Source organism: Bacillus sp. AFS088145, assembly GCF_002564465.1.
Lineage (GTDB): Bacteria > Bacillota > Bacilli > Bacillales > Bacillaceae_G > Gottfriedia.
Genome location: NZ_NUUX01000034.1, coordinates 55,723 through 97,205, shown reverse-complemented (window position 1 = coordinate 97,205; position 41,483 = coordinate 55,723). Strand labels below are relative to the sequence as shown.

General features: G+C 32.4%; 47 protein-coding genes and 1 pseudogene (1 of these 48 running past the window's edge). 35 read left to right on the top strand and 13 right to left on the bottom strand.

The window, feature by feature from the left end:
* Window positions 1-40: 40 nt before the first annotated feature.
* The 3 genes from COI44_RS19275 (at window position 41) to COI44_RS19265 (ending at window position 2,452) form a co-directional block, all read left to right on the top strand.
* A complete protein-coding gene (locus COI44_RS19275) occupies window positions 41-739 on the top strand; it encodes an alpha/beta hydrolase family protein (RefSeq protein ID WP_098429378.1) in 699 nt (232 codons plus the stop codon).
* Window position 740: 1 nt separating this feature from the next.
* A complete protein-coding gene (locus COI44_RS19270) occupies window positions 741-935 on the top strand; it encodes a helix-hairpin-helix domain-containing protein (protein WP_098429377.1) in 195 nt (64 codons plus the stop codon).
* Window positions 936-1,096: 161 nt separating this feature from the next.
* Complete coding sequence (locus COI44_RS19265) at window positions 1,097-2,452, top strand: glycosyltransferase family 2 protein (protein WP_483295495.1); 1,356 nt, start codon at window positions 1,097-1,099, stop codon at window positions 2,450-2,452.
* Window positions 2,453-2,516: 64 nt separating this feature from the next.
* On the opposite strand, the gene COI44_RS19260 is transcribed toward COI44_RS19265, so the two are convergent.
* Window positions 2,517-2,801, bottom strand: a complete 285-nt coding sequence (locus COI44_RS19260; RefSeq protein ID WP_098429375.1) for a YiaA/YiaB family inner membrane protein — start codon at window positions 2,799-2,801, stop codon at window positions 2,517-2,519.
* Window positions 2,802-3,072: 271 nt separating this feature from the next.
* On the opposite strand from COI44_RS19260, the gene COI44_RS24290 reads away from it, so the two are divergent.
* Window positions 3,073-3,237, top strand: a complete 165-nt coding sequence (locus COI44_RS24290) for a hypothetical protein (RefSeq protein WP_179887182.1) — start codon at window positions 3,073-3,075, stop codon at window positions 3,235-3,237.
* A 68-nt stretch (window positions 3,238-3,305) separates the two neighbouring features.
* On the opposite strand, the gene COI44_RS19255 is transcribed toward COI44_RS24290, so the two are convergent.
* From COI44_RS19255 to COI44_RS24965, 3 genes are all read right to left on the bottom strand, one after another.
* Window positions 3,306-3,704 carry a thiol-disulfide oxidoreductase DCC family protein gene (locus tag COI44_RS19255; RefSeq protein WP_098429374.1) on the bottom strand — a complete coding sequence of 133 codons (399 nt, stop codon included), beginning with the start codon at window positions 3,702-3,704 and terminating at the stop codon, window positions 3,306-3,308.
* Window positions 3,705-3,721: 17 nt separating this feature from the next.
* Window positions 3,722-4,099 (bottom strand): globin domain-containing protein, encoded by a 378-nt coding sequence (locus COI44_RS19250; protein ID WP_025672250.1) that lies wholly within the window; start codon window positions 4,097-4,099, stop codon window positions 3,722-3,724.
* 89 nt (window positions 4,100-4,188) lie between these two features.
* Window positions 4,189-4,440, bottom strand: coding sequence for a VOC family protein (locus COI44_RS24965; RefSeq protein ID WP_098429381.1), 252 nt, complete (start codon window positions 4,438-4,440; stop codon window positions 4,189-4,191).
* Between the two features lie 176 nt (window positions 4,441-4,616).
* Here COI44_RS24965 and COI44_RS19240 point away from each other — a divergent pair, with 176 nt between their 5' ends.
* Window positions 4,617-5,855, top strand: a complete 1,239-nt coding sequence (locus tag COI44_RS19240) for a DNA polymerase IV (protein ID WP_098429373.1) — start codon at window positions 4,617-4,619, stop codon at window positions 5,853-5,855.
* Window positions 5,856-5,963: 108 nt separating this feature from the next.
* Here COI44_RS19240 and COI44_RS19235 read toward each other — a convergent pair whose 3' ends face one another.
* Window positions 5,964-6,644 carry an N-acetylmuramoyl-L-alanine amidase family protein gene (locus COI44_RS19235; RefSeq protein ID WP_176525980.1) on the bottom strand — a complete coding sequence of 227 codons (681 nt, stop codon included), beginning with the start codon at window positions 6,642-6,644 and terminating at the stop codon, window positions 5,964-5,966.
* Window positions 6,645-6,880: 236 nt separating this feature from the next.
* On the opposite strand from COI44_RS19235, the gene COI44_RS19230 reads away from it, so the two are divergent.
* Genes COI44_RS19230 through COI44_RS19220 form a run of 3 tightly spaced genes read left to right on the top strand, consistent with a single transcriptional unit; the run spans window position 6,881 to window position 9,624 of the window.
* Window positions 6,881-8,497, top strand: a complete 1,617-nt coding sequence (locus COI44_RS19230; protein WP_286163995.1) for a gamma-glutamyltransferase family protein — start codon at window positions 6,881-6,883, stop codon at window positions 8,495-8,497.
* A gap of 21 nt (window positions 8,498-8,518) precedes the next feature.
* Window positions 8,519-9,100 carry a chromate transporter gene (locus tag COI44_RS19225; protein WP_098429372.1) on the top strand — a complete coding sequence of 194 codons (582 nt, stop codon included), beginning with the start codon at window positions 8,519-8,521 and terminating at the stop codon, window positions 9,098-9,100.
* The gene (locus COI44_RS19220; protein ID WP_098429371.1) at window positions 9,097-9,624 is read left to right on the top strand and encodes a chromate transporter; all 528 of its coding nucleotides are present in this window, start codon (window positions 9,097-9,099) and stop codon (window positions 9,622-9,624) included. The genes COI44_RS19225 and COI44_RS19220 overlap by 4 nt, the downstream gene beginning before the upstream one ends.
* A gap of 36 nt (window positions 9,625-9,660) precedes the next feature.
* Here COI44_RS19220 and COI44_RS19215 read toward each other — a convergent pair whose 3' ends face one another.
* Window positions 9,661-10,089, bottom strand: a complete 429-nt coding sequence (locus COI44_RS19215) for an SET domain-containing protein (protein ID WP_098429370.1) — start codon at window positions 10,087-10,089, stop codon at window positions 9,661-9,663.
* 249 nt (window positions 10,090-10,338) lie between these two features.
* Between COI44_RS19215 and COI44_RS19210 the strand changes: the two genes are divergently transcribed.
* The 3 genes from COI44_RS19210 to COI44_RS19200 all read left to right on the top strand — a co-directional run bounded on the left by COI44_RS19210 (window position 10,339) and on the right by COI44_RS19200 (window position 13,246).
* Window positions 10,339-10,839 (top strand): hypothetical protein, encoded by a 501-nt coding sequence (locus COI44_RS19210; RefSeq protein ID WP_098429369.1) that lies wholly within the window; start codon window positions 10,339-10,341, stop codon window positions 10,837-10,839.
* 242 nt (window positions 10,840-11,081) lie between these two features.
* Entirely contained in the window at window positions 11,082-11,846 is a 765-nt protein-coding gene (locus tag COI44_RS19205) for a MerR family transcriptional regulator (RefSeq protein WP_098429368.1), read from the top strand.
* A gap of 1,022 nt (window positions 11,847-12,868) precedes the next feature.
* Entirely contained in the window at window positions 12,869-13,246 is a 378-nt protein-coding gene (locus COI44_RS19200) for a hypothetical protein (RefSeq protein ID WP_098429367.1), read from the top strand.
* A 135-nt stretch (window positions 13,247-13,381) separates the two neighbouring features.
* On the opposite strand, the gene COI44_RS19195 is transcribed toward COI44_RS19200, so the two are convergent.
* Window positions 13,382-14,302 (bottom strand): NAD(P)/FAD-dependent oxidoreductase, encoded by a 921-nt coding sequence (locus tag COI44_RS19195; RefSeq protein WP_098429366.1) that lies wholly within the window; start codon window positions 14,300-14,302, stop codon window positions 13,382-13,384.
* Between the two features lie 194 nt (window positions 14,303-14,496).
* Here COI44_RS19195 and COI44_RS19190 point away from each other — a divergent pair, with 194 nt between their 5' ends.
* Window positions 14,497-15,420, top strand: coding sequence for a DMT family transporter (locus COI44_RS19190; protein ID WP_098429365.1), 924 nt, complete (start codon window positions 14,497-14,499; stop codon window positions 15,418-15,420).
* An 81-nt stretch (window positions 15,421-15,501) separates the two neighbouring features.
* Window positions 15,502-16,365, top strand: coding sequence for an AraC family transcriptional regulator (locus COI44_RS19185; RefSeq protein WP_098429364.1), 864 nt, complete (start codon window positions 15,502-15,504; stop codon window positions 16,363-16,365).
* A 59-nt stretch (window positions 16,366-16,424) separates the two neighbouring features.
* On the opposite strand, the gene COI44_RS19180 is transcribed toward COI44_RS19185, so the two are convergent.
* On the bottom strand, window positions 16,425-17,366 hold the full coding sequence (locus COI44_RS19180; RefSeq protein ID WP_098429363.1) for a Gfo/Idh/MocA family protein: 942 nt from the start codon (window positions 17,364-17,366) through the stop codon (window positions 16,425-16,427).
* A 225-nt stretch (window positions 17,367-17,591) separates the two neighbouring features.
* Here COI44_RS19180 and COI44_RS23940 point away from each other — a divergent pair, with 225 nt between their 5' ends.
* Window positions 17,592-17,756 carry a hypothetical protein gene (locus COI44_RS23940; RefSeq protein WP_176547193.1) on the top strand — a complete coding sequence of 55 codons (165 nt, stop codon included), beginning with the start codon at window positions 17,592-17,594 and terminating at the stop codon, window positions 17,754-17,756.
* A gap of 159 nt (window positions 17,757-17,915) precedes the next feature.
* On the opposite strand, the gene COI44_RS19175 is transcribed toward COI44_RS23940, so the two are convergent.
* The 3 genes from COI44_RS19175 to COI44_RS19165 form a co-directional block, all read right to left on the bottom strand.
* Entirely contained in the window at window positions 17,916-18,527 is a 612-nt protein-coding gene (locus tag COI44_RS19175) for a DsbA family oxidoreductase (RefSeq protein WP_098429362.1), read from the bottom strand.
* A gap of 136 nt (window positions 18,528-18,663) precedes the next feature.
* Window positions 18,664-19,047, bottom strand: a complete 384-nt coding sequence (locus COI44_RS19170) for a hypothetical protein (RefSeq protein WP_098429361.1) — start codon at window positions 19,045-19,047, stop codon at window positions 18,664-18,666.
* Between the two features lie 72 nt (window positions 19,048-19,119).
* The gene (locus COI44_RS19165) at window positions 19,120-20,235 is read right to left on the bottom strand and encodes a BMP family lipoprotein (protein WP_098429360.1); all 1,116 of its coding nucleotides are present in this window, start codon (window positions 20,233-20,235) and stop codon (window positions 19,120-19,122) included.
* Between the two features lie 147 nt (window positions 20,236-20,382).
* Between COI44_RS19165 and rnz the strand changes: the two genes are divergently transcribed.
* The 5 genes from rnz (at window position 20,383) to cbpA (ending at window position 24,682) form a co-directional block, all read left to right on the top strand.
* Window positions 20,383-21,309: a ribonuclease Z gene (rnz, locus tag COI44_RS19160; protein WP_098429359.1), complete on the top strand. Its 927-nt coding sequence runs from the start codon at window positions 20,383-20,385 to the stop codon at window positions 21,307-21,309.
* A gap of 118 nt (window positions 21,310-21,427) precedes the next feature.
* Complete coding sequence (locus COI44_RS19155; RefSeq protein ID WP_286133806.1) at window positions 21,428-22,174, top strand: polysaccharide deacetylase family protein; 747 nt, start codon at window positions 21,428-21,430, stop codon at window positions 22,172-22,174.
* A 159-nt stretch (window positions 22,175-22,333) separates the two neighbouring features.
* A complete protein-coding gene (locus COI44_RS19150; protein WP_097974594.1) occupies window positions 22,334-22,663 on the top strand; it encodes a lmo0954 family membrane protein in 330 nt (109 codons plus the stop codon).
* Between the two features lie 15 nt (window positions 22,664-22,678).
* Window positions 22,679-23,320: a PspA/IM30 family protein gene (locus COI44_RS19145; protein WP_069033441.1), complete on the top strand. Its 642-nt coding sequence runs from the start codon at window positions 22,679-22,681 to the stop codon at window positions 23,318-23,320.
* Window positions 23,321-24,034: 714 nt separating this feature from the next.
* On the top strand, window positions 24,035-24,682 hold the full coding sequence (gene cbpA, locus COI44_RS19140; protein ID WP_098429356.1) for a cyclic di-AMP binding protein CbpA: 648 nt from the start codon (window positions 24,035-24,037) through the stop codon (window positions 24,680-24,682).
* A 120-nt stretch (window positions 24,683-24,802) separates the two neighbouring features.
* Here cbpA and COI44_RS19135 read toward each other — a convergent pair whose 3' ends face one another.
* On the bottom strand, window positions 24,803-25,054 hold the full coding sequence (locus COI44_RS19135; protein ID WP_098429355.1) for a hypothetical protein: 252 nt from the start codon (window positions 25,052-25,054) through the stop codon (window positions 24,803-24,805).
* 79 nt (window positions 25,055-25,133) lie between these two features.
* Window positions 25,134-25,973 (bottom strand): pyrroline-5-carboxylate reductase, encoded by an 840-nt coding sequence (gene proC, locus COI44_RS19130; RefSeq protein ID WP_098429354.1) that lies wholly within the window; start codon window positions 25,971-25,973, stop codon window positions 25,134-25,136.
* 324 nt (window positions 25,974-26,297) lie between these two features.
* Between proC and COI44_RS19125 the strand changes: the two genes are divergently transcribed.
* The 16 genes and pseudogenes from COI44_RS19125 to COI44_RS19050 all read left to right on the top strand — a co-directional run.
* The gene (locus COI44_RS19125) at window positions 26,298-27,278 is read left to right on the top strand and encodes an MBL fold metallo-hydrolase (RefSeq protein ID WP_098429353.1); all 981 of its coding nucleotides are present in this window, start codon (window positions 26,298-26,300) and stop codon (window positions 27,276-27,278) included.
* Between the two features lie 15 nt (window positions 27,279-27,293).
* Window positions 27,294-28,082, top strand: a complete 789-nt coding sequence (locus COI44_RS19120; protein ID WP_098429352.1) for an SDR family NAD(P)-dependent oxidoreductase — start codon at window positions 27,294-27,296, stop codon at window positions 28,080-28,082.
* 234 nt (window positions 28,083-28,316) lie between these two features.
* Window positions 28,317-28,625, top strand: a complete 309-nt coding sequence (locus COI44_RS19115; RefSeq protein ID WP_098429351.1) for a hypothetical protein — start codon at window positions 28,317-28,319, stop codon at window positions 28,623-28,625.
* A gap of 674 nt (window positions 28,626-29,299) precedes the next feature.
* On the top strand, window positions 29,300-30,628 hold the full coding sequence (locus COI44_RS19110) for an aspartate aminotransferase family protein (protein WP_098429350.1): 1,329 nt from the start codon (window positions 29,300-29,302) through the stop codon (window positions 30,626-30,628).
* 65 nt (window positions 30,629-30,693) lie between these two features.
* A complete protein-coding gene (locus COI44_RS19105) occupies window positions 30,694-31,323 on the top strand; it encodes a CoA transferase subunit A (protein ID WP_286163996.1) in 630 nt (209 codons plus the stop codon).
* Between the two features lie 11 nt (window positions 31,324-31,334).
* Window positions 31,335-31,982 (top strand): 3-oxoacid CoA-transferase subunit B, encoded by a 648-nt coding sequence (locus COI44_RS19100; protein WP_420488194.1) that lies wholly within the window; start codon window positions 31,335-31,337, stop codon window positions 31,980-31,982.
* 6 nt (window positions 31,983-31,988) lie between these two features.
* Window positions 31,989-33,257, top strand: coding sequence for a peptidase (locus COI44_RS19095; RefSeq protein WP_098429347.1), 1,269 nt, complete (start codon window positions 31,989-31,991; stop codon window positions 33,255-33,257).
* Between the two features lie 348 nt (window positions 33,258-33,605).
* Window positions 33,606-34,343 (top strand): polysaccharide deacetylase family protein, encoded by a 738-nt coding sequence (locus COI44_RS19090; protein WP_353616023.1) that lies wholly within the window; start codon window positions 33,606-33,608, stop codon window positions 34,341-34,343.
* 223 nt (window positions 34,344-34,566) lie between these two features.
* Window positions 34,567-35,046: a PH domain-containing protein gene (locus tag COI44_RS19085; protein ID WP_098429345.1), complete on the top strand. Its 480-nt coding sequence runs from the start codon at window positions 34,567-34,569 to the stop codon at window positions 35,044-35,046.
* Window positions 35,039-36,454 carry a PH domain-containing protein gene (locus COI44_RS19080; protein ID WP_179887191.1) on the top strand — a complete coding sequence of 472 codons (1,416 nt, stop codon included), beginning with the start codon at window positions 35,039-35,041 and terminating at the stop codon, window positions 36,452-36,454. Before COI44_RS19085 ends, COI44_RS19080 begins: the two co-directional genes overlap by 8 nt.
* A 108-nt stretch (window positions 36,455-36,562) precedes the next feature.
* A complete protein-coding gene (locus COI44_RS19075; protein WP_098429343.1) occupies window positions 36,563-37,999 on the top strand; it encodes an FAD-binding oxidoreductase in 1,437 nt (478 codons plus the stop codon).
* Between the two features lie 4 nt (window positions 38,000-38,003).
* Window positions 38,004-38,546 (top strand): MFS transporter, encoded by a 543-nt coding sequence (locus COI44_RS19070; RefSeq protein WP_098429342.1) that lies wholly within the window; start codon window positions 38,004-38,006, stop codon window positions 38,544-38,546.
* 290 nt (window positions 38,547-38,836) lie between these two features.
* On the top strand, window positions 38,837-39,016 hold the full coding sequence (locus COI44_RS19065; RefSeq protein ID WP_098429341.1) for a hypothetical protein: 180 nt from the start codon (window positions 38,837-38,839) through the stop codon (window positions 39,014-39,016).
* A gap of 159 nt (window positions 39,017-39,175) precedes the next feature.
* Entirely contained in the window at window positions 39,176-40,687 is a 1,512-nt protein-coding gene (locus COI44_RS19060) for an MDR family MFS transporter (RefSeq protein ID WP_098429340.1), read from the top strand.
* 81 nt (window positions 40,688-40,768) lie between these two features.
* Window positions 40,769-40,972 (top strand): annotated as a pseudogene (locus tag COI44_RS19055) (SAM-dependent methyltransferase); the annotation flags it as partial.
* A gap of 170 nt (window positions 40,973-41,142) precedes the next feature.
* On the top strand, window positions 41,143-41,483 hold the 5' portion of the coding sequence (locus tag COI44_RS19050) for an RrF2 family transcriptional regulator (RefSeq protein WP_084006839.1). The gene runs 82 nt beyond the window's last position; 341 of the gene's 423 nt are visible here — the first part of the coding sequence; its start codon is at window positions 41,143-41,145; its stop codon lies beyond the right edge, outside the window.

Below are 41,483 nucleotides of genomic sequence, written 5' to 3'. Positions count from 1 at the left end.
TAATATTACTATAGAAAATAAAGAAATTTAGGTAGGAAAAATGATTAATTATTATGAAATAACCCCAAATATATTTAGTAGGAAAGAAACAATCATCATGTTTCATGGTTGGGGTTCAATTATTGAATCACAAATACAATTTGGTAAAGAGCTATCTGAATTAGGATTTAAAGTTGTTATTCCCGAAATGATATACCATGATTCGAGACAAGCTCTAAATAACCATTTCGATCAAGAGATTTTACAAACATATTTTTGGAAAACGATATTTGAAACAATTGATGAAGAAGATAAAATGATAGATCAGCTTTGTTTACAAAAAGAAAATACAATTCTGTTAGGTAGTTCAATGGGTGGTTTTATTGCAAGTGGAATGTTTTTTTCAAATAATAGTTATGCCGGATTAATTAATATTAATGGATCAAGTTCTTATATTTATTCTGAGAAGGATTTTCGTAAAAAAGATAGAAGAGAACCATTAAATGAAAGTGAATTGGAAACGTTTGTAAAATATGATCCAAAATTTAAAGATTGTACAATAAGAAAGCCTGTTTTATTCTTACACGGCGAACAGGATTTAGTTATTCCAATTGAAGGGCAACTCGATTTCTTAACAACAAAACATCATTCTTATATAGATTTTATTAAATATAAAAATGTAAATCATACAATCACAAGTAGTATGAAATTCGACATAATCAATTGGCTTGATAAAAATTTTAAAAAGGAAGGGATTTAAAATGAGTGAAAATTCACTACCAAATGGATTAGCTAAACCAGCTATTAGAGCATTAACTGCAGCAGGCTATTTACATTTGGAGCAATTCACACAATTAAGTGAAGCAGAAGTATTAAAATTACATGGGATGGGACCTAAGGCAATTACGACAATTAAAAATGCATTGGAAGTGAAAGGGTTATCATTTAAAAATTAATACTTATGTGAAAAGAACTGATCTAATTTCAGTTCTTTTTTATTTGGGTATTTTTATGTATTTAAAGTTCGTTCATTTTTACCAAAAGTTGCTAGGATATCAATTTATATTATAGTGATATAATGATTCTTATCGAATTTCATAAAAAAGGGGGGAGACTATTGAAACCAAACTTGTCTCCTATACAAAAAAAAGGAACCCGATATTATTTTACTGTAAATAGGAAATTTTGGTTTAGCCATTTTATTTCATTTTCTTGGTTACTTTTTTCAATTTATTTATCAATTCCTTGGGTAAAGGACTTATCTGACGTTGTTACTACGCCAGTAGCAATCATCATAATAGGTGGTATTGCCTATATACCGGGCTATATGAGCACTTTTTTAGTCATAAGTTTACTACTTGATAAACAACCGAATTTTAAAAATGAATTTCCAAATGATTCGGTAACTGTATTAGTAGCTGCTTATAATGAAGAAGGCGCTATTTTTAATACGTTAAAATATATTACAGATCAAGACTATACTGGTGAAATAAACGTTATCGTTATTAATAATAACTCAACTGATGGTACAGATCGTGAAGTAATGAGGGCGAAAAAAGAGTTAAGTTCAAATATTACTTTATCAAATATTACTTTATTACATCAATCAAAACCAGGTAAGTTTCATGCACTTAATTTAGGCTTGGAGTTTGTAAAAACACCATATGTCATTACATTAGATGCAGATACATTAATTCATCCTTCTGCAGTAAGATACTTAGTTTCAAGAATAAAAAGTAGCCCTACAGATGTTTGTGCTGTTGCTGGCTCAATGTTAGTTCGTAATAGTCGTGAAACATTTTGGACTAAGATTCAAGAATGGGACTACTTTTTAGGAATTGCTTCCATAAAAAGACTTCAGGGTTTATATCAAGGAACACTTGTTGCACAAGGGGCATTTAGTTTATATAAAACTGAATGTGTAAAGGAAGTTAACGGTTGGCCTGATGCAATTGGAGAAGATATCGTTTTAACATGGAGACTGTTACAAAAGCAATGGAAGGTTTACTTCGAACCATTAGCAGTAGCATTTACTGATGCACCTACAACCTTTAGTCATTTTGCTAAACAAAGATCAAGATGGGCAAGAGGTATGGTTGAAGGACTGATTGAAATTAAACCGTGGCAACAACCACAAGTTTATACAAAGTATTTAACCGGTATTAATCTTATGATGGTTTACTTAGATCTTATATACACTTTATGTTGGATTCCTGGATTGATTTTAGCGTTTTTTGGAATCAACACGATTGTTGGTCCAATGACTTTATTAGTTCTCCCATTAACATTTATTAGCTATTCAATCCTTTATTTTTACCAGAAAAACTATGTTTTCCGTAATTTAAATTTAAGAATAAGAAATAATCGTATAGGATTTTTATTCTTCCTATTATGCTATCAAATGATTATGTCGCCAGTTTCACTTTATGGCTATATTCAAGAATTCTTTAAATTAAAACGAGTTTGGGAATAAAAACTTTATTTTCATAAAAAGGGATCACAAAAGTCAAAGTACTTTTTGTGATCCCTTTTTGTTTCTATAAAGTATTTGTTTCTTTCTTTGTTGAGCTATCTAACTTCATCTTTAATTGAACTTCTTGATCCGCGATAATATCATCATCTTCGGCATTATCACGAACAACCTTTTGGGTTAAAATTGAGCCTACTGCTACTAATAGCATAACTGCAATATAATAACCTTTTTCGTTTAATTCCATATCTGCATTGTAAAGTCCGATACAAAACAAAAATACTCCTGCTACTAAAGTAAAGTAAGCTAAAACAGTAAATGCTGGTGTGTTTCTACGTCTGTGCTTCTGCAAATTTAATCACGCTCCGGATAAGATTTAACATAATTGTTTGACGTTAAAAAATGCAATTAAGAAGGTATATATGATTTCAAAAAAATTCTTAACGTCTATTATTATTATATAAAATTTGTTGTTAAATAGTAATAAAATTCTAATAAATTAGTAAATTGGAAAATATTACTGGAATTTTTTGGGGAAATTTCAAATAAAAAATAGAGAAATACAAAAAGATATCTAATCACAAATAGATAGGAAATATATATTTGGAGAGGATGGTCAGATTTTGAATAATAGAGGTGCTGGTATTGGAGGAATCGTTTTTGTAGGCTGTATGTTTTTAGGCGGAGGAATTGGAAGTTTATTACATGAACCACATTCAGGTTGGCTAATTGGAATGGGTGTTGGTTTTTTAGGGCTCGCTTTAACAAGATTTCTAATAAAAAGTTAATTCGAGAACTAAAAAAGAACCACAAGGGGAAATGATAACCTTGTGGTTCTTTCAACTGAAGAGGACTTTTATAAATAAAATCGATCTCTAATTTCTTTTGATGGGATCATACACGTTTCGTTTTTTCCAAAGATTTTAAAACGATTTCTTGAGATCAGTCTATACAAATAGTCACGTATTGTTGTTGGGATAATTATAAAGGCATAGAAAAATTTTGGCCAACCTTCTAAATTTTTAGCAATAGAAAGTGCAGCTGAAGATTCAATTTTTATTTTTCCATTTTGTACAAGAATAATTGAATCAATTGAACTAAGTTCGGGGTGATCCTTCTTAAGCTTCTGGCCAAATGTGGATTGTAGTGCGGCAAAATGAAAATAACCTTTTTGGTCATGTTTAATAATAAATTGAACAGCTCCATTGCATAAAATACATTCACCATCAAATAAAATAATTGGCCTCTCACTCATAATATATCCCCTAAAGATTATTCTTGGTTCACCATATGGTAAGCAACATTTCTTAAATGTTGTAATAATGGCTCTTTAATTTCTTCATCTAAATCGACATCATCCATAGCTTTTCCCATGCAATCCAACCAATCATGAGCTAATTCAATTGTAATTGGAAAAGGCAAATGACGCGCGCGCATTCTTGGATGACCACGTTCCATACTATAATATTGTGGTCCACCTAAAAACTGTGTTAAAAATAGTTTTTGTTTACGTGCTGTTTCCTCCCAGTCACCTGGAAATATTGGTGAAAGTCTCTCATGCTTTGAAACATAAGAATAAAAAGTATCCACTAGCTCTTCTAATTTTTCTTTCCCTATATAATCATACATTGATTGATTTTCGTTACTCAAAAGATAATACCTCCATTAATTTCAAAAAATACAAATTAGATAGGTTTATTTTATCTCTTTTTGGACTTTATGAGAAGTAAATAGGAACTTTAGGTTCGTTCAGATATTTTTAGATTGGAGTCATTTAATAGTTCAGGTAAAATGGTCGGAACTATTTTCCATGATATGCCAAATTGATCTTTTAACCAACCACATGCTTGTGCATTTTTATCTCCATCCTTTGATAACTTTTCCCAATAATAATTTATTTCTTCTTGGGAGTCACAATGAACGATGAATGAAATTGCTTCTGTAAATTTAAAGGCTTCTTCGGCTTGTGTATCAAACCATAAATTCGTGATATTTTTTGAATTTTACTTTGCATAGCTTTTCTCCTTTAATCCAAAAACGTTTATAATAATTAGATATTGGTTTTAGATTTGATTCAAACTTTATAAGTTTTAACTATATTCAACATTAATACACGTTAATAGGAAATTTTAAAAAATGATATTATACTAGCATAGGAGGTGTAGCAATGAATCAATGGGCACCAAAGAGCGGAAGAGTCATTTTACATGTTGATATGAATTCATTTTTTGCTTCGGTTGAAATAGCGAATGATCCATCATTAAAAGGTAAACCAGTAGTTGTGGCCGGCAATGAAAAAGAGCGCAGGGGAATTATTGTAACTGCAAGTTATGAAGCTCGAGCTTATGGAATTCGGGCAACAATGCCATTATGGGAAGCGCGAAAAAAATGTCCTGAGATGATTGTGAAAACTCCAAATTTTGAAGCTTACCGAAAAGTCTCAAGACAAATATTTGAAAAATTAGGTGCAATAAGTCCTAAAATTGAAGTGGCATCAATTGATGAAGGATATATTGATATAACTGATTGTGATGAAAAACTAGGTCATCCAATTAAAATAGCTGAATTGATCCAGTCAATATTGTTAGAAGATCTTGCTATGCCATGCAGTATCGGTATTGGTCCAAATAAATTTCTTGCAAAAACAGCTTCAGATATGAAGAAACCACTTGGAATTACTGTTCTTCGTAAGAGGGATGTTCCTATTATTTTATGGCCTAGAAAAGTAGGAGAGATGCATGGTGTTGGTATGAAAACTGAAGAAAAATTAAATGAAATTGGCATTATTACAATAGAAGATTTGGCAAAAAGTAATGAAAAACAAGTACAAGAATTATTAGGTGTAAACGGTAAATCTTTAAGAAATAAGGCCAATGGAATAGATGAAAGAGAAGTCGATCCTAGTCGTATGCTTTCACATAAGACAATTGGCCAATCAACGACATTTTCATTTGATGTTTTTGAGGAACCAATGATTGCAGAAAAATTTGAAGCTCTATCAAAACGGGTAGCTGAACGATTAATTAAGAAGGGTTTAGTTGCTGATACTGTGACAATTACACTTCGATTTAGTGACCGAAAAACAATTAATCGAAGTAAAAAACTTTCTACACCTGTACAACAAGCTAATGAAATCTTTAAAGAGGCATTTGATCTATGGAAAAGAAATTGGAACGGAGAACCATTACGTTTAATCGGAGTAACTGCATCACAATTAAATCCAAAAGATGAAATATCAAAGCAATTGGACCTATTTTCTTTTGAAAAGGATGCCAAACAAGAACCATTGTTTGAAACACTACATAAATTGCAAAATAAATATGGAGAACAAGTTATTAGTTTAGGAAGACAAAAAAAGAAAATTGACTCAAACAATATATTAGATATATTGAAATCTACAGAGTAAACAGGTGCTGTGATTTCAATCGAAGGTCCTTTTTAAGTTGCCTTCGTTTTTTTACGAAAAAAAGACGGTCTATTCATTAGACAGTCTTCAAATAGTTAATATAATCGTTTAAACTTTCTCAATAATAATTTTAGTTGCTGTTGGAAGATATTGTTCCACTGCATTCAGTACATTTTGATCATCTTGATATGCACCGACTTGTACTCCGTCTACGATTACTCTATGCATTTCAGACTTAGTCTTAGCTGTTAAGTTAAATGCTTTTACTAATCCATTTACATGGCCTTGAGCTACTTTTTGACGCCAATTTGGATCTTTTAGTTTTGCAGCATCACTTGCATTATCAATGAATCCATTTTCAGTCAGGATTGCTGGCATATTTGATTCTCGTAATACATGAAAATTAGCTTTCTTTTTACCACGATCAGTTAGACCATTAAGCTTTACGATTTCTGGATGTAAATCGTTTCGATATTGTGCTGAAGTAGATGTATCTGACAAACTATCATGTATATAATCCTCGTAACCAGACGCTGATGTATTAAATGAATTGATATGAACAGATAAAAAGTAGCTAGCACCCCATGAGTTTGCATCGTTAGTACGTTCAGATAAAGAACGATCAGTGTCGGTAGATCTGCTCATTCTAACCTCAACGTCATTATAGTTATTTAATAAATCTCTTATTCTTAAAGCGATATCCAAAGTAAGGTCTTTTTCCTTTAATCCATTTCCTACTGCACCTGAATCAGAGCCACCATGCCCTGGATCTAAATATAGTTTCAACATTAAACTAATCCCTCCTAATGATAAAGTATTCAAAGTAGCCTTTAGTTGAAATGGACAAGCATCTAATGTATATAACCAAATTTAAGACATTTAGTTGAATTAGACATTCATTCTAATAGATTCTTTTATTTAGATTGATAGTCAAGTAGGGGAATACTAAAATATTGTCGAATTTAAAGATTAAGTGATTTTGTTATCCAATGTAACTATTGCAAAAAAGCCAAGGAGGAAAGTGTATGTATACAAAAATGAAAGCGAATGAACATGTTTATTCATCACATCGTAATGTGGTGTATGCTAGAAATGGAATGGTCGCTACTTCCCAACCATTGGCTGCACAAGCGGGCCTAGATATTTTAAAAAAGGGTGGTAATGCAGTAGATGCTGCGATCGCTACAGCTGCTTGCCTTACAGTAGTAGAGCCTACTTCAAACGGTATAGGTGGAGATGCTTTTGCATTAGTTTGGATGAACGAAAAGTTATACGGTTTAGATTCGAGTGGACCTGCACCTAAAAATATATCGATTGAAAAATTAAAAAATTTAGGGTATGAAAAAATGCCTAAATATGGTTGGATTCCAATAACTGTCCCTGGTGCTCCGGCTGCTTGGGTAGAATTATCGAATCGGTTTGGGAGACTTTCGCTAAAGGAAGTGCTACAACCGGCAATTGAATATGCTCGTGAAGGTTTTCCGATTTCACCAACATTAGGTAAGTTTTGGAAGAAGGCTTATGAAATATACAAAAAGGAGTTAAACTCTGAGGAGTTTGTTGCTTGGTTTGATACATTTGCTCCAAATGGAAGAGCTCCTGAAGTAGGAGAAATTTGGTCTTCACTAGATCATGCAATAACTTTAGAAAAAATAGCCGAAACAAATGGAAAAGATTTTTATAAAGGTGAAATTGCAGATAAAATTATTGATTCTTCAAATCAATATGGTGGTTTTTTAACAAAAGAAGATTTAGAGACTTTTAAACCGGAATGGGTAAATCCAATTAGTATAAATTACAGAGGCTTTGATGTGTGGGAAATTCCACCTAATGGTCAAGGAATTGTCGCACTGATGGCTTTAAATATAGTAAAAAATGATCAGTTTGATGACAAAGAGAACGTAACCACATATCATAAACAATTTGAAGCAATGAAGTTAGCGTTTGCTTGCGGAAAGGAATATGTAACAGATCGAAAGTTTATGAAGACTTCGGTTGAAAGTCTATTAAGTGATCAATATGGAAAAGAACGCTTTTCAGGGATCACGGAAACTGCTCATACACCATTACCAGGAAGACCGGCTAGTGGAGGCACTGTTTATTTAGCGACAGCTGATGGAGATGGAAACATGGTCTCCTTTATTCAAAGTAATTATATGGGTTTTGGGTCAGGTATAGTGATTCCTGGAACTGGAATTGGATTGCAAAATAGGGGTTGTGATTTTAGCTTAAATGAAAAACATGCCAACGCTTTAATTGGTGGAAAAAAATCATATCATACGATTATTCCGGCATTTTTAACAAAAAATAATAAAGCAATTGGACCATTCGGTGTAATGGGTGGTTATATGCAGCCTCAAGGACATGTTCAAGTTATCATGAATAGCATCGATTTTCATTTAAATCCACAAGAAGCCTTAGATGCTCCTAGATGGCAATGGATTGAAGGGAAAATAGTTGAAGTCGAACCTAGTTTTCCTCAAGAGATTATAAAAGAGTTGCAGGCTAAAGGTCATGTAATTAAGGTTGCAAAGGATACTGGAAGTTTCGGGCGTGGCCAAATTATTTGGAGAAATGAAGATTCTGGCGTTTTAATGGGTGGTACAGAATCAAGAACGGACGGTTGTATTGCAAGTTGGTAATTATGAAAAGGAATTGATTTAATGAAACAATTAGAAATATTCATCGCTTTTTTTCGAAGTAGTATTTTAGGATATGGAGGAGGACCATCTACGATTCCTCTAGTTTATAAAGAAGTCGTCGATACGTATAAATGGATGAAAGACGAAGAGTTTTCTGAAATTTTAGCAATAGGAAATATGCTCCCAGGTCCAATCAATACAAAATTAGCAGGTTATATCGGTTATCGTATTGGTGGCATTATCGGAATGCTTAATGCGATCATTGCATCGATCTTACCGACAATCCTTTTAATGATTATACTTTTAACTTCATTATCTTCTTTTAAAGATATTAAATGGGTTAATGGGATGAAGGAATCAATTGTGCCTGTTGTAGGGGTAATGTTAGGTGTATTAACATGGCAATTTTATCAAAGTTCAAAAAAAGGATTGAAAACACCAACAATATTAATTCATTTAGTTGTCGGTTTGCTTCTAATTCAATTTTTACACATATACCCAGCGATTATAATTGGTGGTTTACTAATATTTGCAATCTTCCAACCAGTAAAAGCAACTTCCTCAAATGATCATCAGACGAGGAAGGGGAGTACAAACGAATGATTTATTGGAAATTATTTCTTTCATTTCTAATAACGAATCTTTTAGGATATGGTGGGGGACCTGCTACGATCCCATTAATTCAAAATGATGTTGTTACACAAAATCATTGGTTAACTCAACAAGAATTTCATGAAGCGTTTGCAATGGGGAATGCCTTACCAGGTCCTATCGCAACTAAAATGGCTGGTTATATAGGATACAAAATCGGAGGAATCTTTGGTTCCTTTATAGCAGTATTTGCAACTGTATTTCCTTCATTATTGTTAATGATTCTATTAATTGGGTTACTTTATAAAAATCGTGACTCAATTCGAGTGAAGAGAATGACAGCATATGTAAAACCGACAATTGTTGTCCTTTTAGGCCAACTTACATATCAATCTTTTTCTGATTCGTTTCATGATATTGGAGCATTCCAAGTTATTTTTATTGCAGGATGTACATTTTTCTTTATGGAAAAACTTAAAATTCATCCGGCTTTTGTAGTTCTTGGTACATTAATTTATGGGGCCATTAATCTTTAATATAAAAAAGAAAAGAAACCAACTAATTCAATTGAATTAATTGGTTTCTTTTTCTTCTTCTTCTTTTTGTTTGCTCATAACTTCTTCATAATCTTTATTAAACCAAAGTGGATCCATATTATCTACTTCACCATTATAATTAATCAAAATTTCTTCGCCAGCTTTAATGTCTTTGTAAGCGAAAAAATCAAATGTGTGATTATCAAAGTTAATATCGTAAGTTGCATTTGCATCATAAGAATGGTTAAATAGCATTCCGTATCCTAGAAGAATAGCTGAATGATTAATACCATATTCAAATGTATAATCTGCTAATAAAGTTTTCTCGATATGCTCATGTTCCTCGTTCGGGTAAGAAATAACTGGCGCCTCATGTATTAGCTCACCTTTTGCAATATCACGTGTTGCAAAGACACCACGATTAAATTCACCGTCACTTAACGTAGAAGTTTTAATTTCAATCATAATTACACCTATAATTCTCTCTTAAGTCTTATAGATAGTTTGCCACTATTTTAGATATAAATCAATTTTTTTATCTATTTAGCGTTATTCAAATAAAAGTACGTCTCTTTTTCGATCGAAGGAAGTAGTATAACTAGGACAAGTCTACTATTAGATTAAAAACTGATAAAATTAAAAAAATCTAAGTATATATTTTGCCAAAACATCAAATTATAAAATTGTTATATATATATAGGGAGGCAGATTATAATGAAATTTTTTTATAAGATTATGATTTTATTGATTGTAATGTCTTCTATTCTTCCAGGAAATAAGCAGGTAAATGCAACTAGCAAAAAGGAATTACTGCGAATTGAAGGATATAAGCCAAATCAAACTGTAAACAAAATTCCTAATCTAGCTGATGTTTTCCAGGTTTCGACAAATCAGATCCTAGTAACTTTTGATTCACAAGTTGATATTTATTTAGGAACAAAAGCTTCATTTTATTGGATTCAAAGTTTATCTGATAAAATCCCTACCGGAATTGCATCACTAGGAAGCAAAAGCCAATTTAATGCAAGGAATGCTTTATCGAATAATCAAGTTACAATTACAAAGGTACAAGGAGATAACAATTCATTCTTGCTAACCTTTAAACAAGAAATACCTTCAAATAAGCGATTTAAACTAGCAGTTCGTCATTTGCACGCTCCTGGTGGTAAACCATTTGATGGTATAAATGGTATGAAAGTATTTACAGGTAAATAATTATTTTGTAGTTTGCCTACACGATGTAATCCCCTATAGCAGAGGGGATTTTTTTATGTCTTGTAATGAATGTTGCAAAACGATAGGTAGGAATTAAATGTAAAGTATGTTGTATCAAGTAATATTTTTTGAACAGGATGGCATGTAGCTTACTCCGAAAAAAATCTTAAAAGATTAAAATTATAGAATTGACTTTAACGTTGCGTAAAGGTGTATTGTAAAGATGTCAGGAGGTAGTCGCAATGGAATATACAGTACAAAAGCTTGGACTTCTAGCAGGAATCAGCACTAGGACTTTAAGATATTATGATGAGATTGGGATTCTTAAGCCGGCAAGAATTAACTCATCAGGATATCGGATTTATGGTCAAGCGGAAGTAAATCGCTTACAACAAATCTTATTTTATAGAGAACTAGGTATGAATTTAGAAAACATTAAAGAAATTATCACATCACCTGATTTTAATAGTGCCAAGGCGTTAACCGAGCATCGTGAGCAGCTTCTTGATAAAAGAAAGCAATTGGATTTATTAATTTCAAACGTTGAAAAGTCAATTGCTCTAACAGAGGGGAGAATTACAATGTCAAATAAAGAAAAATTTGAAGGCTTTAAGAAAGATATGATCGAAGAAAATGAAAAGAAATATGGAAAAGAAGCACGTGAAAAATATGGAGATGAAGCTGTTAATAAAGCAAATCAAAAAGTAATGAATATGACAGAAGAAGATCATAAAGAAGTAACGCGCCTTGCTGAAGAATTAGCAAAAACATTAGCTGAAGCATTTAAAACGGGTGATCCATCAAGTGAAATTGCCCAAAAAGCAGCTGATTTGCATAAACAATGGTTAACATTTTATTGGAGCAAATATAGCAAGGAAGCGCACGCAGGCTTAGCACAAATGTATGTAGACGATGAGCGCTTTAGAGCACATTACGATAAAGAACAACCTGGAACTGCTGAATTTTTAAGAGATGCAATTCATATTTACACGCAACATAAAAAATAAGTCGGGGATGGTGTGTGTACTTTGACTAGTTCTTAGTACACGCTCATAACTTATGAATGGATCATGAGTAAGTAAAACAGGAAAAATAAGCAAATACCATACTCATAAAAGATTTATGAGCATATAACACAAGCAAAATGCAGATGTTGTCATACTCCTATAAGATATGCAGGAAGGCTAAGAACCTATGTACTTGTCAAAACAACGAGATGGCTCAACTCCCATGTCCCATGGAAAACAACATTCAATATGTAAAATAGGCTCAACCAAAAAGTGTACTTAGATTCATTCTAAGTACACTTTTTCAAATGTTGAAATTGAAAACGGACATTAAATGAACATTTATTAATGGTTATATTATCATTTTTTGAATGATCTATTAATGCAATTTTATGATTCCAATAACACTAGTAATATTTTTTTTCAGAAGTTAAAAATATTATGAGCTAATTTTTAGATAAATAAATTCAATTGATTAGTTTTTTAATTAATGTTCGATCTTAATTGACCTACAAACTGATTAATAACCAACTGTTAGTTTACTCTAAGTAAAGGCTATTTGATTAGGATTTATTGTAGACTTTTTTTGATGAATAAGTTGATTGGAACGAAAGGGGTGCTTGACTCCTATGGGATAAGCGGGAAGGCTAAAGACCCCGCAGGCTTGCCGATGAGGCAAAAGAATCTCTCCCCATGGAAAGCGAGCATCCTGTAGTGGAANNAAATCAACATCACTCTACTCCTTTTACGAAAATTTGGTAATTTAATTGATAAGGTTGTTTTTCAAAAGCATGAAAAATTGTACTCTGATTTAATCTAAGTACACTTTTTTTATATTTTTTTTGGAAAAAAATAGTAAATGTATTCAATGGAATTTGGTATAATTATTTTTATGATTAAATAGTTTAATGTAAATTTTGTAGAGTAGTATTATAAATTTTTAAATAATGGAATGTTTATGTACAATTAAGGTAAGAATTTGATTTAAATAATTCAATTTTTAAACTAAGGATGTACTAAAAATGGACGAACAATTTATACCGAGGAAAGAGCGACATAAGAAGCGTTTTATTAGAAAGCGTCAAAATATAGAGCATGAAAAAATAAAATTTAGTACTTACATATTAAGTATATTTTATTATTTCTTATTATTTTTAATTTTTAATCTTGTACAATTTTATATATTTCAGCATGTTAATCACACCATTAAATCACTTGGGAATTTTGATTTAGCTAGAGCTATCATATCAGGATTAATCTATTTACTATGTATTATTTGTATTGAGGATACTTATAGAAGATATCGAATGCCTTCAACTTTCATCCGAATATTAATACCAATTTTAGTGTTTATTCTAGCAATCGTCACCATGTATACTTTATTAAAAGTATTTTTCTAAAACGATTTGATAAGATGAAAACAGTAAAAAAGTATTACTTCATTAAATGATGTAATACTTTTTTGTTGAGCTTAAATAGTAACTTAGTTAGAGAATGGATAGGGTGGGGGCAAATCGCTTATCTTTGTAAGTTGTTTATGAATCTTTTACACTCATTTCTAATAATCTTTTTTGAATCCAAACAGCGGCTTGGGTACCATCGCCCATTGCTATTGTGACTTGTTGAGAATGGGCTACTAGATCGCCGGCTGCCCATACATTTGGAACATTCGTCTCCTTTGTCCGTGGGTCTACAATAACATGCTTATCATTAAAAAGATTTACTCCTAGTTGGATAGCAAGATTGTTTTGTACTTCATTTCCACCAAAACCAATAAAAGCTCGATCCGCATAAATTATTTCACCACTTTGTAAACAAATTCCTTTAAAAGTGGAATCGTCTTCTTTTAGTACTTCCTTAATTTTTTCTTTTCGATAGTGAATTCCAATTTTATGTAGTTGGTCATTTAATTTGGAATCAAGGTCATGTCCTTCGTGATTAATATAGGTAATTTGTTTTGACCAATAAGCTAATGTGATGGCAAGATTTGCACCAGTGTTACCAGATCCAAGTATTAAAACACTTTTATTTAAAATTTCATATCCATCACAGTCTGGACAAACAAAAATTGTCGATCCAAGACACTCGACTAGATTTTTGATTTGAGGAATTCGATCAATTAGTCCAGTTGCTAGTAAGACTGTTTTAGCAGAATAAGATTTTCCTACTTTCGTCTCTATTAGGAATTGATTGTTTACGTTTTGTATACTTATTACTTTATCTTGGGTGAATGATACACCATAAACTTCAGCATGCTTTCTTCCTAGCTGTCTTAGCTCTTGTCCACTTATACTATTCGGCCAACCTAAAATATTACGATATGTTTTACATAATGTTGAGCGCCCATAATTTGAGTCAATTACGAGTACATTTCTTTGGTATCGACCAAGCTGAATTGATGCCTGTAAACCTGCGAAACCTCCCCCTACTATGATACATTCATATAACTCATCCATAGACTTGTCTCCTAAATCATTTAATACAAAATCGTATATGTTCAATTTTTCCAATTAAGCGATTTTTAATCACAATATCTCAATTAATCTAATTGTTGAAAATTTAGAGATTTTTGATTGATATATTCTGAATATTTAGGTACGATTTTTCTATTAGCTTATTTTAATTTGTTGTTTTTTGTGGAGGAGTAAGAATGAGTGCAGATAAGATTGCCTTAACAAATTCTAGAATGAAGGGAATTATTCTCGTATTAACTGCGGCAATATTATGGGGCATATCTGGAACTGTTGCACAATTTGTATTTCAAAGAAATCATTTTAGTCCAGAATGGTTAGTCGTTATTCGATTATTGTTTTCTGGAGTCATCCTATTAATTTTTGCTAGTCTGAAAGAAAAAAGAAATCTATCAGAAATTTGGAAGGATAAGAAGGATGTTTTAAGTTTATTGTTATTTAGTATTCTTGGGATGTTAGCAGTTCAATATACATACTTCGCCGCAATAAAAGCTTCAAATGCTGCTACAGCGACAATTTTACAATATTTGGCACCCGTCATTATTACATGCTATTTAGCAATGAGTTACAAAAAAGTACCAAATAGAAAAGAAGTACTGGCTGTCATTTTAGCGCTTGCAGGGACATTTTTATTGGTAACCCATGGAACGATTAAAGGATTGTCTATTACTGGATGGGCATTATTTTGGGGGCTAGCGTCAGCTTTTGCTTTAGCATTTTATTCAATACAGCCTCAAAATCTTTTAAAAAAATTTGGGTCGACAATCGTAGTAGGTTGGGGAATGTTAATCGGTGGAATTTGTTTTAGCTTCATACATTCACCTTTTAATTTCCAAGGTCATTGGTCGATGAGTGCTTATTTCGCAGTAATTTTTATTGTTATTTTTGGAACGTTAATTGCCTTTTATTGCTATTTAGAGAGTTTAAAGTATATTAATGCTTCCGAATCTAGCTTACTTGCATGTGTGGAACCATTATCAGCAGCGGTACTATCAGTAATTTGGCTAAGAGTAAATGTTGAAATATTAGACTGGATAGGTAGCCTATGTATTATAAGTACGATTGTCATTTTATCAATGGCTGATCGAAAAGAGGCTAATTGACTATTATCTGTCACAAAAGAGCATAAAAAGACAGGACGCAATAATTTTAACTTGTTAGGATGTAAATAAGGGAGGAGTCATATGGCTTGGGTTGAATCTTTACAAAAGGCAATTGATTATATTGAAGACAATTTATTAAACGAGTTAATGATTGAAGAAATTTCTAAACAAGCTAATTCATCTGTTTTTCATTTTCAGCGAACATTTTCAATTTTAACTGATATTAATATAGCTGAATATATAAGACGAAGAAGATTGACGCTAGCGGCCAATGAATTAACAACTACTGATCATAAAATAATTGACATTGCCTTGAAATATAGGTATGACTCTCCTGAGGCTTTTGCAAAAGCGTTTAGAAGACAGCATGGTGTAACCCCAAGTGAAGCAAGAAAGTTTATTGGAAATCTAAAATCATATAACCGCCTCGTTATTCAGGTGAGTTTGAAGGGAGCAGAACCAATGCAATTTAATATTGTTGAAAAAAGTGCTTTTCAAGTAGTTGGAGTTAAAAAAGAGTTTTCTTATTTGAATGATCAACAACAACAACTGATTCCTAAAATGTGGGATGAGGTTAATGAAAATGGTACGAGTGATCGTTTGTACGAAATTAACAATGGCGACATTAAAGGTGTTCTAGGTGTGTGTATGATGAGCGAGGAGCAAAAATCAAAAAATCTACTAGAATATTGGGTTGCAACCGAATACGAAGGAGATGTACAAGAAGGTTTTTTTCATCATGAAATTCCTGCATCAAAATGGGCTGTATTTGGTGTTCACGGAGCAATGCCGCACGCAATGCAATCGGCATGGAAGAAGATTTTTTCGGAATGGTTTCCTTCAAGCGGCTATTCACATGCAGGAATCCCAGAATTTGAACTTTATCCAGAAGGAAATCCATTTAGTGAAGATTATTATACTGAAATTTGGATTCCGGTAAAATAAAATCAATTTTTAAAGGTGCTTCTCAATTATGAGAGCACCTTTTATCTTTATGTATAAATTTATCCTCTTAATGCTTCTAAAACTACTTGTGCTTTGTAGCCTTCAGAGAAATCTATGACTGTAGCTTCTTCACCTTTTAGAGCCTTTACTAAATGATTAATTAATGAATCAGCTAAATTTTGCTCGGCTTCAATTTGTTGAATTGGCTCGCCGATTTTTCCTCCTTCTAAATTAGCCCAATTTACTAAAGAAAGAGTTCCTTTCGAGCCGTATGCTGTAAATTTAATTTCTTCTTCACCTGCAATTTGGCTTAAGCCATCTATTAACACAGGAGTGCCATCTTCTAATTCTAAAAAGGCGATAATTCCATTTTCGGAAGCAAGAGGGTCAGCGGGATATTGCATATGTTTCGTATTGACTTTCATATTACCAAAAATCTTTTGAATTTGTTGAATATAATGTACACCAACCTCTAATACATAACCTCCTTGTTCTTTTGTAGCAACCCATTCATTTTGTTGCCATAGTCTCGGCCAATTTGGAAAACGCATCTTTAATTCGATTCTTCTTAAATCGCCAACATATCCGGATTTAATAAGGCTTGCAAAAGACTTACTACCAACATTGTAGTTTAATGGAAAGTTCATAGCATGAAAAATACCTTTTTCTTTTGCTTGAGTATAAAGTCCTAGAGCTTCCTCTGTTGAATTTGCCAATGGCTTTTCACAAAGTACATTAATTCCTTTTGCGATTACATCAGATACTACCGAATAGTGATATTTTGGAGGTACAGTAACATAAACGAGATCAAGTTCAGCATTTTCAAGCATCTCAAGATGATTAGTAAAAGTTAAAACTGATATTAATTGGCTACTTGTTTCTTGAACTCTTTCTTCTAATGTGTCACATATTGCTACTATTTTTATTTCTTGGTGGTTTGAAAATAAAGGAATTAATCTTTGGCCAATTGCGCCAAGTCCAATAATACCAACTTTTATCATGAGAAAAACACCTTTCGAAATAGATTTATATTGTAATTATAGTAAGAAAAATTAAAAAATTAAAGAAATAGGTATCATGTTCTTAACATAAGTTATTTGAGGTGCTACAAATTGCTCACAGGAAAAATTTTTTGAGTAAAAAGTTTTGTGAATTACCAAATTCAAAAAGGGGTTTTAGACACAGAAAGAGAAAATAATTCATTGATAAGTAATGGAGGTGATATCATGGAGAAGAAGCCTTTGTATTATGATGGTAGTGGGGACGGAGAAAAATTAATTAAATCAGAAGTTGTAAAAAAGCAAATGAGTATTGTTACTGAAGTAAGAAAAAATTTAACTGGTAATCCGTATGTAATCGATTGGAGTCAAGTTAATGTAGTTGGGAAATGATTTGTTATTTGTTATTTGTTCTTAATTAAGAATGAACTAAAGAACGATCAACAAAATTATGAAAATATTTATCCCAGTTGATTTATAAAAATTAAAAAAGATGTCCCATAAGTTATTAATTAAATAAACTTAATGGACATCCTTTTTGATTAAAGATTATTAACAGTTTCCATCAATATCGCAGCTTAATGAAGACTGCTCAACAAGTTTTTGGTTGTTTAGAGATTGAATAAATGCTTCTTTACTTTGAACACCTTGTAAAACTTGATCACCAATTATAAATGTTGGTACTGCATTAATAAAATTAGGGTTTTGGATCGATGAGTCATACTTTGTATTTGAAACAGCTTCTATGAATTGAGAACGGTCTAAACCAAGTTTTTCAGCGATATCTGCCAGTACGTTTACATCACCAATTTCTTTGCCTTCTGTCCAAAAATCTGCTAAAACTGCTTGAGCATATTCAGCACCTTTTCCATTTTCTTCTGCGAATAAAAAGCCTCTGTGAGCTTTTTTAGTTGAAGGATGGGGATCCATAGTTGGTAAAATCATCTCTACACCAAGTTTTTGTGCAAGTGGTTGAACTCCGAATTTCCATCCTTGTTGAATATAAGAACTATTTGGACTTAAAGGTTCAGCTCCCTCAGGTCTTAATTGGAATGGTTTCCATTCAAGCTCTACATCGCTAACTTCTTTCATAGCGTCCTCAAGTGGTTTTTTTCCTAAATAGCAAAACGGACATACATAGTCCGAATAAATTGTAACTTTCATTATAAAACCTCCTAAATCAATTAAAGAAAGTATAAACAAAATTAGAGCTAAATCTCAATTTATTAGCTTCGAAATACGAAACTTTTTTATGGAAATAACTGTTCTACAAGTAAAAAAGAAATAGAGCATGAGAGCTCTATTTCTTTAAATCATTGGTTGATTGATCATTCGGTGGTGGATTCGTTCCGGTTCTAGCAGTGTTTAGATCAACAAATGCGTTTAAAAAATATTTTCTTCTTAAAAGTAAAACGGATAGTAGTAATAGACCACAGATTGATGTGAAAATCATTCCAGTAAGTAATCCACCTATATACATGAATGTATCCATTTGTGATGTAAATAGTGACCAAACTAAAATAGAAAGGATTCCGTCTGCTAAAACAATGGCAAGCGATACTACTAAATACGGTAAAAATTGTCCAGTTTCTTTTGTTTTCTTTGAAGCATACCTATACCCAATTGGTACAGATAAAAAGATAATAAAACAATAGAATAGTAATATGAAATCTCGAATTGACATAGTATCACACCTAACTTTTTTTGTTGGTATTACACTATATGCAGAATATTCATATAATTGGACAAGATTTTTTTATTTACCAATTTTTACTTTTTTCTTTTTAATTTCTGCTTTTTCAGGCTTTGTAGGAGAGAAGTTATCAAAATCCTTTTTTGTTTCTGGTACTTCGATATGTCCTGTTCTTATATTTGCTTTATATAAATCAACTTGTTCTTTAGTGTCTTTATTTAAATTCTTATCTGTTTTTGCAAGATCAACGCCATTTTCTTTTATGCCCCATCTCAAAATGCGTCCACCTTGAAAGTTCCCTTTTAATTTCTTTGTGATTACTTCATCTACGCCTTTATCAATTCGTTTGATTGCTGATGTTAGGGTGACATTTTCCGGTAATCCTTGTTTATATTGATCCCGGTCAACACCAATTACCCAAACCTTTTTACCATTTTTCTTTAATTTTTTAGCTTCAGTAAATACACCTAATCCTGTTTTTCCTGCTACTTGGAAAATTATATCTACACCTTTATCATTATATAAGGTTTTTGCTAATTTACTTCCTTCTGCAGGTTTATCATATGAATTTGCAAATTCGGTCAATACTTTTATTTTTGGATCGACGGACATAACACCTGCTTTAAATCCGTATTCAAACCTTTTTATAAATGGATCTTTTGTACCACCGATAAATCCAATCTTATGCGTTTTAGTGTTCATCGCTGCTGCAATACCAGCGAGGAATGCTGATTGCTCTTCGCGATAGGTAACACTTACTACATTTGGTTTTTCAACAATCCCATCAATTATGACAAAGTCAGATTTTTTTTCTTTACTCGCAACTTCAGAGATGGCTTTTTGAAATGAATAGCCTATTCCAAAAGTTAAATCATATTTTTTCTTTGCATACTTCATTAATTCCTTTTTTGCTGCTTTGTCATTTGGGGCATCAGTTTTTACATAATTTTTATTTTCCTTCCAACCATGTTTCTTTCCAGTTTCTATAATTCCATCCCAAACTGCTTGGTTAAATCCTTTATCGTGAATTTCAGTTTTACCCATAACAATTCCGATCTTAAAATCATTTTCTTTTTCTTTCTCCGATGCACTTATATTATTATTTCGATTAGCACAGCTGGTTAAAGTAAGGCTAGCAATTAGTGAGACAGTGGCGATTTGGAAAAAACGTCTTCGCATTGTTTTCCTCCATATATTATATTTAAAAAACTAAGCTCTATTGTGTAAATTTCCCAATCAATTCATAAATCATTCTTTAAAGTGTTGGCAATTTAATATACTAGTGGTACTGTAACAATTAGAAATGATTAAGATGGAGGCATTAACGTGAAGCTTGTATTTTTAGGAACGGGAGCAGGAATGCCATCAAAAGGTAGGAATGTAACAAGTATTGCATTACAGCTTTTAGAGGAAAGAGGAGCGACTTGGCTTTTCGATTGTGGTGAAGCAACACAGCACCAAATATTACATACGTCAATTCGACCACGACGAATCGAGAAAATTTTTATTACTCATTGCCATGGTGATCATATCTTTGGATTGCCTGGATTATTAAGTAGTAGAACATTTTTAGGTGGAGAAGATTTATTAACAATTTATGGACCTAAAGGGTTAAAGGATTATGTAGAGACTAGCTTTAAAATTAGTGGTACTTATTTGAAATATCCGATTCATTATGTTGAAACTTCTGAAGGTATCGTTTTTGAAGATGACCAATTTATTGTTCAAGCAGTAGAACTTGAACATGGAATTCAATCATTTGGTTATCAAATTATTGAAAAGGATTTACCTGGAGAATTGAACGTAGAGGAATTAAAGAAAATTGGTGTAAAACCAGGGCCAGTATATAAATTCCTAAAAGAAGGGAAAACAGTAACTTTAGAGGATGGAAGAATTTTAAATGGTAAGGATTTTATTGGCCCTTCAAAAAAAGGTCGACGCATTGCAATAGCAGGGGATACTCGTTTAACTGATAAAAGTAATTTGCTTGCAAGAGGTATGGATGTATTAGTTCATGAATCAACCTTTGCAGACGATGAAACAGCTCATGCATATGATTATTTCCATACTACAAGTACTCAAATTGCAACTGTTGCTAAATGTGAGGGAATTAAAACTCTCTATTTAACGCATATAAGTGCAAGATATCAAGGAGAAGCTTCAAAAAAATTATTAGATGAAGCACGTGAAATCTTTGATCAAACATATATAGCGAATGATTTCGATGAATATGAAATCACAAGAAACGATTGATTTTCACGAATGAAATTTTCAGTTAAGATGCAGTGCTTTTAAAAAGTTGAGAAGTGTACATAAAAGAATAGTTTAGAGACATGATATAAGTATTCTGTGTAAAAGGAAGGTCATGGCTTTGAAACAGTTAAAAGTTATCCTTTTATTTATTTTTAGTTTCCAATTTATTTTTTACAGTTCTATTAATGCATCAGCTGAAAGTAAAAATCGATATTACTACGAAAAGCAAGGTACTGCTATTTGGGAGGTACCCGTAAAAGAGAAAGTAATAGCCATTACATTTGATGATGGGCCGAATGATGAATATACCCCAGAAGTTTTAGATTTGTTAAAGAAGTATAATGCTAAAGCAACATTTTTTTTAGTCGGTGAGAGAGTTGCGAAATTTCCTGAAGTTGTAATGAGAGAAATAGAAGAGGGTCATGAAGTTGCAAATCATACATATACGCATGCTAGACTTCAGTATTTAACTGATGAGCAAATAAGAGATCAATTACATAAAACTCATGATGCAATTATAGCTGCAACTCATGTCGAACCAGTATTATTTAGACCACCATTTGGTTACTATAGTGAGCGTTCGATCAATACCGTGCATGATCTTGGCTATTTAACTGTTATGTGGTCTTGGCATCAGGATACATTTGATTGGCAAAATCCTGGAGTATATAAAATCGTATCAAATGTATTAAAAGATACTAGAAAAGGAGATATTGTTCTTTTTCATGATCACGGAGGGGACCGTAGTCAAACGATCGAAGCACTGAAACAAATCTTACCGGCTCTTCAAAAGCAAGGCTATCAGTTTGTAACGGTATCACAATTATTACAATTGAAAGCAGGAGTTAAACTTCCTAATTTTTAGTCAAAACCAGATCAATGGATTATCCAAATTGATCTGGTTTTTTGTTTTGTCTTGCTCTTCTACTTCTTAAGTCTGATATAAAACCATTCCTCAGGCCATTATTCCGAAATAAAAACTTGTATAAGATAAGAGTATAAGTTGAAAGGAGGCGACGAGGTCATGAAGAAGTTCTTAACTTTTATCCTCGTACTAATATTAATTGGAGTTGCTTTAGCGAATTTAGGTGGCTTGATTACTTTAGCACTTGGGTTGGTAATCACATATTTCAGTTTTAAAAAGTTTATGAAAACAGATTCGATTTTAATGAAAATCATCTGGACAATTATTGGATTAATCGGTTTATCGATTGCAATAAGTGGTCTTCCTTCTTTAATAGGTGCAGCAGCAGCAATTTTGCTTTATTACCTATATAAAGATTATAAAAATCAAAAAAAACTTAAAGATGATGAATTTAATATTTATGATGAAAATTTCAACCCTATAAAATAAGAGGAGTGTATGACTATGAAAAACTTATTTACTCGTATTAAAAATCAAATCTCAGCGGATTTACATGGCTTATTAGATGAGAAAGAACAACAAAATCCTATCTCACAATTAAACTACTTCATTAAACAATCTGAAAGTGAATTAGGAAAAGTAAGGGGATTACTTGAAAGACATTATTCATTACGTACGAAATTCCAGGTCGAACGTGAGGGAGCACTTCAAATGGTGCAAAAACGTGAAGAACAATTAAAGGTTGCAAATGAAGCTGGTGCCGAAGAGCTAATCAAACGTGCAACTGAAGATCTAGCTTTTTATAAAGAACAAGCTGAAAAGTTTGTTACCTTAATCGCTAAAACAGAAGAAGAAATTAGCTTTATGCATGAGCAAGTTAATCAAATTGAAAAAAAGTTAAAAGAGCTTCATACGAAAAAATATGACTTAATGTCTCGTCAAAACATGGCTCACGCTACAAAAAAAATAAATGAAACTCACCATTTACTTAATAGTAAAATGCCATCAATTGACTTCAACTACTTTGAAAAACAAATTCGTGATTTAGAGCTAAGAGTTCGTTCAGAATTTGATCTTCAATCATTTGATTACAAAATTGACTTATTAAAAAAAGAACTGACAAATAAAGTAAAGCAAGAAGCATAATCGTTTTCATGAAGAAGAGATCACTAATCTCTTCTTTTTTTTGTGGATTTAAAGGAAAAATTCAACTAATTTTAATTTTTTCACTGGAGAAGAAGATGAGGGAGGTGGATTTCCACTACAGGAGGTTATGAGTAAGTAATTCTCAAGAAAAAGCAATTAAAGTACCTCATGAACCTGTTATGAGGAAGTAAATTACAAGAAAAAGCAATATAAGTACCTTATGAACCTGTTAAAAATGACAAGAAAAAGCATTTTAAGTTCCTCATGAAGCCAATTTTTTGTCTTTTTTTTTTGATTATCTTGGAATAAATTTCTTTTTTAAAAATATAGATATGATGTTGACTTTAAATAGTATTGTAAAATAATTTGAAAATTTTGAATTAGTTTATGAAACAAAAAAGGTACATTTTGAGAAAGGGCGAATTAATTATGAAAGGCTTCGAGTTCGTTTTAAAAGATATTGTTATTTATTAACGTAAGATCCGTAAGATTCCCACATAATGAAACATCAAAAGATCCTATATTGAGGAGCGTATAAGGAGGTTTTTAGAGTTACAATCTTTGGGAAGAGGGACTTGAATCGAATCTATTTTTGTTAACAGTGCTTTTAATCAAATCATGCGACTTGATGGAGTTTTTATTTTTGTATATGTGTTTTTAAAAGAGAAAAATTAAGAATGATTAGTAAAATAAATTTTGAAAGTAGGGTTATTATTGAGAATTAAAGGTAATATCGTAAAAAAACATGATGTAGTTCATTGTATGGTTTCAACTGAGGCACAGTTTGCATGGGATCTTTTAAAGAAAACAAAATATCGATGTATTCCAGTTTTAAGTGAAAATGATAGAGAGTATGTTGGAAATCTTTATCGTGTTGATTTAGCTGAGTATTTAGTAGATAACGATTCTTTGCAAGGTAAGACAGTAAATGATTTTGTGCGCAAAGAATGTCCACCAATTCAGGAGGATTCACCATTTTTCAAAGTATTCTTTACGATTAAACGTTTTCCATATTTAGCAGTAGTAAATGATTTAAATGAATTTGTAGGAATTTTAACGCATAAAACAGTTTTTGAATTATTAGAAGAAGCATGGGGACTGAAGGACGGCGGTTATTCATTAACTGTTAGTACGATGGAACATGAAGGTGCATTAGCAAGATTAGCTAAGCTTGTAAATAAATATTCAAATTTGAAGAGCTGTATTACTCTAGATAGCGATTCGGTTTATCGAAGAATTTTAATTACGCTACCGCCAACTATTAGTGAAGACGATTATATTAAGTTGAAAAAAGATATTATTAAAAAAGAGTTTCATATTATGCATGAAGAAGTTGCAACAGGCCATGCTGCTCAAAAATAATTAAAAAGAAGAGCAAGGGGGGCATTATACAGTCCCTTGCTCTTTTATTTAGTAAGCTTATTTTAAATTTAATTTTTAAATTTTGATGCCAGTTTGATCGGCTTGAACTTAGTTAAACCCTTAATTTAGCTTATTATGTACTTCATGATTTGATTCTTTATTTTTCTTTAATGAATCGAATTTTAATAGTAGGAGAGTTGATACTTTTTGAGGGTAGCTAAGTGGTTTTCCCTTTGCTTCTACCATTGAATTGCCAACAACATAACTGATTGTTAGAAAGCCAACAATTAAAACTAGTGTAACGATTAAAGCAATTGTAATGAGAATACGCTTAATACTTGCTCGTAATACTCTACTGTTTGTTATTTTCATCAGAAAACTCTCCCCCCTTAGGACAACACAGTTACCTGTATCATTTTATTAACTAAAGAAGAGAGTCATGACAAGCTGATTAAATTTTATTAATTTTTTCATATTCCTCTTGGATCTCACGTGAACGAACAGTTGCTTCAATAAAGCAATTTAAAAATGAATTAGCAACTTCACGGTCTTCAAGAACAGTTATCCCAGCTTGAGTAGTGCCATTTGGGCTTGTAACTTTCTTCCTCAAAGTCAATGGAGATTTATTCGTTTCTTGAAGCATTGAAATTGAACCCATTAAAGTTTGCTGAATAAAAGGCTTGGCAATATCACGATGGATCCCTAATGCCATTGCAGCTCGTTCAAATTGTTCGATAACATAATATATATAGGCTGGACCACTACCAAATAATCCAGTCATTGCATGTAATTCGTCTTCTTCAACTTTAGCGACAATTCCGACACGCTCAAATAACCTTTTTGCTGTTTGCACTTTTTCAAAAGGAACTTCATCTGAATATGAAAGTGCTGTAGCAGATTTTCTAACGAGTGAAGAAGTGGTTGGCATTGCACGAACAATATTTAGATTTTCATTTCCTAGTAACTGTTTAATTGTACTGATTGTAACACCTGCTACTAAGGAAATAATTAATTGTTTTTCATTGAAAAAACTTTTAATTTGATCAAGAGCGATTGTAACATCTTTAGGTTTCATCGCTAAAAAAACTACACTTGAACCAGAGATTGCTAGCTGACGGTTAGTAGTAGCTAATACACCATATTTTGTATGTAAACTATCTAAACGCTCTAAATCCCCCCTATTTGTGATTGCAATTTGATCACTCTCAATATACCCACTATCAATTAATCCTGCAATTAATGCTTCTGCGATACTACCTGCACCAATAAACGTAACTTTTCCTAGAAACATTACATTCACCTCACCTCTATTGTAATAAATATTTATATTAGAGAAATTAATGCTATATTCCTTGTTGACATATTACTTTTATATAATTTTTCAAAAATATTTTTAAATAATATTTAGTTGAAGGAAAAATTTTAAGCAGAAAAGAAGTAATTGGGAAATTTTTTTAGTTTTGGAACGATTGATACCTTTTTTTGATCCCCGTGTTTTCTGTACACTCTAGATTCTGTCTTTATATTAATGTAAAATTCTAATCATCTTTGTTTGTATTTTTTAAAATGTATATTAGAATTAACTGTAAGAAGATTCAGATAAGGAGGAATTAACATGATCCCTGAAGATAAGATTCACCAAATTACACTCCCGGTACCTTATGCAATGAATACAGTAAATGTTTTTTTAGTTGAAGGTGATTTATTGACTTTAATTGATACAGGAACGAATACAGCGGATACATTGGATGCACTTAAAAGTGAATTAGATAAAATAGGATATAAATTAGAAGATATTGAACAAGTCATTTTAACTCATCATCATCCAGACCATGCAGGATTACTAGAAGAGTTCAATGAAGATGTGAAGATTTTAGGTCATGAACGAAATATTCCGTATTTAACTCAGGAACAATCATTCCTAAATTACTATAATGAGTACTTTATTGAAAATGCACTATTATACGGTGTACCACAAGAATATGTACAAAGAATGCCACGTACAACAGAGAAAATGCCATATACTAGTATTCGTTCTTTAACTCATACTATAGATGAAGGCGATCGAATTGATAGTATTTTTGGATTGAAAGTATTGTACACACCTGGTCATGCAACTTCTCATATTTCTTTAATTAGTGAGGATGATGGCATTGCATTCGGAGGAGATTTATTATTAGATAAGGTTTCGTCAAACCCAATTATTGAGCCGCCATTAAATGGTGAAACCGAACGTGTAAAACCATTATTACAATACAATCACTCTTTACAAAGAATAGCTGAACTTCCGATTACAAAATTATATACTGGACATGGTGAACCAGTTACAGATATTAAAGGGTTAGTAAAAAGTAGATTAGAAAAGCAAAAAGCTAGAGCTGAAAAAGTATATGAAATGATTAAAAAACAACCGTTAACTGCATATGAAGTCTGCCAAATGTTATTTCCAAAGGTTTATCAAAAACAACTTTCACTTACTTTATCTGAAACAATTGGTCAATTAGACTACCTGGAAAACTTAGGTTTTATTAGTTTAAATGAACGAAATGATGGTATACTTGAGTATAAAACGAATGAGCATTCAGTCAGTCAATAATAGAGGTGGGAATTTTTGAGGTTAAGTAACCAAACGGTAGTAATAACAGGTGCTTCGAGTGGTCTTGGGAAGTATTTAGCTTTAACAGCAGCAAAACAAGGCGCTAATATCGTCTTAATTGCTAGAAGAGAATCAGAGCTAAAAAACTTAAAGGCAAAAATACAAGAAGATTTTCCGGTTAAATGTCATTATTTTGTTGTAGATGTGACAGATGAAAATGCAGTATACGATGCATTTCATCAAATCGAAGAGCAATTTGATGGAATCGATGTTTTAATAAATAATGCAGGGTATGGTCTATTTCAAACAGTTGAACAAATGTCACTTCAAGATATGAAGCAAATGTTTGATGTCAATGTATTTGGGGTCATGATTTGTTCAAAGCTTGCCCTTACGTCTATGAAGCTGAAAGGGAAGGGACATATTATTAATATCGCTTCTTTAGCTGGTAAGATTGCAACTTCGAAGGCTGCAGCATATGCAGGTTCTAAGCATGCAGTACTAGGATTCAGTAATGCTTTGAGACAAGAAGTTGAAAAAGACGGTATCTATATTACGAATATAAATCCAGGTCCAATGGATACACCATTTTTTGATATTGCAGATGAGTCAGGATCATACGCAAAATCTGTTCGGAAAATGATGCTGGACCCAGAAAAAGTTGCTTCGAAAGTTATTTCTTTAATTGGAAAAAATGTTCATGAAATCGATCTACCTTCATGGATGGGATTTGGAGCAAAAGTTTATTCAGTATTCCCTAAAGTAAGTTATTACTTAATGATGAAATTCGGAAATAAAAAATAACAGAAGCTGTTCATAGAGACAGCTTAGATTAGGTTAAAAAGAGCTAAGAGAGGAATCTTCTCTAAGCTTTTTTTATTTAGGGCTGTGGAATAAAGGTTTTTTATTCAACGTCCTATAAATAGATTAATATTGAGGGGATATTATGTCATACTTAGGCTGAAGGTCAGAAACTTGATAATTCCTACGCGAGAATTAGAGATTTTATGAAAAATAGAATTAATCCGTGGTGTAATGATGAATAAATTAAACAATTTAGAAATTAAAATTCGAAAAGAAATAATTAATGACAAAGAAATTGAATTTAATGATCTAATCATTGATGGTATTTCTCTTTATCAGAAATTAATTAAATATAATTTCATACCAAGTTTAGGCTGGGGAGCTGTTGAATTTCAAAGCGATATGATCAAGTACTTCTTACTTGAAAAACCACATGAACTATTATGGTATCGTATTCCAATCTTAATTTGTCCAGATTGTGGGGACTTAGACTGTGGGTTCATTTCAGCAAAAATAGATTTACTTGATAATAAAGTTATTTAGAAAGATTTTTATCTGGGTGATTATAATTATGATTATGAAAGGAAACTAGATTTATGTCCACTTTACTTTGATGATCAAAGTTATAAAAAAGCGATAATTTCAGCGTTAAATATTACAAAGAATCGAATATAAATAGAAATTTTGCAATTAAAATAAAAGGGGATTTTTATTATTTATAAAAATAAATGTAGTCATACTGAATTATATAGAGTAGAAGCAGATTTTGCTGATCCCATTTGGTGTGCAAAGTGTAATTGGAATTTTGATATCGATGACCTCCTAATATCTGAAGAGTTATCTAGAGAATTAATATCATGGGTACTTGAATATCTAAATTCAGTAGATTTATTTAAAGCACCATCACTACCAGAAGATAAGAAAATTAAACATAATCAAACGGGAGCTTTATTGGCAAAAAAAGTTCAAATCGAATTAAATGCTCCTGTAATTTTTAATCCTTTAACTTAAAAGTTATTAATAGCTTCGTTGTAAACTAACGTATTCGTTTGCTACATACATTAAGAAAAGTTGAGACCACATTTATGTGGTCTTTTTCAGTTGTAATCAACATTATTCTAGTCGAAGTAAACCCTATTGTTTTTCATTAGTCTAACTTCATGCCCTTTCAACTATACATATAGTAATGAGATCTAAGTGAAAGATGGTGGGATAGTATGACTAAAAGGGATTATTTAATAAAACCACTTGTAGGTGATCGTTATCCAACAATTGATCGAGGAGAAACTATCTACCTATGGGACAAGCAAGGAAAGAAATATATTGATGGTTCTTCGGGTGCAGTTGCTGCAAGTATTGGCCATGGTGTTAAGGAAATAATTGATGAAATGGTAAAACAGGCCTCTAAAGTGGCGTTTGTTTATAGATCACAGTTTACGAGTGAGGCGGCAGAACAATTAGCTGAAAAAATAGCTCAGTTAGCACCTGGAGATTTAAACTGGAGTTTTTTTGTTAATAGTGGTACTGAAGCAACTGAAACAGCTATGAAAATGGCGATACAACATTTTCAAGAAAGAGGAATTCATACGAAAACGAAGATTATATCAAGGAGCATGAGCTACCATGGTATCACCATCGGATCTTTATCTATGTCAGGGCATCCTTTAAGGAGGAAACGTTTTACTAGTTTACTAGAGGATTATCCAATGGTTGAAGCGCCGTATTGCAAAAGGTGCCCATTTGAATTAGAGCCTGAAAATTGTGGTTTACTTTGTGCGACTGCACTTGAACGTACAATTCAGAAATTAGGATCTGAAAATGTAGCAGCCTTTATAGCTGAACCTATTGTTGGTGCGGCAGGAGGTGCGTTAACTCCTCCAAAAGGATATTATGAAAAAATTAAAGAAATTTGTGATAAACACGATGTGCTACTTATTGCGGACGAAGTAATGACGGGAATAGGTAGAACTGGGGAAATGTTCGGTATGAACCATTGGAATTGTGTGCCCGATTTATTAGTCCTCGGTAAGGGATTGGCGGCTGGTTATACGCCAATTGCTGTAGCAATCGCAAGTGATCGTGTAATGCAACCTATTTTAGAGGGCAGTCGACTTGTTATGAGTGGACATACGTTTAGTGCGAATCCTCTATCAGCAAGTATAGCTTTAGCGGTTTTAAACTATGTCGAAAAAAATGGCTTAGTACAAAATTCTAAAATACAAGGTGAAAAGATCAAGTTAAAACTAAGAGAATGGCAGAAAGAGTATCCTTTTCTATTCGATGTCAGGGGTGAAGGGCTACTGATTGGTATCGAAATAAATGAAGATTTGTTTGAGTGTAAAAGTGTAACAAATCGTGTAATTGAGATTGCTAAAAATCATGGATTATTACTGTATCCATCTGTTAGTGGTCCATATGGAAGATCTGAAAATAGTTTCTTGCTTTCTCCACCTTTAGTCATTTCTGATGCGCAAGTAAATGAATTGCTAACTTTATTGAAGGAAGTATTTAATGAGCTAAATCAAGAAGCAAAGGAGAACGAATAATGGCAATCAATACTTTCGGAAAAATCATTAGTATTGAAGAAGCTTTGCTTTATTTTAAAGATGATATGGTGTTAATGTTCGGTGGGTTTGGAGGAATCGGTAACCCACCAACATTAATAAGGAGCATTTTAGAGAAAGGTGTGAAAGATCTTACTCTAATTGGAAATGATACGGGGTTTCCTGATGTTGGAATCGGACAATTAGTGACGGCTAAAAGAGTAAAAAAAATGATTACAACGCATATCGGATCAAATCCGAATGCTGGAAAGCAAATGACAGATGGTACGTTAGAAATAGAGTTCAGTCCCCAAGGTACATTTATCGAACGGATTCGAGCGGGTGGAGTTGGATTAGGTGGCGTTTTAGTAGATATTGGGATTGATAGTGTAATAGATGTTGATAAACAGAGAGTGAATGTATTTGGGAAAGAGTACTTAGTTGAAACTCCACTCATTTCAGATGTTTCAATTGTATATGCGAAGAAAGCAGACCCCTTTGGGAATTTAGTTTTTGATAAGAGTGCTCGCAATACGAATCCTTATGTAGCAATGGCCGGAAAAATCACAATTGTGGAAGTTGATGAAATTGTTCCTTTAGGAGCATTAGAACCTGAAGAAATTATCGTACCTGGCGCTTTCGTAAACCACATCGTTCAATCGGAAGGAGTGAATTGGAAGTGGGTTTGGGAAAAATAAATCCTAGGGAAATGATGGCAAAACGAGCAGCAAAAGAAGTAAAGAGCGGTATGATTGTGAATCTTGGGATTGGAATTCCTTCACTTATCCCTAATTATTTACCGGATGATTGCCAAGTAATGTTCCATGCAGAAAATGGCGTGTTAGGATTAGGGCCTACTCCGCTAAAAGGTGAAGAAGACGAGAATTTATGTAATGCTGCAGGATTACCTGTAACATTAATTCCAGGTTCCAGTTATTTTGATAGTAGTATAGCCTTTGCGATTATTCGAAAAGGTTTATTAGATTTAACAGTACTAGGTGCTCTCGAAGTCAGTAAAAATGGCGATTTAGCAAATTGGATTGTTCCTGGTAAAAGAGTGCCAGGAATTGGTGGAGCAATGGACTTAGCTCAAAAATCAAAAAAAGTAATTGTTTTAATGAACCATACTAATAAAAATGGTGACCCTAAAATAGTCTCTGAATGTACACTTCCTCTTACATCTCCAAATTGCGTAGATTTAATCATTACTGAAATGGCCGTAATTGAAGTTAAAAAAGAAAGTGGAGAGCTTTGGTTAAATGAAGTAATGTCTCCATATTTAGTCAGTGATGTGATTGAGAAAACTGGTGCGCCACTATTTGTGAACCCAAATGTTATTGTTCATCGTTGGGAGTGATCAAAATTGGATTTGAAAGCTAAGGTTAATGACTACATTCATAAAAATAAGAACAAGGCAATTGAATTACTTCAGAATCTAGTTCGTGAAAAAAGTGTTTCAGGAAATGAAGCTGCTGCACAAAAAATTGTCTCAAATTATTTACAGAATCTTGGATTAGTGATTGATCGCTTTGAGCCGCCAATTGAGGAATTAAAAAAATCATCCTATTTTATTTCAGAACGAACTTCATTTGAAGATAGTCCGAATATCGTTGCAATTTTAAAGGGAACAGGAAATGGTAGATCGATTATATTAAATGGGCATATTGATGTGGTTCCTGAAGGTGAAATAAGTAGTTGGGAGCGCCATCCGTATAGCGGTGTAATCGTAGGTAATCGCTTATATGGTAGGGGAACTACAGATATGAAGGGCGGAAATGTTGCTGCATTATTTGCGATCGAGGCAATAAAAAAATGTAATATTCCACTTAAAGGCGACATCTATTTTGAAAGTGTTATTGAGGAAGAAAGCGGAGGGGCAGGTACGCTAGCAACGATATTACGAGGATACGAAGCAGATGCTGTCCTTATTCCAGAACCAACTAAAATGAAAATATTTCCGAAACAGCAAGGTAGTGTTTGGTTTCGAATAAAAGTAAAAGGTAAAGTTGCCCACGGTGGAACGAGGTATGAAGGTGTTAGTGCAATTGAAAAAACTATGATGGTAATTAATCATATAAATCAATTAGAAAAAGTTCGAAATACAAGATTACTAGATAATCCACTATACAAAAATGTGCCAATTCCAATTCCAATTAATATCGGAAAAATAAATGGGGGGACTTGGCCCTCCTCTGTCTCAGATTTAGTTACGCTTGAGGGAAGGCTAGGTGTTTCACCAGATGAAACAATCGAAGAAGCTAAACTTGAAATAACGAGGTGGCTTAAAACACTCTCATTAATTGATGATTGGTTTATTGAAAATCCGGTTGAGGTTGAATTTTTTGGAGCAAGATGGTTACCCGGTAGTATCGATCTTGGGCATCCATTTATGGATTCTCTGAAGAAATCCTATCAATATGTTTATAAAAAAGACCCGATTATTGAAGCCTCTCCCTGGGGTACAGACGGAGGCTTATTTACACAGATAAAACAAATACCTACTATTGTGTTTGGACCAGGGGAAACGAAGGTTGCACATTATCCAAATGAATACATTGATCTAGATGAATTATTTCGTTGTGCGGAGGTAATTGCCTTCACATTACTAGATTGGTGTGGAGTAGATGAATAATGAAGTATTTTATCAAAACAAGTCTCAAAATATTTTCAAGGAAATAATATGAGCTTTTATTTTAAATATTATGTAAATAATCGACGAAACATCAGGACTAGATTAAAGTGGATAATGTGGCGAAAAATAGCAATACAATGTTGTGGGCTAAGTACTGCTATGATCAAGATGTTGGCGTTATAACAATAAATGATAGAGGACTCGGTTATTTACGAGTCTTTTTTTATTTTGTAAGAGAATTTATAATACAAGGCAATGAAATTGGAACACTAATAGAAAAAAGATAAAGTGAGGATTTATATGCGAAAAATAACTTTATTTTTTCTATGTTTATTTTTGTGGATACAGTTGCCAGAAAAAACACATGCTGCAGACAAAATTCCAATTTTAATTTATCATTCCATTGATGAGTTTACTGGTCACGGAGTAAGAGACTTGTTTGTCTCACCAGAGAATTTTGAAAAGCAAATGATCTATTTACGTGATCATGGATTTACGCTTTTAACTTTTGAACAATGGGGAGACCGTAATAACGTAAAGAAACCTGTATTTATTACAATTGATGACGGTTATAAAAATAACTTAAATGTGTTAAAAATCTTTCAAAAATTGAAATCGGATACGTTTACACCAAGAGCAACTATATTTGCGATATCCGACTATATTGGATGGCCGGATCGTCTTTCTAGCACGGATTTAAAAAAGATGTCTGATTCAGGGATGTTTTCAATCCAATCGCACACTGCAACCCATCCAGATTTAAGGAAGATAGATGATTATAATCATGAGTTGAAAGATTCCAAAGATAAGATCCAATCAATCACTGGAAATGCTGTGATAGCCCTCTCTTATCCTTATGGTTATCATAATGATAAAGTAATTGAGGAAACAAAAAAATACTATAAATTTGCAGTAGCGACAGATCCGAAATATTATCTAGAAAAAGGTACAAAGAATGAAGAATATCTTTTACCTAGAATCTATATTAAGTATGACACTACGATGGCTGAATTTGCTAAGATTGTAGAAGGACAGGCAAAGGTAATTGTAAATTTTAGAGAATCTGAGACTATTTATTACGATTGAAATAGGGTTACTCATAAGTCTTTGTACGTTAGACTCTATGAGTTAACCTTTTTTATGATTAATCAGCTTAAAGATATTTGCTTAGTTAAATGATTATTTTTTCATCAATCATGGGGAAAATTACCTTTTTTTAACTTTGTCGATAAATAGGAGGTTTGTGAATAGTTTGTCTCATGGTATGATATAGTAAGTGATAGATTAATGAGATAGAAAAGGTGATTAAATGAGAGCAAATCCATCACAAAGACCATCACCTAAAATGAGGTCAGTATGGAGAATTACATCACTACTTAGCAGTATCTCTTTAGTTGCTTTACCAATTATCTATTATTTTCTTATGAGATATTTTTCACTTCCCTTCTTTATTTTAATGATTATTATAGGTGTCGTTATAGCGTTAATTATTTTTTTAACTTTATTTTTACCTACACTTAAATTGAAATATACCGCATATGAGATTTATGAAAATGAGTTAGAAATTCAAAAAGGAATATTTGTTATTAAACGAATTGTCATTCCTATGGTCAGAGTTCAACACGTTACGACAGAAGTAGGACCAATACTTCGTCGATACGGTTTATCTACAGTGAATATTTCCACGGCTGCCACCACACATGAAATTGAAGGCTTAGAACACCATGTCGCTGAAAGGCTTAGAGATAAAATTATCTACTTAGCAAGGATAAGTGATGACGATGTATGAGCCAAAAAGACAACATCCAGCTTATATACTTACCGTATTTTTAGAGCAAATTAAAAACGTACTAATTCCACTTATTATACTTTTAGTTTCAGGTGGTAAAGGGTCAATGTTTCAATATTTGTTTGCTGCTGTTCTGATTGTTTTTCCAGTTGCTTCAGCAATCATAAAATGGTATCGATTTACCTACTATATAACTGAAGATGAATTTAGAATTCGTTCGGGATTATTTGTAATCGAAAATACATTTATTCAAAAAGAACGTATTCAGTCTTTTTCAATTAATGCTGGATTTATTCAACAGCTTTTTAAAGTGGTAAGCGTACGAATTGAAACAGCTGGTGGAAAAAAAGCTGAAGGCATATTAAATGCAATTCCTAAGGAAGTGGCACTTTCATTAAAAAATGAAGTATTAAAGTCTAAAAAGAAAAAAGTAGGTTTGGTTGTAGCTGAGGAAAATAGTGTACAAGCAGTGCCATTAGTAGATATAAGTTTAACAATTGAAACGAGAAAACTTTTTTTAGCTGGAATCACTTCCTTTGAAGTTGGACTAGCTTTTGCTGTTTTAGCATCATTATTTTCACAAATCGAGGATTTACTTCCACATAGTATTTATGTGGCAATATATAATCAAATACAAACATTCACTTACATGATGTTTTTTATTGTATTTTTAGGTAGTTTATTACTTTCCCTAATTTTTTCAACCATTCGATACATATTGAAATTTGCTAACTTTACTGTCCAAAGAATAGATGATCGAATTATTATTACAAGAGGGTTATTCGAAAAAAATGAATTTACGGTTTCATTAAAACGAATTCAAGGAGTCGTTATAAAAGAAGGGATCATTCGTCAATTATTTGGCTATTCTACAGTTTACGTCGAAGCTGTTGGAATGGGGGATAAGCAGGAACAAGGTAGACATGTTCTACATCCATTTATTAAAACGAAGGATGTCCACTTATTCCTAAAAAATTTTATCCCTTCTATTAACTATGATGAAATATCAAACCGAGCACCAAAAAGAGCTCGAAAAACGTATTATTCAAGAATGATTATTACTTTTCTTCTAATAGCAAGTGGAATTGTATTACTTCCATTTGTTCATTTCTGGGCTTATGGCATCGTTTTAATCGGTATATTTATTGGGGAATTAGGATTTAGAAATGCAGGCTATACATTATTAGATCGAACTGTGATTATTCAGTCTGGTTATCTCTCAAGAACAACTGCGATTTTACCAAAAGAGCGAATACAAGTATTGATCGGTGAACAAAGTTTCCTTCAAAAAAGAGTAAAATTAAAATCAATCTACATTACGATTCTTTCAAGCCAATTTGGTCGTACTTATCAGGTAAGGCATTTAGATGAAAAAGACGTAAATCGAATGATTGGTTGGTTTAGTTAAAACCATATTGAACAATCACAGATCGTAAAGAGAAGACGTGTATACATTAGTGTAAGCACGTCTTTTTTTAACGTTTAAATTTATTTTTTCTATTAGGAGGAAAAGAACTTGGGGAAAAGAATATTTGTAGGAATACTCCTCATAACCGTGTTTGTGACAGTTTTACATACGCTGTGGACTAAACCTGCACCATTAAAACATGGAGTGATTGATGATGTTGGCCATCTTCTTCCTACTAAAATTGATCGTATTGTCAAAGGGAAGGAAGTAGATCAATTAAAGAAAATTGTAATTGAAGCAAAAAAACAAGGTAAGACAGTTTCGATTGCAGGTGAGCGACATAGTCAAGGTGGTCATACATATTATAAAGATGGTGTGGTCATTGATTTAAAAACATTTAATAAGGTTGAAAAAGTGGACCCTATTCAAAAGACAGTTATTGTTCAAAGTGGTGCAACATGGGGAGATATACAAAATGCGATTAATCCTTATCATCTGGCCTTAAAGGTTACTCAGTCACAAGAGATATTCTCAGTAGGTGGTTCATTAAGTGTGAACGCACATGGCCGTGATATTCGGAATCACTCATTAGCTAGTACTGTTAATTGGTTTACATTATTAACACCAGAAGGGAAAGTAATTAAAGTAAGCCGCACTGAGAATAAAGATTTATTCCCATATGTATTAGGTGGATATGGATTATTTGGAATTATTTTAGAAGTAGAGTTTCAACTAACAAATAATGAATTATATAGAGTAGAAACAAAAACGATGGACTACAAGAAGTATCCAAATTATTTTAACAAGAACGTATTAGAAAACCAAAATGCAAGAATGCATATTGCTAGGATTTCTGTAGCACCAGATAGCTTTTTAGATAAGGTCTATGCAATTAATTATATGGCAACATCTCGTAAAATGACCGATTCAGATCAAGAGCTGAAGGAAGATCATTCCGCTTTTTTACCGAAGTTTGCACTAGGTATGTCCAGAACTTCGGACATTGGTAAAAATCTATTTTGGGACTTTCAATATCGCTTTATTCACTCCCTAAACGGGAACTATGAAACTCGTAATAATGTCATGCGTTCTGAAAGTAAGTTTATGGAATTTGATGACCGCCAAGATACACAAGTTTTACAGGAATTTTTTGTACCTGTAAATGAATTTACTCATTACATTGATGATGTTAGAGAATATTTACAATATGAAAATTTAAATATATTAAATATAACGATTCGATACGTTGAAAAAGATGATGAAACAGTCATGAATTATGCGAAAGATGATATGTTTGCTTTCGTTGTTTTGATTCAACATGGTAAAGATAAAGATTCTGTTCAATATGCAAAAGAGGTAATTCAAAAGTGGACTGATCTAACTCTGGAGCATCGAGGAACCTATTATTTACCTTATTATCCATATCAGTCTAAGCAACAAATGGTTACAGCATATCCAAAAACGCAAGATTTTTTCAATAAGAAAAGAGAGTTTGATCCAAATAGTGTATTTATGAATACTTTTTATGAAAATTATGGGGAGTAATCCTATGAACCGTTTTTTAATCGCCTTACTTAGTATCATTGGTTTTAGTAGCTCTTTAGTATTTCCATATTATGTCCTCTTTTTAAGGAATATAGGAGATGCGTATGACGTATTTAGTTTATTATATGGACTTTTTTCATTAAGTTTAAGTGTGGTTGTATACTTTGGTGGCCGATTCGTTGACCGGGTTTCACCATTTTTATTAATGATATTCCATTCATTATTTTGCTGTTTATTGTTTTTTTCCTTGCCTTTGATCGATAATATAAAGATTGTTTATATTGGGCAAGTTTTATTTGGAGGATTTACTGCTTTATTCAAGATCGCTGAAAAGAAATTATTTATGAATGCTTCATCTGATTTTTATAGGAGTTACTTATTTTGGACTTCTTTTGTAACAGCTATCTGTATTATAGGTGTAGGAACTTTACTTGAATCAATCGACATTCAATTTATGTTTCATTTAGCGGCATGGCTTTTCTTAATAAGTGCACTTGGTCTTTGTTATAAAATGATAATGAGCAAGGGGCAGCCAGGTCCTAAGTAAATGAATTTTATTATTTAAATTCAGAGTAACACAACAATGTTTTGTTTTTGTGGATTGTTTTTGTACGTAACGTTGTTATATTCCTTTTTATACAATAAAGTTAATGAATAAATAGCATGATTTACATATAAAGTACTGTTTTTAATAAAAATAAAACAATAAATTTAAATTTATATATTGTTTAAGTAACGAAACAATGTTATATTAACTTTAAAATAATGAAAGTATTTATGGAGACATTCATTTACTTTATGTGAAATTAAATTGTATGGAAGGAATGATTATATATTATGAGACATGAGGAAGCTGTAGGTATTTTTTATGCTGCTTTTGTAATTTTAGGATTAACGATTGGTTTAGGTGTAGGTTATTTTACATCACATTTAATCGTAGGAGGATTTCTTGGTTTTGGAATTGGAATAGGTTTTGGTCTATTAAGTAATGCTATTTTATACATTAATAGAGACTGATTTTGACTGCTGTGCTAATGTTCGTCAAAGGTTAGCTCTTCATCAGACTAGGCGCCTCGAAAGACAAGCGCTTTTTAATCCAGTCAGATACTTAAGTTAGGCCATGAATACAGTATTGAAATTAAAATTTATGCTTGAAATGTAAAAGGAGAGATGGTCATGCAAAAAAGGGAAACAAAACTGGTTCCTGTTATGATTGCGTTATTGCTTGGGATATTTTTCGCTTCCCTTGATAACACAATCGTTTCTACGGCGATGCCTACAATTTTAAAAGATTTAGGTGGTTATGATAAATTTGTTTGGGTAACATCGGCTTACTTAGTTACAGAAATGGCTGGGATGCCAATTTTCGGTAAACTTTCTGATATGTACGGTAGAAAAAGATTTTTTATGTTAGGAATTATATTATTCATTTTAGGTTCAGTTCTTTGTGGAACAGCGAATTCTATTATTCAGCTTAGTATTTACCGTGCAATTCAAGGTATTGGTGGAAGTGCTTTAATGCCAATTGCTTTTTCAATTATTTGGGATGTGTTTCCTGTTGAAAAGCGTGGTAAAATGAGCGGTATTTTTGGTGCTGTTTTTGGATTATCAAGTGTTCTAGGACCATTAATTGGTGCTTATATTACAGATTATATTAACTGGAGATATATTTTCTATATAAATATTCCTTTTGGACTTTTAACACTTGGACTAATTAGTTATTTTTATGTCGAGTCAAAAAACCACACAAAGCAACAAATCGACTGGTGGGGTGCTACAACATTTGTTATTAGTATCATCTGTTTAATGTTTGCACTTGAGCTAGGTGGAAAAGAATATGCTTGGGATTCAGTTCAAATTTTAGGTTTATTTGCTGGATTTGCTGTTTTCCTTATTGTCTTTTTAATTATTGAACGTAAAGCAGCTGAACCGATTATTTCGTTTAGCATGTTTAAATATCGTCTTTTTGCTGCTAGTAACTTCGTTGGATTATTTTATGGAGCGGCATTCATCGCTGCAACAATTTATATTCCAATCTTTATCCAGTTTGTTCAAGGTGGAACAGCTACGAATTCTGGTTTAGTTTTATTACCAATGATGGTGAGTGTAAGTATTTCTGCCGCATTTGGTGGAGCTTTAGCAAATAAAACTAGTTATCGTAATATCATGGTTGGTTCGGTTGTACTTTTATTAGCAGGTATTATTTGTCTAGGTACTTTAACACCTGATACGACTAAATTCCAAGTGATCGTTTATATGATCATTGTTGGATTTGGTGTAGGGGCATCATTCTCAGTTCTTGGTATGTCTGCGATGCATCATTTTGATAATGAAAACCGTGGTTCAGCAAGTTCAACTAACGCATTCCTTCGTGCTTTAGGCATGACAGTTGGTATTACGGTTTTTGGTGTTATTCAACGAAATGTATTTACAGATGAAATTGCTGATGCATTTGCGAAAAGTGGCGCACCTCAGAATTTTTCGAATATTAATCAAGCCTTTACGCCTGAAGCTGCCAAATTGATTCCTGCACCAATACTGACAAAAATTACTGATGTATTTTCAACATCAATTGCACATACATTCCTTTGGACATTAGTTCCTGTAGGATTAGCATTGATTTCAATTTTCTTAATGGGTAACGAGCGTTTATCAGATAAAGAAATGGCTAAGAGCAATGCGTCATAAATAGAAATAAAAAAGAAAGACCTTGGGTCTTTCTTTTTTTGAAAACAAATAATATCTCAATTGGATAATTAGATTGAATGGTTGTACGGAAAGGGAAAACTGCTAGATAAAGACTACTTCGAGATAATGGAAGGGATAAAAATGTACTTTTATGATTCTGATTCGATCAAACAAGAATTTGGAAAGTATGGATTAATCGAAGTTTCCGAAATTCTTGAACCACATAAGAATATGGAAAGTAAACCTCCGTTTAAATTTACGATGGTGAAATGTCAAAAGAAATGATTATTAGGAATTTAATAGTCACTTAACACTACGAATCATTATTTCGAATTTAGGAAAAGACGTAGGACTTTCTAAATTCACTTAATTTTTTTCATCACTGTATAATATTAATCTTGATAAGGTTGTCTTTTTCAAAAAATAGTTTAGACTAGTAACTGAGGTGAATGATCTTGAAAGATAAGGTTTCTAGTACGAAATGGTTTGGACTAGCATTGCAATCTCTACTAGTTTTAGCGGAGCAAGACGGAATCTGTCCAAGCGCAGTATTAGCTCAAAAACTTGAAGCACAATCTACTTTTTTAAGAAAAATTCTTGCCAATTTAGTTAAGGCAGGCATTATTTCAGCTAAAGAAGGACGAGATGGTGGATATTATTTAGCCAGAGGTGCTAATGAAATTACTTTAAAAGATGTTTATGATGCGATGAGATCAGATCCATATTCAAAAGGCTTCTTAGATGTAAATAGTAAGGAATGTTTTACACCATCTACACGATCTGCTTTATATGATTT

Excerpts from the sequence above, each read along its gene's own strand:
- COI44_RS19275 (WP_098429378.1), top strand. The coding sequence starts at position 41 with ATGATTAATTATTATGAAATAACCCCAAATATATTTAGTAGGAAAGAA.
- COI44_RS19270 (WP_098429377.1), top strand. The coding sequence starts at position 741 with ATGAGTGAAAATTCACTACCAAATGGATTAGCTAAACCAGCTATTAGA.
- COI44_RS19255 (WP_098429374.1), bottom strand. The coding sequence starts at position 3,704 with ATGAGTGAGAGGCCAATTATTTTATTTGATGGTGAATGTATTTTATGC.
- COI44_RS19240 (WP_098429373.1), top strand. The coding sequence starts at position 4,617 with ATGAATCAATGGGCACCAAAGAGCGGAAGAGTCATTTTACATGTTGAT.
- COI44_RS19235 (WP_176525980.1), bottom strand. The coding sequence starts at position 6,644 with ATGTTGAAACTATATTTAGATCCAGGGCATGGTGGCTCTGATTCAGGT.
- COI44_RS19230 (WP_286163995.1), top strand. The coding sequence starts at position 6,881 with ATGTATACAAAAATGAAAGCGAATGAACATGTTTATTCATCACATCGT.
- COI44_RS19225 (WP_098429372.1), top strand. The coding sequence starts at position 8,519 with ATGAAACAATTAGAAATATTCATCGCTTTTTTTCGAAGTAGTATTTTA.
- COI44_RS19220 (WP_098429371.1), top strand. The coding sequence starts at position 9,097 with ATGATTTATTGGAAATTATTTCTTTCATTTCTAATAACGAATCTTTTA.
- COI44_RS19215 (WP_098429370.1), bottom strand. The coding sequence starts at position 10,089 with ATGATTGAAATTAAAACTTCTACGTTAAGTGACGGTGAATTTAATCGT.
- COI44_RS19210 (WP_098429369.1), top strand. The coding sequence starts at position 10,339 with ATGAAATTTTTTTATAAGATTATGATTTTATTGATTGTAATGTCTTCT.
- COI44_RS19205 (WP_098429368.1), top strand. The coding sequence starts at position 11,082 with ATGGAATATACAGTACAAAAGCTTGGACTTCTAGCAGGAATCAGCACT.
- COI44_RS19200 (WP_098429367.1), top strand. The coding sequence starts at position 12,869 with ATGGACGAACAATTTATACCGAGGAAAGAGCGACATAAGAAGCGTTTT.
- COI44_RS19195 (WP_098429366.1), bottom strand. The coding sequence starts at position 14,302 with ATGGATGAGTTATATGAATGTATCATAGTAGGGGGAGGTTTCGCAGGT.
- COI44_RS19190 (WP_098429365.1), top strand. The coding sequence starts at position 14,497 with ATGAGTGCAGATAAGATTGCCTTAACAAATTCTAGAATGAAGGGAATT.
- COI44_RS19185 (WP_098429364.1), top strand. The coding sequence starts at position 15,502 with ATGGCTTGGGTTGAATCTTTACAAAAGGCAATTGATTATATTGAAGAC.
- COI44_RS19180 (WP_098429363.1), bottom strand. The coding sequence starts at position 17,366 with ATGATAAAAGTTGGTATTATTGGACTTGGCGCAATTGGCCAAAGATTA.
- COI44_RS23940 (WP_176547193.1), top strand. The coding sequence starts at position 17,592 with ATGGAGAAGAAGCCTTTGTATTATGATGGTAGTGGGGACGGAGAAAAA.
- COI44_RS19175 (WP_098429362.1), bottom strand. The coding sequence starts at position 18,527 with ATGAAAGTTACAATTTATTCGGACTATGTATGTCCGTTTTGCTATTTA.
- COI44_RS19170 (WP_098429361.1), bottom strand. The coding sequence starts at position 19,047 with ATGTCAATTCGAGATTTCATATTACTATTCTATTGTTTTATTATCTTT.
- COI44_RS19165 (WP_098429360.1), bottom strand. The coding sequence starts at position 20,235 with ATGCGAAGACGTTTTTTCCAAATCGCCACTGTCTCACTAATTGCTAGC.
- COI44_RS19150 (WP_097974594.1), top strand. The coding sequence starts at position 22,334 with ATGAAGAAGTTCTTAACTTTTATCCTCGTACTAATATTAATTGGAGTT.
- COI44_RS19145 (WP_069033441.1), top strand. The coding sequence starts at position 22,679 with ATGAAAAACTTATTTACTCGTATTAAAAATCAAATCTCAGCGGATTTA.
- COI44_RS19135 (WP_098429355.1), bottom strand. The coding sequence starts at position 25,054 with ATGAAAATAACAAACAGTAGAGTATTACGAGCAAGTATTAAGCGTATT.
- proC (WP_098429354.1), bottom strand. The coding sequence starts at position 25,973 with ATGTTTCTAGGAAAAGTTACGTTTATTGGTGCAGGTAGTATCGCAGAA.
- COI44_RS19125 (WP_098429353.1), top strand. The coding sequence starts at position 26,298 with ATGATCCCTGAAGATAAGATTCACCAAATTACACTCCCGGTACCTTAT.
- COI44_RS19115 (WP_098429351.1), top strand. The coding sequence starts at position 28,317 with ATGAATAAATTAAACAATTTAGAAATTAAAATTCGAAAAGAAATAATT.
- COI44_RS19110 (WP_098429350.1), top strand. The coding sequence starts at position 29,300 with ATGACTAAAAGGGATTATTTAATAAAACCACTTGTAGGTGATCGTTAT.
- COI44_RS19105 (WP_286163996.1), top strand. The coding sequence starts at position 30,694 with ATGGTGTTAATGTTCGGTGGGTTTGGAGGAATCGGTAACCCACCAACA.
- COI44_RS19100 (WP_420488194.1), top strand. The coding sequence starts at position 31,335 with ATGATGGCAAAACGAGCAGCAAAAGAAGTAAAGAGCGGTATGATTGTG.
- COI44_RS19085 (WP_098429345.1), top strand. The coding sequence starts at position 34,567 with ATGAGAGCAAATCCATCACAAAGACCATCACCTAAAATGAGGTCAGTA.
- COI44_RS19080 (WP_179887191.1), top strand. The coding sequence starts at position 35,039 with ATGTATGAGCCAAAAAGACAACATCCAGCTTATATACTTACCGTATTT.
- COI44_RS19070 (WP_098429342.1), top strand. The coding sequence starts at position 38,004 with ATGAACCGTTTTTTAATCGCCTTACTTAGTATCATTGGTTTTAGTAGC.
- COI44_RS19065 (WP_098429341.1), top strand. The coding sequence starts at position 38,837 with ATGAGACATGAGGAAGCTGTAGGTATTTTTTATGCTGCTTTTGTAATT.
- COI44_RS19060 (WP_098429340.1), top strand. The coding sequence starts at position 39,176 with ATGCAAAAAAGGGAAACAAAACTGGTTCCTGTTATGATTGCGTTATTG.